General features: G+C 38.5%; 43 protein-coding genes (2 of these 43 running past the window's edge). 32 read left to right on the forward strand and 11 right to left on the reverse strand.

What is annotated here, in order from left to right; genetic code table 11:
* The 3 genes in view from yqeK to PQ456_RS09855 are tightly spaced (at most 48 nt apart) and all read left to right on the forward strand, a layout consistent with a single transcriptional unit that may run on beyond the window.
* Positions 1 to 459: the final stretch of a bis(5'-nucleosyl)-tetraphosphatase (symmetrical) YqeK gene (gene yqeK / locus PQ456_RS09845; protein WP_273615953.1), read on the forward strand. It extends 702 nt beyond the left edge of the window; 459 of the gene's 1,161 nt are visible here — the last part of the coding sequence; its start codon lies off the left edge, out of view; its stop codon occupies positions 457 to 459.
* A gap of 48 nt (positions 460 to 507) precedes the next feature.
* Positions 508 to 1,020 (forward strand): NUDIX domain-containing protein, encoded by a 513-nt coding sequence (locus PQ456_RS09850; protein ID WP_273615954.1) that lies wholly within the window; start codon positions 508 to 510, stop codon positions 1,018 to 1,020.
* Positions 1,021 to 1,062: 42 nt separating this feature from the next.
* Positions 1,063 to 1,485, forward strand: a complete 423-nt coding sequence (locus PQ456_RS09855) for a VanZ family protein (RefSeq protein WP_273615955.1) — start codon at positions 1,063 to 1,065, stop codon at positions 1,483 to 1,485.
* A gap of 62 nt (positions 1,486 to 1,547) precedes the next feature.
* Here PQ456_RS09855 and PQ456_RS09860 read toward each other — a convergent pair whose 3' ends face one another.
* The gene (locus PQ456_RS09860; protein WP_273615956.1) at positions 1,548 to 2,867 is read right to left on the reverse strand and encodes an MFS transporter; all 1,320 of its coding nucleotides are present in this window, start codon (positions 2,865 to 2,867) and stop codon (positions 1,548 to 1,550) included.
* A gap of 120 nt (positions 2,868 to 2,987) precedes the next feature.
* Positions 2,988 to 3,971 carry a FecCD family ABC transporter permease gene (locus PQ456_RS09865; RefSeq protein WP_273615957.1) on the reverse strand — a complete coding sequence of 328 codons (984 nt, stop codon included), beginning with the start codon at positions 3,969 to 3,971 and terminating at the stop codon, positions 2,988 to 2,990.
* A gap of 284 nt (positions 3,972 to 4,255) precedes the next feature.
* Between PQ456_RS09865 and PQ456_RS09870 the strand changes: the two genes are divergently transcribed.
* Positions 4,256 to 5,131 carry an aminoglycoside 6-adenylyltransferase gene (locus tag PQ456_RS09870; protein ID WP_273615958.1) on the forward strand — a complete coding sequence of 292 codons (876 nt, stop codon included), beginning with the start codon at positions 4,256 to 4,258 and terminating at the stop codon, positions 5,129 to 5,131.
* Between the two features lie 82 nt (positions 5,132 to 5,213).
* Here PQ456_RS09870 and PQ456_RS09875 read toward each other — a convergent pair whose 3' ends face one another.
* From PQ456_RS09875 to PQ456_RS09885, 3 genes are all read right to left on the reverse strand, one after another.
* The gene (locus tag PQ456_RS09875; protein ID WP_273615959.1) at positions 5,214 to 6,272 is read right to left on the reverse strand and encodes a S66 family peptidase; all 1,059 of its coding nucleotides are present in this window, start codon (positions 6,270 to 6,272) and stop codon (positions 5,214 to 5,216) included.
* Between the two features lie 66 nt (positions 6,273 to 6,338).
* Entirely contained in the window at positions 6,339 to 7,313 is a 975-nt protein-coding gene (locus PQ456_RS09880; protein WP_273615960.1) for an aldo/keto reductase, read from the reverse strand.
* A gap of 95 nt (positions 7,314 to 7,408) precedes the next feature.
* Entirely contained in the window at positions 7,409 to 8,185 is a 777-nt protein-coding gene (locus PQ456_RS09885; protein ID WP_273615961.1) for an ABC transporter ATP-binding protein, read from the reverse strand.
* A 94-nt stretch (positions 8,186 to 8,279) separates the two neighbouring features.
* Between PQ456_RS09885 and PQ456_RS09890 the strand changes: the two genes are divergently transcribed.
* The 10 genes from PQ456_RS09890 (at position 8,280) to PQ456_RS09935 (ending at position 22,421) form a co-directional block, all read left to right on the forward strand.
* Positions 8,280 to 9,230, forward strand: coding sequence for an ADP-ribosylglycohydrolase family protein (locus PQ456_RS09890; RefSeq protein ID WP_273615962.1), 951 nt, complete (start codon positions 8,280 to 8,282; stop codon positions 9,228 to 9,230).
* 2 nt (positions 9,231 to 9,232) lie between these two features.
* Entirely contained in the window at positions 9,233 to 9,961 is a 729-nt protein-coding gene (locus PQ456_RS09895; protein WP_273615963.1) for a DUF1361 domain-containing protein, read from the forward strand.
* 9 nt (positions 9,962 to 9,970) lie between these two features.
* Positions 9,971 to 11,719, forward strand: a complete 1,749-nt coding sequence (locus tag PQ456_RS09900; RefSeq protein ID WP_273615964.1) for a sensor histidine kinase — start codon at positions 9,971 to 9,973, stop codon at positions 11,717 to 11,719.
* A 9-nt stretch (positions 11,720 to 11,728) separates the two neighbouring features.
* Positions 11,729 to 13,333, forward strand: a complete 1,605-nt coding sequence (locus PQ456_RS09905) for a response regulator (protein ID WP_273615965.1) — start codon at positions 11,729 to 11,731, stop codon at positions 13,331 to 13,333.
* Between the two features lie 148 nt (positions 13,334 to 13,481).
* Complete coding sequence (locus tag PQ456_RS09910; protein ID WP_273615966.1) at positions 13,482 to 15,149, forward strand: type 2 periplasmic-binding domain-containing protein; 1,668 nt, start codon at positions 13,482 to 13,484, stop codon at positions 15,147 to 15,149.
* Between the two features lie 162 nt (positions 15,150 to 15,311).
* On the forward strand, positions 15,312 to 16,202 hold the full coding sequence (locus PQ456_RS09915) for an ABC transporter permease (RefSeq protein WP_273615967.1): 891 nt from the start codon (positions 15,312 to 15,314) through the stop codon (positions 16,200 to 16,202).
* A 73-nt stretch (positions 16,203 to 16,275) separates the two neighbouring features.
* Positions 16,276 to 17,154 carry a carbohydrate ABC transporter permease gene (locus PQ456_RS09920; RefSeq protein ID WP_204824358.1) on the forward strand — a complete coding sequence of 293 codons (879 nt, stop codon included), beginning with the start codon at positions 16,276 to 16,278 and terminating at the stop codon, positions 17,152 to 17,154.
* Between the two features lie 254 nt (positions 17,155 to 17,408).
* On the forward strand, positions 17,409 to 19,472 hold the full coding sequence (locus PQ456_RS09925) for a beta-galactosidase (protein ID WP_273615968.1): 2,064 nt from the start codon (positions 17,409 to 17,411) through the stop codon (positions 19,470 to 19,472).
* Between the two features lie 261 nt (positions 19,473 to 19,733).
* Complete coding sequence (locus PQ456_RS09930) at positions 19,734 to 20,711, forward strand: LacI family DNA-binding transcriptional regulator (protein ID WP_273615969.1); 978 nt, start codon at positions 19,734 to 19,736, stop codon at positions 20,709 to 20,711.
* Between the two features lie 237 nt (positions 20,712 to 20,948).
* On the forward strand, positions 20,949 to 22,421 hold the full coding sequence (locus tag PQ456_RS09935) for a glycoside hydrolase family 32 protein (RefSeq protein ID WP_273615970.1): 1,473 nt from the start codon (positions 20,949 to 20,951) through the stop codon (positions 22,419 to 22,421).
* Between the two features lie 562 nt (positions 22,422 to 22,983).
* Here the strand turns inward: PQ456_RS09935 and PQ456_RS09940 are convergent.
* Positions 22,984 to 24,027, reverse strand: coding sequence for a glycoside hydrolase family 53 protein (locus PQ456_RS09940; RefSeq protein WP_273615971.1), 1,044 nt, complete (start codon positions 24,025 to 24,027; stop codon positions 22,984 to 22,986).
* Positions 24,028 to 24,643: 616 nt separating this feature from the next.
* Between PQ456_RS09940 and PQ456_RS09945 the strand changes: the two genes are divergently transcribed.
* The 4 genes from PQ456_RS09945 to PQ456_RS09960 all read left to right on the forward strand — a co-directional run bounded on the left by PQ456_RS09945 (position 24,644) and on the right by PQ456_RS09960 (position 31,374).
* On the forward strand, positions 24,644 to 26,212 hold the full coding sequence (locus tag PQ456_RS09945; protein WP_273615972.1) for an N-acetylmuramoyl-L-alanine amidase family protein: 1,569 nt from the start codon (positions 24,644 to 24,646) through the stop codon (positions 26,210 to 26,212).
* Between the two features lie 157 nt (positions 26,213 to 26,369).
* Positions 26,370 to 27,530, forward strand: a complete 1,161-nt coding sequence (locus PQ456_RS09950) for a C40 family peptidase (RefSeq protein WP_273615973.1) — start codon at positions 26,370 to 26,372, stop codon at positions 27,528 to 27,530.
* Positions 27,531 to 27,857: 327 nt separating this feature from the next.
* Positions 27,858 to 29,585, forward strand: coding sequence for a carboxylesterase family protein (locus tag PQ456_RS09955; protein WP_273615974.1), 1,728 nt, complete (start codon positions 27,858 to 27,860; stop codon positions 29,583 to 29,585).
* A 181-nt stretch (positions 29,586 to 29,766) separates the two neighbouring features.
* A complete protein-coding gene (locus PQ456_RS09960; RefSeq protein ID WP_273615975.1) occupies positions 29,767 to 31,374 on the forward strand; it encodes an ATP-binding protein in 1,608 nt (535 codons plus the stop codon).
* Between the two features lie 104 nt (positions 31,375 to 31,478).
* On the opposite strand, the gene acsA is transcribed toward PQ456_RS09960, so the two are convergent.
* On the reverse strand, positions 31,479 to 33,203 hold the full coding sequence (gene acsA, locus PQ456_RS09965; RefSeq protein WP_273615976.1) for an acetate--CoA ligase: 1,725 nt from the start codon (positions 33,201 to 33,203) through the stop codon (positions 31,479 to 31,481).
* Positions 33,204 to 33,636: 433 nt separating this feature from the next.
* Here acsA and PQ456_RS09970 point away from each other — a divergent pair, with 433 nt between their 5' ends.
* From PQ456_RS09970 to PQ456_RS10000, 7 genes are all read left to right on the forward strand, one after another.
* Entirely contained in the window at positions 33,637 to 34,734 is a 1,098-nt protein-coding gene (locus PQ456_RS09970) for an acyltransferase family protein (protein ID WP_273615977.1), read from the forward strand.
* Between the two features lie 204 nt (positions 34,735 to 34,938).
* Positions 34,939 to 35,571 carry a GNAT family N-acetyltransferase gene (locus tag PQ456_RS09975; protein WP_273615978.1) on the forward strand — a complete coding sequence of 211 codons (633 nt, stop codon included), beginning with the start codon at positions 34,939 to 34,941 and terminating at the stop codon, positions 35,569 to 35,571.
* A 29-nt stretch (positions 35,572 to 35,600) separates the two neighbouring features.
* Entirely contained in the window at positions 35,601 to 36,779 is a 1,179-nt protein-coding gene (locus PQ456_RS09980; protein WP_273615979.1) for an acetoin utilization protein AcuC, read from the forward strand.
* Positions 36,780 to 37,091: 312 nt separating this feature from the next.
* Positions 37,092 to 37,649 carry an imm11 family protein gene (locus PQ456_RS09985; protein ID WP_273615980.1) on the forward strand — a complete coding sequence of 186 codons (558 nt, stop codon included), beginning with the start codon at positions 37,092 to 37,094 and terminating at the stop codon, positions 37,647 to 37,649.
* Positions 37,650 to 37,796: 147 nt separating this feature from the next.
* The gene (locus PQ456_RS09990; protein ID WP_273615981.1) at positions 37,797 to 38,930 is read left to right on the forward strand and encodes a glucose-1-phosphate adenylyltransferase; all 1,134 of its coding nucleotides are present in this window, start codon (positions 37,797 to 37,799) and stop codon (positions 38,928 to 38,930) included.
* 20 nt (positions 38,931 to 38,950) lie between these two features.
* Positions 38,951 to 40,054, forward strand: a complete 1,104-nt coding sequence (gene glgD, locus PQ456_RS09995; RefSeq protein WP_273616292.1) for a glucose-1-phosphate adenylyltransferase subunit GlgD — start codon at positions 38,951 to 38,953, stop codon at positions 40,052 to 40,054.
* A 37-nt stretch (positions 40,055 to 40,091) separates the two neighbouring features.
* On the forward strand, positions 40,092 to 42,536 hold the full coding sequence (locus tag PQ456_RS10000) for a glycogen/starch/alpha-glucan phosphorylase (RefSeq protein WP_273615982.1): 2,445 nt from the start codon (positions 40,092 to 40,094) through the stop codon (positions 42,534 to 42,536).
* 375 nt (positions 42,537 to 42,911) lie between these two features.
* Here PQ456_RS10000 and PQ456_RS10005 read toward each other — a convergent pair whose 3' ends face one another.
* Positions 42,912 to 43,103 carry a hypothetical protein gene (locus PQ456_RS10005; RefSeq protein ID WP_273615983.1) on the reverse strand — a complete coding sequence of 64 codons (192 nt, stop codon included), beginning with the start codon at positions 43,101 to 43,103 and terminating at the stop codon, positions 42,912 to 42,914.
* Between the two features lie 221 nt (positions 43,104 to 43,324).
* On the opposite strand from PQ456_RS10005, the gene PQ456_RS10010 reads away from it, so the two are divergent.
* Together PQ456_RS10010 and PQ456_RS10015 are read left to right on the forward strand one after the other, a co-directional pair.
* Entirely contained in the window at positions 43,325 to 43,531 is a 207-nt protein-coding gene (locus PQ456_RS10010; RefSeq protein ID WP_273615984.1) for a helix-turn-helix domain-containing protein, read from the forward strand.
* Between the two features lie 2 nt (positions 43,532 to 43,533).
* Positions 43,534 to 45,252 (forward strand): ATP-dependent nuclease, encoded by a 1,719-nt coding sequence (locus tag PQ456_RS10015; protein WP_273615985.1) that lies wholly within the window; start codon positions 43,534 to 43,536, stop codon positions 45,250 to 45,252.
* Positions 45,253 to 45,484: 232 nt separating this feature from the next.
* Here the strand turns inward: PQ456_RS10015 and PQ456_RS10020 are convergent, their stop codons facing one another.
* On the reverse strand, positions 45,485 to 46,858 hold the full coding sequence (locus PQ456_RS10020; protein ID WP_273615986.1) for a helix-turn-helix domain-containing protein: 1,374 nt from the start codon (positions 46,856 to 46,858) through the stop codon (positions 45,485 to 45,487).
* Positions 46,859 to 47,073: 215 nt separating this feature from the next.
* Between PQ456_RS10020 and PQ456_RS10025 the strand changes: the two genes are divergently transcribed.
* The 3 genes from PQ456_RS10025 to PQ456_RS10035 all read left to right on the forward strand — a co-directional run bounded on the left by PQ456_RS10025 (position 47,074) and on the right by PQ456_RS10035 (position 52,840).
* Positions 47,074 to 49,644, forward strand: a complete 2,571-nt coding sequence (locus tag PQ456_RS10025; RefSeq protein WP_273615987.1) for a glycoside hydrolase family 3 N-terminal domain-containing protein — start codon at positions 47,074 to 47,076, stop codon at positions 49,642 to 49,644.
* Positions 49,645 to 49,848: 204 nt separating this feature from the next.
* Positions 49,849 to 50,703, forward strand: coding sequence for a BglG family transcription antiterminator LicT (gene licT, locus PQ456_RS10030; RefSeq protein WP_273615988.1), 855 nt, complete (start codon positions 49,849 to 49,851; stop codon positions 50,701 to 50,703).
* 208 nt (positions 50,704 to 50,911) lie between these two features.
* Positions 50,912 to 52,840, forward strand: a complete 1,929-nt coding sequence (locus PQ456_RS10035) for a beta-glucoside-specific PTS transporter subunit IIABC (RefSeq protein WP_273615989.1) — start codon at positions 50,912 to 50,914, stop codon at positions 52,838 to 52,840.
* Between the two features lie 586 nt (positions 52,841 to 53,426).
* Here the strand turns inward: PQ456_RS10035 and PQ456_RS10040 are convergent.
* Entirely contained in the window at positions 53,427 to 54,728 is a 1,302-nt protein-coding gene (locus PQ456_RS10040; RefSeq protein ID WP_273615990.1) for an MFS transporter, read from the reverse strand.
* A 99-nt stretch (positions 54,729 to 54,827) separates the two neighbouring features.
* Positions 54,828 to 55,802 carry a glycoside hydrolase family 43 protein gene (locus PQ456_RS10045; protein ID WP_273615991.1) on the reverse strand — a complete coding sequence of 325 codons (975 nt, stop codon included), beginning with the start codon at positions 55,800 to 55,802 and terminating at the stop codon, positions 54,828 to 54,830.
* Between the two features lie 342 nt (positions 55,803 to 56,144).
* Between PQ456_RS10045 and PQ456_RS10050 the strand changes: the two genes are divergently transcribed.
* Together PQ456_RS10050 and PQ456_RS10055 are read left to right on the forward strand one after the other, a co-directional pair.
* Complete coding sequence (locus PQ456_RS10050) at positions 56,145 to 56,567, forward strand: chemotaxis protein CheW (RefSeq protein ID WP_204824337.1); 423 nt, start codon at positions 56,145 to 56,147, stop codon at positions 56,565 to 56,567.
* Between the two features lie 521 nt (positions 56,568 to 57,088).
* On the forward strand, positions 57,089 to 57,671 hold the 5' portion of the coding sequence (locus tag PQ456_RS10055) for a hypothetical protein (RefSeq protein WP_337957879.1). The gene runs 242 nt beyond the window's last position; only the first 583 of its 825 coding nucleotides appear in the window; it begins with the start codon at positions 57,089 to 57,091; its stop codon lies beyond the right edge, outside the window.

The following is a 57,671-nucleotide window of genomic DNA, read 5'->3' on the forward strand; positions in this document are numbered from 1 at the left end:
ACTTCATTACACGAAATAGATACGTCATTGATCAGTAATGTATCTATTGTACCGATGGTAGGGGATCAAGTAGTGATCATGCAATTGGAAGATGGACGCTGGGAATTGCCAGGAGGCACGCTGGAAGAAGGAGAACATTATATCGCCGCATTAGAACGCGAAGTGATGGAAGAAATGGGAGCCACATTGATCGACTACCATGTCTTTGGTTATTTTCAATGTACTTCAGAAGCAGAGACTCCGTATCGACCTTATATTCCACATCCTTCATTTATTCGACTGACGGTGTATGGACAGGTGCAATTGGATCATCAACCGCTTAACCCTCCCGATGGAGAGCAAGTAGTGCTAGTGGATGTAGTAAGTATTGAGGAAGCTATCAAGCGCTTAACGCAAACAGGTCGACAAGATCTTGCTGACTTTTATCAGATCGGATATGATATCAGTCTGCGTTCGTGATGTCTACTCAGGTATATAACAGGAATTGATCTAGAAAGGTGTGAATATATGGCTATTCGTACAGTATGTCTTTGTTTGCTTCAGCAAGATCAACGCTTTCTTTTTCAACGGATTGAAAATGTACATGAAAGTAAAACAATGTATCGTCCTATAGGTGGAACGATGGAGTATGGAGAAAGTAGTCTGGTCACCGTCAAGCGAGAAGTGAAAGAAGAAATTCATGTAGATATTATCCATCCTGTATTGCAGTATGTGATAGAAAATCATTTTGAATATACAGAGCAAGATCAATCTACAGGAGTCTCAGTGCAAGGATTAGGGCACGAGATTACATTTGTTTATAGTGCGCATGTTGATGATCCTTTATTTTACAAGCAAGATATCGTATATGGAATCGAAAGTAATGAAGTGTCTTATGAAGCAGAATGGAAAACATTACATGAACTAAAAGAAGATCCTGATGCGTTGGTAGTACCTGAAGGATTGTTAGAATTATTACTTCAAACGAAAATCAAAGAAAGCAGTTCTTCTTTGTATCATCAGATTGCTTCGGCTACATAATAGAACTCAAAGTGATTATCACGAAAGTGCAGGATGTACGTTATGAAAAAAGTGTCTGTACTCTTATTAAGTATCTATACTCCGCTGTTATTGTACTGGATGTTTTTCGGATTCGGTAGAGAATATGATGCTCAAGCGGCATATCGGTATAATCTTGTTCCTTTTCATACGATCACCGATTTTGCTTTGATGCGAGTCGGGGGACGGATCGATCAGTGGATTAATTTATTTGGCAATGTCGCTGTATTTATCCCATTTGGATTAGGGATTCCGTTTATAAAACCATATACATTGTATTCTTTGTTACTGCGCTTTGGATTATGTATTCTTATCGTCGAAATAGTGCAAATGCTCAGCAAACGGGGGACATTTGATATTGACGATGTGATCCTTAATTCTATTGGTGTAACGATAGGTTGGTGTCTATGGCGTTATATTTTTAATATTAATAAAAGATCATTATAAGAAAAGCATCCTGCAATATCACAGGATGCTTTTTTATATATTGGTATGTGGATCAATGATAATTATGACGAAGGAATAGCTTGAACATGGTTATTTGTAGGCTTACGGAACATAAAGTAATATAACAACGAAGAGATCGTATAGAGTATACCCGTAATACTAAATGCAATCGCATATCCCCAATAAGTGCCATAGCTAGTAACCAGATACGATTGTACCGGCCCCATACTTGCCCAGCCTAACATAAATACCGTCTGCATCAATGAGTTAGCGATACTGCGCCTTTTGTCAGATACACGATCAACCATAATTGAAGATTGAAGAGGATTGGCAGCATTCATCAACGCTTGTCGGAACAAAAAGCTCACCGAAGCGATAATCAATACATTGGTGAATCCTGTAAGTAATAAGAATGGTAATGACAATAACTGAAATACCACTACTGCCCGTACAGCGCCGATTCGTGCTGCCAAAGAAGGCCCTAGTAACATCGAGACAATCGTCATTAATTGTCCCAACGAGATCAATATACTCATTGATGTTAACGAAACTGCAAAGCGATTAGTAAAGTAAAGATTTAAGTAAGGAACAACCAATCCAGAACCTAGCCCAGTTAATAACTGCGCCAATAGAAAGCGGCTAATAAATACAGTATCTGAATGAGTAGTAGAAGGAGCAGATGGAGCAGATGTTATTACGGTAGCAGGTGTTGATTGTTCTACCTGCTTATTTTCTATTATGTTGACGGCAGGTGCTGAAGAAACCGCTGAAACAGGATGTTCACGAATCATCGCCATCGGGATAAATGAAGCCAGAGTGGCTATACTACCAAGTAATAATACTAACTGTAAGCTTAATACATATGTAAGTCCTGTAAATTGCAGAATATCTGCAAGTACACCACCGCCAGTGTTACCGAGTACTTGCGCAGCCAGTGTCAGACAGGCAAGGTAACTAAACATTCGTAGGCGTTTTGATTTTTCTACATTTTCAGCTAGAAAAGGAATAGCCATCACTTGAAAAATAGAAGCAAATATACCGGAACAGATCGCTAATAATAGTAGACTTTGTTCACCTATCGCAAATGACCTACCCACAAAAAACAAACCACTAGCTAAAGCACCGAGTACCAGTAACTTTTTACGGCTAAATCGGTCGCCCATCAATCCGACAGGGATAAATAAAATAGCTGTAGCTAACGATTGAATACTAATAATACGTCCATTCATTACATCGGGGTAACCAAGCCCTTGAATATACAAATTGTAAAGCACACTGAACATTCCTGTACCTATTTGGTAAAATAAATTCGCCCAGAAAAATAACCGCACATTGTGCGGCCAACTGCGTATTTCATTCCAGATCGATAGTAGTACACGCATGTGATATGCCTCCCTTGGTGTATGTATCCGCAATCAACCTTCGTAGTATAACAGTTTGTGGTTTATTTATAAAGCCAGCGTGAAGGAGAAGCAGATGCATACAGCAAAAGAGTCTGTGCATTAAGAATAACGAAGTATCGTTTTCTCTATTTCTTTACCGATTTGATAAATAAGAAAAGGAGCTCCAATAATAACAGTGATCGGCATGACCGAGATATCAAAAATCGGATCAATCGTACGTGATATAATATCCAACCCTAGAATCAGAACACTACCATAAATAGCTGAACCTAGAATAAGCCAGCGAATCGGCGGATTTTTGAGAAAAAATCGTAATATACTTGGAATAATAATACCTACTAATCCAAGTGGCCCTGCTAACATAGTAGAGATACTCGTCATCAAGATCACCATGAACATACAAATAAGAGTTGCCCAGCTTAAAGAAACAGAACGAACAGCATCGGAGCGATGTTGTACTCGTAATGAGAGTGACCAGCAGATTAAGATAGCTACTACAGTAACAGGCAACAATACCCAGATCGTAAAACGTGGATTTCCTAGCATAATCGGATTGACTAGATGATCGATATAATCAATCGTAGAATAAGAAGAATACATCATAATCGAAATACAGGTAATAATGCATACCGCCACAATACCGCCGCTAATTTGCCGTAACGATTTTACTTTCCAGGGTAATAACTTCGCAATACTGTAAGCGAATAATCCCCCTAGAGCTGCTCCTGCAATAGCCCATACCATAATCATCCACTGATTCAATGAAGGTGAAAAAATAATAATAATACATAACGCTAGTGCAGTTCCTTGAGTTAGTCCCATCGTAGAAGGAGAAGTCATCGTATTGCGTGAAATATACTGCATCACTGTACCCGATACCGCCAGACAAGCACCAACTAGAATACAACCTAATGTGCGAAAAATAGATGAATAGCGTGAATAAAAATTTTCGTTATTAATAGTTACTGAAAAATAACATTCGACGATTGCTAAAACAACACCAATAATCAGTACCATCACAATATAATGAGGTACACGTTGAGGAGTTGCAGAAGCATCTGGAATCGCTGTAGAGCGAGACATAAAACAATTCACTCCTTTATGATATTGAGTATTTATCCAAATCTACATATGTAAGTGCTACATGACTATCTTATAAGAGGTCAGCCTATAGATATTGCTTTGTAGAGTACTTTATTATTATCGGAAAGAACCTTGTTATTTTTCACTGTTGGAGCAAAAATTTACATAATTAATAAAAATACAACAAAAATTCAAAGCTAGCCGACTTTTAATATGGTAAACTTTGTTAAAATAAACAAAAGATTTCATCAACGAATCAATTTACAGACAGGTGGGGTAAAGCAGTGAATACAATCAAATCACAAGAGCAGATTATCCATATGATTATGACATGGGCAGCACAGACAGCCAATATTCGTGCTGTCGTATTAGCAGGAGTTCATGCAAATAATCCAAGCAATACTGATCCTTTAGAAACGTATCATTTTCAACTTATTGTCAACGAATTGAATACGATGATCTGGCAAGAAGATTGGTTACACATATGTGGAGAGCCATTAACTACATTACAACATATTCGTCATCATTCTGTGACAGGCGCTGTTGCTTGCACCCAAAATGTGTTATATACCGATGGGGTAGAGGTTGAATTTCAAATATATCCGATCAGTGAATGGGAAAATCAGATCGATAACGAATTGTCTGCTTCTACTACACCTGTATATCAGATATTATTGGATAAAGATCATCGGATTCAAGAATCGATTGTTGTACTGGATCAGCAATCAGTACGCTTAAATAAACCAGTTCGGCACGAATATGAGCAGGTTCAGCACGAATTTTGGTGGTATTGTATGCAAACAGCAAAAAGCCTGTTACAACAACAAGTGTTGCTTGCTAAATATCAACTAGATCATATTCTTCGTATTCGTTATTTAGAAAAGATGCTTGATTGGTATGCAGGTAGTCAACATCAATGGGATATTCTGTACCATCATGATCGTGCAGGATACCGACAACAGTTAGAACCGGAATTAGCTCGATCATTAACACAGACGTATGCTGGCGATAATATAGAAGAGAATTGGAACAGCTTACTTCATATGATCCATTTGTTCCGACATTTATCTATCCATGTAGCAGAAGCGACAGATTATGTGTATGATCATGAACAAGATCAACGGATGATTCAATATGTACAACAACTCAAACCTGAATAAATATAGATCATGCTCTTTGCACTATGTATATTCAAAAAGACTGAATCCCGGGTTCTCCCAAGATTCAGTCTTTTGTTTGAATTTAACGTAATACTTGTTGAACAGTACCTGATCCGTTAGCCGTCTGAACACGAGCCATAGCTCCATTGATTAGTGTCAGTTGTGGAGGAATATGTCCAATATCTACATTATAAATAACAGGAATCTGTTGTTCTCCAAATACAGATTGTAACGCATCTTGAATTTCAAAATTTTTGACAGGTGTATATCCAGCAGGTCTACCGATAAGAACTCCGCGTGTGTGCTGGAACCAACCTGCTTGATTCATTTGCCAGAGGTGACGGTAGATATCACCAGCATTCATTTCACAGCTTTCCAGATACCATATAAATCCTTCGTCTTGATGATAATGCTCAATAAAATCAGGCACAGGAGACCACGGTGTCCCGATTAGTGCAGCAATCACATCCATACATCCACCAATCAAGCGACCTGTGAATTCAAGTGAAGCTTCTGGTTGATCTTCATGCCCGAGAATCTTCCATTCTGTAGGTGTATCCAAATTAAAGTTAGGCTTAGAATAATCGCTATGAGTCTGATGATAAGCTGAAGAATGTTGTTCTATTTGATCTCCAGAGACAGCAGACAATAGATCTTGCCAGCGAATAGTGAGATCATCATCCGCTCCAGAAATATCAACAACTCCCGGCCCATGAGCAGAAGCGTAACCTGTCATCAAAGTATAGGTGAATGTTAATGTGCTAATATCTGAAAATCCTAAAATCCATGTAGGTGTAGCTTGACGAATTTTCTCCCAATTCAATAATGGTAAAATATCCATTAGAAATTCTCCACCCCATGGAGGAATAATCGCTTTGACTTTGTCATCAAGCAAGAATTGCTCCAGTTCTGCTGCACGTTGTTCTTTAGGTAGACTCACACATTTATCATTCGTCCATACACTACTACCTACACGTGTCTGATATCCTAATTGATGTAGATAAGCAGTAGAACGATGAATCAAATGATGAATCTCTGCTTCTAGTCCGCTCGATGGAGCGATAATACCGATAAGGTCACCTGCTTGCAAAGGAGCAGGGTATATAATGTGTGAATGATAATTAGATGAATGATTTGCCATAATACATAAGCCTCCTACGAATCGGATACAATATTAATTTGAAATACTTATAGATAGCTACTTTGATTATATGCGATAACTAGCAAAAGGTTCACCATTCTTATTCGAGCGACTCATTTCATCTAATCGTGCTTCTACTTCTTCATTAATGATATAGTCCAGGCTGTCCAGATTATTTTCCAATTGTTCAGTACGGGTAGCACCTACAATGACTGTAGCAACCGCAGGACGTTTTAATAACCATGCTAGCGCAAGGGTAGCAGGTTCAGTAGAACGATTTTGAGCATATAGTTTTAAAACTTCCCCTAGATTGATCCGTTGCGTATTAAAAAAGCGTTGGAATGAAGGGTCTGTCTCCGCACGCGAACCAGCAGGAGAAGAGTGGTTGTCCGAGTATTTACCTGTCAGAATTCCACCTGCCAGCGGAAAGTATGGAATAATACCAAGTCCTTGATCTAGACAAAGAGGAACCATCTCCTGCTCTGGCGTACGATCAGCTAAAGAATACGATGTTTGAAGCGATACATACCGATTGAGATTCAACTGATCACTGATACTTAAAGCTTTCATTAATTCCCATGCAGCATAGTTAGAAGCTCCGATATAGCGTACTTTGCCTGAGCGCACCATATCGTCTAATGTGCGTAATGTTTCTTCCAGTGGAGTATAAGGATCGAATGTATGAATTTGATACAAGTCTACATAATCAGTCTGCAACCGTTTGAGACTTTGATCCAGTTCACGTTCTAGATGATAACGAGAAGAACCGCGATCATTAGGGCCTTCTCCTGTCGGAAGCCCTGCTTTGGTTGTTAATACCACTTGCTGACGTTTACCCCCTTGCAAGCCTTCCCCGATAATTTGTTCTGAAGCTGTTCCTGCATAGATATTAGCGGTATCGATAAAATTAATTCCACGATCGATAGCCGTATGTAAAATACGAATAGACGTTGCCCGATCTGCACGTTTGCCAAAAGAGTTGGTTCCCAGACCTAATTCAGATACTTTTAATCCACTTTTTCCAAGATAACGATAGTTCATAGTTATACCCCTTTTATGATATTTATTCTGTGTTGTATCTCTTTTGTGAGTTATTTACAATGACATATAGAACTTGGTACCGATTGAATAGATGATTATACTAAGCGAATAGAGTAACGCTGTCCGGGTTCGGATCGTACTTCTACAGCAGTATCGAAAAAAGAGCTGAGTTGCTTGGATTCTACCATAGCCTCTGTATCTCCTGCACCGAATACTGCACCATCACGAATCAATAACGTTTTGTTAAAGCAAGGCATAATCTCTTCGATATGATGAGTCACATAGAGCAGTGTAGGCGCATGTTCTTGTGTTGCTATCGACTGTACACGATGCAGTAATTGATCACGTGAAAAAATATCAAGCCCTGTACAAGGTTCATCTAAAATAAGCAATTCCGGCGAAGCCATCAAAGCTCTAGCAATCAGAATACGTTGCCGCTCGCCTTGAGATAAGGTATCATAGGTGCGTCCTACTAGCCTTTCAGCATCCAATTGCTTCATAATAGATAAAGCTTGTGCGTGGTCTTGTTCTTCAATCTGATCGTAAATACCAATCGAAGCAAATTTACCACTGAGAACAATTTTTTCTGCTTTTTCATGACCATGTAATCGTTGTTGCATCGATGTACTGACCCAACCGATCTTTTTGCGATGTTCTCGTAGATCCACTGAACCAAATTGTTCGCCCAGAACATTGATACTACCTGTTGTAGGCCAAATATAGCCGTTGATCATATTTAATAATGTGGTTTTGCCTGAGCCGTTGAGACCGAGTAAGCACCAATGTTCTCCTGATTGCACTTGCCAGGAAATATCATTGATAATCATAGTCTGATCTCTGCGCCAGCTAGCGTGTTGTACATCAATAATCATATAGGCTCACTCCTCGTAAGTTTGGAAATTATTATAGCATTAAATGATTTGCACTTTGAAATGTAAAATGAATTGAAGAAGGAGACTACATAATATGACATTTATAAACCATTCTAGTAAAGATGGAATCATCGGATTGTTAGTTGGAGATGCTGTAGGTGTACCTTATGAATTTTTGGATCGGGAAACGATTGCTCGTCATCCTGCTGTAGATATGATTGGTTATGGCACTCATCAACAGCCAGCAGGCACATGGTCTGACGATGGAGCATTGACTGTAGCTCTATTAGTAAGTCTTATTCATCACCCTGAATTGGACACCATTGATCTGGGTAGACGGTTTATTCAATGGTATCGTCAGGGCATTTGGGCAGCTCGTGGTGAGGTATTTGATATTGGAATTGCTACTCGTAAAGCGATTGCTCATATCGAACAAGACCCGACTCGTCCAGAACAAGCAGGGGGCAATGATGAGTATAGTAATGGAAATGGATCTTTAATGCGAATCCTGCCTTTAATTTATAAACTGGTGAATAAAGATGCGGCTACACGTCTGGACTGGATTACACGTGTCTCTTCTTTAACACATCGTCATCCTGTATCTATACTTGGCGGTCTTATTTATGTTGAAATCGGGATACAGTTATTACAATCGCCTTCATCGACGACGTTGAAACAATGCTATCAACAAGCTTGTCAGCATATCAATGTTCAATATGCAGATTATCCTGAAATAGAACGGTATCAACGGTTATTAAGTGGCGAGATAGATCAATTTCCAATCGAAGAAATCTCTTCAAGCGGTTATGTAGTGCATACTTTAGAAGCAAGTATCTGGGTATTGCTTCATACTTCTAATTATCGGGAAGCGATTTTACAAGCGGTGAATCTAGGAGAAGATACCGATACGACTGCGGCTGTAGCAGGAGGACTTGCGGGTATTTATTACGGATATGAGCAAATACCTAAAGAATGGCTTCATCCATTAGCCCGACTGGAAGAAATGGTAGAATATTGCGAGCAATTTGATCAGCAAGGGGAATAATAATGAATAATAAATACGATATCTGGGGAACTAAAGTCTGGACAGGTAAAATCATAGTATTAATCATATTGTTACTCGCTACAGGCTTTTGTGTAGCACTGGGCATTCATTTGCGAAATGCTACAGGGCGAGATATTTACCGTTATCTCAACTGGGACATTTTTCTAGGATGGGTTCCTATCGGACTGGCTTTGTTGATTGATGGAGTGATGAAGTTACGCCGATCATGGATAAGAAATGTATTAGTACTCGGAGCCGGTATTGTCTGGTTATTATTTTATCCTAACTCTGTCTATCTGGTAACAGATACATTGCATCCATTTGTGCATTATGAAGCACCTGCCGGGCAACGATTTTTATTTCAGTTAGAGTTTTGGTATCATCTCTTTTTGTTTTTTGTAGCGGCGATCTTAGGTCTGGGATTGGGTACGTATTCGCTATCTTCTATCCAACAATTGGTTCGTGAACATTATGGTGTAGTGCGTTCATGGATATTTGCTCATATCGTGCTCATTCTTAGCAGTATCGGTATTTATATTGGACGCTTTATTCGTTGGAACAGTTGGAATGCGATTACTCATCCCCAATTGATCTGGAAAGATGTTATTGATATCGTTACCGATCCTGTACAATTGCATTTTATGTTCGTTTTTACAGGAATGATCTGGTTTATCAGTCTTGTAGGTTATTTTATGATGCGTGGCGGAATGTTTATGACAAGACGAGGATGATCAACGACTATGTATCGATATAATTTATTTACCAAAATCGTACTGTTAATTGTGATTATGTTAATTCCTATTATGATGCTGTATATCTACTCTAATCGCACCACAACAGAAGTGCTACGTCGTGAGCTGAATCAATCGAATATCAATCAATTGAACTTTTTTCAGACACAGGTGAATACCAATATAGAATTGTTATCTTCATGGCCTAATTTATTGATTCATGATCCTGATATTGTGAGCTTTAATGATATTTATTTGCAAAATGGATATCTGAATCTAGATGCGATCACACTGGTCAAACGTATCCAAAGTAAACTCGCGATTCAAGAAAGTTCATCCAACTGGCGCAGTCATTTGTCGATCTACTCGCCAAGCCTTATGCGCTTAGTAACAGACAATGATATGAGTGAATATCGTATCAGTCAGGCGCAACGCTGGGCGAAGCCGGGCTGGCAAGTGACTTCTTTACACGATAACAATCGAACAACATTTAATTTCTCATGGACAACTATTTCTCCTTATACTGCCAGTACGCCCGATTTGCGTGATGCAAGTACAGTGATTCGGGTCGAATTTGATAGTAGTAATATTCAAGATATGCTGGATAAATTCAAAAGCGATGGACGACGTGATCCTTTTTATTACAATCCAGAATTAGGTGTCGTCTATAATCGTTCTGCTGACCATATGTTAACAGACGAATTGATCAGTCATCTTCGAGAAAAGCCATTACAAGAATTAGAAAGTCGTACGATTGAAATATCGGATCAGCAATATATGGTCAATGCGGTTCGTTCAGAAGTAACAGGATGGTATATGGTCGATTATATTCCTCTGGATGATGTGTTACAGCCGATCCATAACTCGAATCGATTATTTTATTTATCCATGATTGCTTTGTTATTGATGAGTTGTCTTGCTTCGTATCTGCTGTACGCGCAGGTACAGGTTCCGATTCGTCAGTTGATTGCTGGATTCGATCGGTTAAAACAAGAGGATTATTCAGTACGGATACGTCCAAAAGGTAGAAGTGAATTTGCTTATCTATCGATTCGCTTTAATTCTATGGTGGCGCAGATTCAATCGCTATTTGAAAATGTGTATATGGAGAAAATTCATGTGCGTGAAGCAAGACTGAAGCAGTTACAGTCGCAGATTAATCCGCACTTTTTTTACAATTGTTTTTCCTTTATTACCAGTATGGCGAAGCTAAATAACCAGCAGGCAGTTATCGCGATGTCCAAAAATTTGTCTCAATATTATCGTTATACTACCCGTCAAGAACGTGATCTTGTGCCGATGATCGAAGAGATTGATTTTGTGCAGAACTATTTGGAGATTCAGCAGATGCGGATGTCTAGATTGAATTATAATATTCATTTACCAGAAACTATCAAATCGATACTGATTCCGCCCCTTATTGTGCAGCCATTGGTTGAAAATGCAGTTATTCATGGGATTGAGCGTTATTCTTCCGCAGGCTTGATCACGATTACAGGCTGGTATGAGAACGATCAGTGGTTTTTGAGTGTAGAAGATGATGGTAAAGGCATGGAACCAGAAGCATTAGCACGTCTGCAACAAAGTCTTTCTGAACCGCTGGGGGAAGAAATGGGTTGTGGATTATGGAATGTGCATCAACGTTTGACATTACGCTTTGGCGAACAATCCGGTGTACATCTGACTGCATCTGAGTTAGGTGGACTCAAAGTCACATTAAGTTGGACGCCAAATCAAGGAACTAACATTCAGGAGTGAACCGTTACTATGAATATTTTACTTGTCGATGATGAATCTTATGTTACAGAGAGTTTGGAACTCACGATTCCATGGACAGAATTAGGCATTGAAGAAGTCTACCGCGCGGATTCTGTAGATCAGGCGCTACTGGCTTTGAACACATATGATATTGATATTGTAGTCACTGATATTCGTATGCCTGACCGTGATGGATTAGAGCTGCTGGCAGAGATAGGGAATACATGGCCGCATATTCGCACACTTGTATTGACCGGTTATTCGGATTTTGAATATGCACAGAAAGCGATTCGTCTCAAAGCAGGCGATTATATTTTAAAACCTGTCGATGATGATCCTTTTATGGAAAGTATTCGTCGTGTAGTCACAGAGATTGAAGCTGAATGGGGACAGACAGATAAATACAATCAGCTTGCTTATCAGCGTCAATCTGAACTTGAGTTGTTGCGTGATGGTTTATTAAATGATCTATTATTAGGTCGCGAAGCATCTGATCGTAGTATGTTGTCGCGTCTGGACACGTACGGTATTCATATTAAGCCTGATCATACTGCTCAAATGTTATTTGTTCCTCCAGGTTCGTATACGCAGGATCAGACCGAAGAAGCGATTCGTTTGCTAGAATATGCTATTGGTAATATAACGAATGAGATTTTGGGAGAGCATGGTGCTGTCTGGTTAGGACGTGCTCCTCAAGGCGGACTGGTGATTTTATGGCAGTATGATGCTCAGATGTATGCAGGTTATAAGCTACACATTCGTGAATTACGGGATAGTGTACATCGTTATTTAAAAACGAACTTGTCATTCTGGGTGAGCGATCCTTTTGTATTTCCGACTGAGATTTCCTCGACGTATCGTCAGATGATGCGTTTTGCTCATTTGGCGTATGCCGCAGCTGAACAAGGAATTCATTTTATTCAAGAACAGCACCAACCATTAGAACGCCCATCGGCAATGAAATTTATGGAGTCGCTCTACAAACCACCGGCATTGATTCATTTACTAGAGTCAGCTCAATGGAATGCAGCCAAGCAAAAAGTAGATCAAGTATTAGATACGATGGAATCGTTACCTCTTACACATGAACATTTATATGAAGTCTATCTAGCTGTCAGTAATGCACTGGTGTATATGGCTCATCATCATGGATACAAGTTAGCAGCATCGGATTCCGGCGGTCTTGACCCTTTTTCTGCGCAACAGATCACCGGTTCACTAAGCAAACTTCGTCTGTGGTGTAATAGTGTGCTGACTCGTATCGAACTGCAAGGTACACCTTCTGCTTTAGAGCCAAGTCGTAGCCGTATTGTGAAGCAAGTACAAGAAATGGTCGCTGAAAGTCTAGGTCAAGATGTATCGGTCAAAACGATTGCTGATCGTGTATTTTTGCATCCTGTATATCTATCTAAAATCTACAAAACCGAAACAGGTGAAGGACTGGGCGATTATATTATTCGGATTCGTATGGAAAAAGCATTGTATATGCTCAAACATACCAATAGCAAAATTTATGAGATTACCGCAGCGTTAGGTTATCAAAACCCCCAATATTTTAGTAAATTATTTAAAAAACATTACGGAATGACACCAAATGAGTTCAGAGAAACATAAATGATTGCAAAAGGTGCAGGAATGTTATATTCGTGACATAGGCGATTGATGTTCTTGCACCTATACTTAAGAAGTAAGCAAGAAGCAACATACAAGGTTAACGAACGTGAGTAGAAATAAGCTTGAATGTAAAATAAGGGGGAGCAACATGGGAATCAAGAAAACAGCGACGATCGTCATGAGTACACTACTTGTAGCGGCAAGCCTAGCAGGATGTGGAGGCGGTAAAGAAAGCGCACCTGCGGCGGTCAATACTGAAAACGTATACAAAGAGAAATACGATCCACCGGTAACGATCAGCACAGTATGGGGAGTAGATCCAACATTACAATTTAAAAATGGAGAATCTGCTGAAAATAACGTAGCCACTAAATGGGCAAAAGATAAATTTGGGATAGATATCAAATCTCTCTGGTCTGTAACAGATACGAATGGTGCATTTGCTACCAAAGTGAGATTGGCAATGTCTTCCGGGCAAGAAATGCCAGATGTTGTGACAATCGGAGATACCGATTCCCAACTAGCGCAAGACTTGATCGATTCAGGTATGTATAGCGAAGTTGGCCCATTGTTCGACAAGTACGCTTCAGATACATGGAAAAAAGCAATGTCTGAAGATGCTAATGTCTGGAATCCTTATATCCGCGATGGTAAAAAAATGGGTATTCCTGTTCTAGATTATGCATATAACCATGATTATGTATTATGGATTCGTCAAGATTGGTTAACCAAGCTGAATATGAAAGCGCCTACCACTATGGATGAATTAGAAAAAGTGATGGAAGCTTTCAAAAACAACAATCCAGATGGATTGGCACCAGATAAAGTCATTCCACTAAGTATCGGATTCAAATCTTCTATGAATACATGGATGGGCGATCCTTCTTGGATCTTTGGAGCTTATGGAACGATTCCTCAACAATGGAACTTAGCTTCTGATGGTACATTGCAATACGGTTCGATTCAACCAGGAATGAAAGAAGGTTTGGTGAAGATCAAAGAATGGTTCGACAAAGGATATATTCCGAAAGAAGCAGCACTATGGGATGAAAACAAAACATCTGAACCAGCAGTGGCAGGTACAGCAGGTATTTTACCAGGACCTTACTGGATGAGCGGATGGCCTTTACAAGATACAGTGAAAAACGTACCAAGTGCAGTCTGGAAACCGATCACCATTCCAGTTGGACCAAATGGCAAAGCGATGCGTCATGGTACAACAACAACGAACGGCGTAACATTGATCAATAAAAACATGAAACACCCTGAAGCATTCTTTACGTACCAAAACTACATGTTCGATCAATTAGCGAATCCGTCTGCCAATAGCGAATTTGATAAAGGTCTATTTAAAGGATATGACTATGATGTAGATTCTTCTGGTAAATTGCTAACAGGAGAAAATATTCCAGGCGGCTATGTAAACAGTGTACGTTATCTATTGGTTCGTGATGGTGCACGTATTCCTAATGCTCAAATGGATGCTTTGATTAAATTAGCAGATGGCGGCAAAGCAGAGACTCGTCTAGAACGTGATATTCAAAATAACTACGGTCCTTTGACACCGGAAGCGGCTAAAGTATTGATGTCTCAGAAAGACAGTTCATATCCAAACATGTTTACGGGTCCAACGACACAAAGTATGAAAACGAAAATGGATTACTTGAACAAAATCGAAAGTCAAACCTTTAACGAAATCATTTATGGTAAATCTCCTATCGATTCATTCGATACTTTTGTACAAACATGGAAAACATCAGGTGGCGATGAAGTTACCAAAGAAGTGAACGATTGGTATAAGAGCGTTCATAAATAAGTAACAGATATCAAGTCCTATTGATCGAACAGTAACAAAAGGATATGAGAAAATAACGACTCTATCCAGAGTCGTTATTTTCTTCCTATCTACTGAACAGCAATATATAGAGATATAGAAATATAGAGGAAATACGATATACAAGGCATTAGGAGGAGAGAAATGAAAACACTACGCAAAAATTGGCCGTTTCATGTCATGCTACTACCATCTATGATTTTCTTACTTATTTTCAGTTATGTACCGATGGCTGGAATCGTGATGGCTTTTCAAGATTACAAACCATGGTTAGGATTTACAGGTTCAGAATGGGTAGGGCTTGCTAATTTCCGTTATTTATTTGAACGACAAGATAGTATACAGGTAATCTGGAATACATTAGTTATTGCAGTGTTGAAATTAATTTTCAATTTATTTGTACCCTTTATTTTTGCTATTTTGCTAAATGAAATTCGTCGTGTGAAATTGCAACGTACGATCCAGACATTAGTATACTTACCGCATTTTCTTTCATGGGTTATTTTGGGTGGTATTCTAATCGATTTGCTGGCAACCGATGGATTTGCTAACCGTATTTTAAGCACATTCGGCGTACAACCGATCTTCTTTCTCGGGGATAATGACTGGTTCCGGTTCACAGTCATTGCATCTGATGTATGGAAGGAATTTGGATACAATACGATCATCTTCTTAGCAACTTTAGCAGGTATCAATCCTTCTCTTTATGAAGCGGCAGAGATGGATGGAGCGACTCGTTGGAAACAAACATTGTACGTAACGATCCCTTCAATGATTCCAATGGTAGCCGTAGTAGGTACGCTAGCACTTGGTAATGTATTGAACGCTGGATTCGATCAGATATTTAACTTATACAACCCGCTTGTATATGCGAAAGGCGATATTATCGACACCTTCGTCTATCGTACAGCGATTTTGAATGGTGAAATGGGCTTTGGTACAGCGATCGGATTATTCAAATCAGTCATTAGTATGATTCTTATTCTCCTGTCTTACCGTTTAGCGTACAAATGGGCGAACTACCGTATATTCTAAAGGTGATTTGGTAACCTTCGTACAACATCAACGGATCATTTAAAAAGCGAAACGTAAAGGAAAGAGGGAGAATATGTATTTCAAAACTAAAGGATATCGCGTGTTTAATGTATTTAATACTATTTTGCTTATCCTATTATCAATTATGTGTATCATACCTTTAGTGCATGTATTGGCGATTTCACTCAGTTCCAAAGCAGCAGCCGATGCTAATCTAGTTGCACTGTGGCCGATTCAATTTTCATTAGAAGCATACAAAAAAACCATGTTTAACCCGGTATTTTTACATTCGATCTGGATATCAGTATTGCGTACTGTGATTGGTACAGCGATCACATTATGCCTAACTTTTCTAGCGGCATATCCATTGTCCAAAGACAATTCGGTCTTTAAAGGACGCAATATTTACTCTTGGATTTTCGTATTCAGCATGGTATTTACAGGTGGATTAGTACCATTTTATATCGTTATTCAGAAATTAGGCTTAATCGATTCATTCTGGGTACTAGTATTGCCTGGTGCTGTAAATACATTCCTGGTTATTCTAATGCTTAACTTTTTCCGCGGAATTCCTAAAGAACTGGAAGAAGCCGCATTTATCGATGGAGCAGGGCCATTCCGTACTTTGTTTACGATCTACTTGCCAATCTCATTACCATCAATCGCAACGATCACTTTATTCAGCATGGTATTCCACTGGAACTCATGGTTTGATGGATTGCTTTACTTAAACAATGCTAGCCAATTCCCATTAGCAACATTCTTACAAACCGTTATTATTCAACAAGATATGAGTTCAATGAGCTCCAGCCCGAAAGAAATGGAATTGATCTCTCAAACAACTGTCAAAGCCGCCCAAATCTTTATCGGCGCAGCACCAATCCTAATCGTCTATCCTTTCCTACAAAAATTCTTTGTTAAAGGTATGACTCTAGGTTCCGTCAAAGAATAGTAAAACCAACTCAAATCTTTTAAAAATCTTCACCCCTGCCCCCTCATTCAAAAGGCGCACTTTATCTTGTAAAAAGTTGCACCCCTAGCAGAGCGTAGGGAACAAAATCAATTCTAAAGGAAGCCTTTAAGGTTGGATATCGATTGCTTAGCAGTCTAATCAAGATATCCAATCTTACCAGCGACCGACAGAATGATTTTGTTCCCGGAGCGGTCTAACAACAAGCAAATATGTAACCATTAAAGGAGCCAATCATGACCACTATTGAACCAACCTGGAACCATATGCTTCATGGAGCCGATTATAATCCTGAGCAATGGCAACACCGTCCTGATATTTTAGAAGAAGATATTCGCTTAATGAAATTAGCCAAATGTAACGTGATGTCTGTAGGTATTTTCTCTTGGGTGGCATTAGAGCCTGAAGAAGGTGTCTATAACTTTGAATGGCTAGATCGTATATTAGATAACTTTGCAGCGAACGGTATCTCAGCATTATTAGCTACCCCAAGTGGAGCACGCCCGGCGTGGATGTCTGCGAAATACCCTGAAGTGTTACGTGTAGAAGCAAATCGTGTGCGTAATCTGCATGGTTTCCGTCATAATCATTGTTTTACTTCTCCGGTCTATCGCGAAAAGGTAGAAACGATGAACAGCAAATTAGCAGAACGTTATGGGGAGCATCCAGCAGTAATCGGCTGGCATATTTCCAATGAATACGGCGGGGAATGTCATTGTAATTACTGTCAGGATGCGTTCCGCACTTGGGTACAGAACAAATACAATACACTGGATAATCTCAATGAAGCATGGTGGACGAACTTCTGGAGTCATACCTACACCGATTGGTCTCAAGTGGAATCACCTGCACCGCACGGGGAGACACAAGTACATGGTATGAATCTGGATTGGCGTCGTTTTGTGACTGATCAGACGGTAGACTTTTGCCGTCATGAAATAGAGCCTTTGCGTAAAATCAATCGTTTGTTGCCTGTAACGACTAACTTTATGTTTACCGGTAATTTCGATGGATTGAACTACTGGAAATTTGCTGATCTATTAGATGTATTGTCATGGGATAGCTATCCAACATGGCATGATCAAGCAGGAGACGCTGTACAAGGAGCAAGTATTGCCTTTATGCATGATATTGTTCGCTCTATTAAGCAAAAGCCTTTCCTATTGATGGAAAGTACTCCAAGCTTAACGAACTGGCAAGATGTCAGTAAAAATAAACGTCCGAATATGCATATGCTATCTTCATTACAAGCAGTTGCACATGGATCAGATTCTGTACAGTATTTCCAATGGCGCAAAAGTCGCGGTTCAAGCGAAAAGTTCCACGGGGCTGTTGTTGACCATGTAGGGCATGAGCATACACGCGTATTTCAAGATGTACAGGATGTAGGGCAAGCGTTATCCAGTATGCAAGATATCGTAGGCAGTCATGTGAATGCAGAAGTTGCTGTTATCTATGATTGGGAAAATCGCTGGGCGATCAAAGACAGTCAAGGGCCTCGTAATATCGGCATGAAATACGATCAGACTGTACTTGACTGTTACCGTCCTTTCTGGGAGCGAGGGATTCCTGTCGATGTGATTGATATGGATCAAGATTTATCTAAATACAAAATCGTAGTGGCTCCTATGTTGTATCTTGTACGTGATGGCGTAGGCGAGCGCATGGAGAAATTTGTAGAAGCAGGCGGAACACTCGTAAGTACGTATTGGTCTGGTATCGTAAATGAGACAGATTTATGCTTCTTAGGTGGATTCCCGGGGCCTTTACGCAAAGTACTGGGCATCTGGTCAGAAGAAATTGACGGATTACATGACCATGAGCGCAATCAATTGAAGATGTCAGACAATAATACATTACAATGGCAAGGGACGTATGAAGTGAAAGAACTTTGCGATTTGATCCATTTGGAAAATGCAAAAGCATTAGCTGTGTACGGAGACGACTTTTATGCAGATCGTCCGGCACTGACAGTGAATGAATTTGGTGAAGGCGAAGCTTATTATATTGCAGCTCGCACAGAGTATTCTTTCTTAAATGAGTTGATCGGAAAATTAACCGAACGTCAAGAAATCAAGCGTACATTAGCAGCCGATTTACCTGAAGGAGTGACTGCTCACTCACGTACAAACGACAAAGATGAATTTCTGTTTATTCAGAATTACACATCAACTTCGCAACAGATTTCTTTGGATCAACAAACCTATTATGACATGTTAGCAGAGGCAGACAATACTGGAATATCCAGTAAATTAGAGGTTCCAGCTTATGGAATTCGTGTTCTCAAAAGAAGCATTTAAATCCCAAAAGCAAGGAAGGAATGGAGTACTCGTTCCTTCCTTATTTTTATATACACTTCAATTTTAATCTTTATTTTGATATATATTTGCTGTAAAAATCACCTTCAGATAAATTATATGTCGAAACAATTAAAATAACATTGAATATTGTTGTACTTTCATATATATTGAAATCTGAAAGAAACGTATATAGCGATAGAGAGAAAGTTAAACCGTTTACATTTATTACTTATTATTCAAATTATCAAGAGGGGGAGAGACATGCCGACCATACATGATGTCGCCAAACATGCTGGCGTCACTCCAACAACAGTATCCCGGGTATTAAATAACAGGGGCTATATCAGTGATAAGACTCGTAAAAAAGTGTACTCTTCGATGGAAGAGTTGAACTACCAACCGAACGAAATTGCACGTTCACTCAAAAATAAGCAATCGAATATTATTGGGTTGATTGTGCCGGATGTATCACATCCTTTTTTTGCTTCATTTGCTAGTCATATTGAGTATTTTGCGTATGAAAAAGGAATGAAGGTATTGTTATGTAACTCGCATCTTGATCCGATTAAAGAAAAAGAATATATCGATATGATGCGTGGTAATCGAGTCGATGGCATTATTATGAGTAGCCATACACTGGAAATAGAACAGTATCAAAATGTGCAAAGCCCTATTGTTACATTTGATCGTCAAATAGGCGATATTCCCTTTATTTCTTCGGACAATTATATGGGAGGCAAGCTGGCAACCGAATTGCTGATTAGTAAAGGCTGCCGTAAGATTGCTCATATTTGTGGGAATTTACAGTTGAATCTACTTGCGAATGAGCGAAGTAAAGCTTTTTTGGATGTAGTCAATGTACATAATGTTGATCATGTTGTCATTGAAACAGATATGAATGTTTTCCATACACGAGAATATCAGCAATTAATCCGCGAACTGTTATTGGATCATCCAGATCTGGATGGCGTGTTTGCAACAAGTGATATTATCGCAGCGTATGTGATCAAAGAATGTATGGAAATGGGCATCCATGTACCTGACCAAATTAAAGTCGTTGGTTATGATGATGTCAGTGTTGCTCCCTGGATTACGCCTTCACTTACAACAATTCGTCAGCCGATTGAAGAGATAGGAAAGTTGTCGATCGCATTATTGAGCCAACAAATTAATAATGAAGACTATATCATCAAAAATCAGCTAGATGTTACTTTGATTGAAAGAGCTTCCACGATGTAGTGTGGAGGTTTTTTATAAAAGGTATGTTAACCGATTGATAGGCTTTATTGGGTAATTGCTACCTGCATATGACACCTTGTCACTTTGCCAGTATTTTATATAGAATACACAGGCAGTAATGTGTATGATTGACTTCAACAAATATAATGATTTAGCGTTTCAATATGTGGTACATTTTGAAAGTATGATCTATCATAAAAAACTTTCTTATTCGAGCGAAGAAGGGGAAGATTACAGATGAGCTACAGTATTGAGCGGGCTAATGTATTTATTGCTGAATCCAAGCATTTATTAGTAGATCAATATCGTTTACATTATCATTTTATGGGCGAGTTTGGTTGGATTAATGATCCCAACGGCTTTATTCAATACAAAGGTGAATATCATTTATTTTATCAATATCATCCGTATCAACCAGTATGGGGACCGATGCATTGGGGACATGCTGTAAGTAAAGATTTAGTAGAGTGGAGACATCTACCGGTTGCTTTGGCACCGGATCAAGAATACGACCGTGACGGATGTTTTTCAGGAAGTGCGATAGAACATAAGGAAGATCTGTATCTATTATATACAGGGCATATCATGACAGGGCCTGATATCACCAAAGACTATTATCAAGTTCAGAATATAGCTGTCTCCAAAGATGGTGTTCTTTTTGAAAAAGATGCTCATAATCCGGCGATCAATACCGATCAGATTCCCTCACATACCAGTCAAAAAGATTTCCGCGATCCTAAAGTATTTGTGCGGGATGGACAATTTTATATGGTACTTGGCTCTAATGACGATCAAGGCAAAGGATTGATTTTGCTATATCGTTCTGCTGATCTGCACACATGGGAATATGTAAATGTCATGGCACAGAGTGATGGTACATTGGGCGATAACTGGGAATGCCCTGACGTATTCGACTTGGATGGGGTAGATGTATTGATGATGTCTCCGCAACGGATGGCTCCTCACGGCAATGATTATCATAATTTACATTCCACAGTCTATATGATAGGTAGGCTAAATACAGATACAGGTGTTTTTGATTATAATCAGTATGTTCCGATCGATTATGGTTTTGACTTTTATGCTTGTCAGACTACATTAGACGAACAGGGTAGACGTATTATGATCGGTTGGATGGATAGCTGGGAAGCTGTTATGCCTACACAGAACGGGCATCATTGGGCAGGGGCTATGACATTACCACGTGAAGTGATTCGTGATGGCGAACGATTGTTATTCCGTCCTGTAGCAGAATTAGAGCAATATCGCTTAGATGGATTACATGCAGAATCATTTGAAGTGCAAGGACAACAAGTACTAGATTACAGAGGCGAAAGTTACGAGCTTGAACTGACCGTCGATGTTACCAAAACCGAACAATTTGCGATCCATTTGCGTACAGGCGAAGCAGAAACAACAGTGCTTAGCTATTCACCACTAGAGCAATTGTTCCGCTTCAACCGCGATCAATCCGGTATTGGCCCGGGCGGGGAACGCATCACTTCACTACCCACACCAGAAGGCAAACTACATGTACGCATTTTTGTAGATACATCTTCTATAGAAATCTTTTTACAAGATGGTGAAAAAGTCATGACCGGACGCATTTATCCACAACAAGAATCACAAGGCATTGCTTTATATTCCAATGGCATCACTCAAGTAGAATCTCTACACATCTGGAATCTAGCCCGCCCTGAACGGGTATAGATAAATAATGTAAAAAAAGAGCTATTCCTAACTGTGTAACAACAGTAGAATAGCTCTTTTACCTTATATTTACACAAATTTCACACACATTTTGTCTACCCATTAAATGATTTTACTCTTTAAATCGTTCTATTCATATTAGACTCAATCTCATCTTAAAAACCATTTACAAACATCCTAATAAAATAATAAAACAAATAATGAAAACTATATTTCATGCCATTTCCAAAATAACAATCTTAACGCTTGAAAACTTATCCATAAAAATGAAATCCATAACCCTATAAACAAACTAACTACTACGCAACCCAAAAATCACAACTAAAAGCCACTCCCACCAAATTCATCTTTTCTTTTTGGTGTGCTCTAATCCAAATGTACCTCATCGCACAAGCGAAAGGGAAAGTATAGTCCTGAAAGAGCGAAGCGCTCGCCTTTGAAGAAAAATGCCGACTGCCTAGCAGTCATTCCAGGCATTCTTCTTCAACAGCGACGACAAGGACAATACTGCCCCTGAAGCGATTTCCCTTTTCAGCACCAAACTCAACTATTACTCAAGCTTTTAGTTCAAAAACGCATCCAAAGCAATAGTCACTTTCCCTTTAGAATCAAAAGCACCTTTGGTATAAGCGTACCATGTACCATAAGACTGTGGTTCCCAATAGAATACGCCTAATCCTTTACCACCGGATACCGAACGTGTTTTGTTCAAAATATCAGTCAAAAATGCTTTGGAGGTTGTAGGATCGCTGGCATCCATGCCAACTTCACAGACCATCACTTCTTTGCCATAACGAGCAACCATATCATTCATATTGGTTAGCGTTTGTTGTGTTAACGTCTGCCAGTTGTTTTTATCAGGATATAGTGACATACCGATTACATCATATTTAGCACCATTTGCTTTGAGTCCGTCAAACATCCAACGGTATAACGAGTTGTCATATCCATTAGATAAATGAACGATAACTTTAGTGCTACTATTTACCGCTTTGGTTGCATCATAACCCGAATTAATCAACCATGCGAAGTTTTTCATATTTGCTGAAGCGCGTCCTTCTTCCCATAACATACCATTGTTCGTTTCATTACCTACTTGCACCCATTCAGGAGTAACACCTTGAGCTTTGAGAGCGGTCAAGACATCATACGTATGGTCATAGACAGCTTTCATCAATCCATTAAAATCTTTAGTTGCCCAGTCTTTCGGTTTGGTCTGATTCGCAGGATCTGCCCATACATCGCTATAATGGAAATCGATCATAATACGGAATCCCATTTTTTTAGCACGAACAGCTTGTTTGATTACATCTGCTTTATTAGAAAAGTTTTTAGCAGGATTTACCCATACACGTAGACGAATCGAATTCATCCCATGATCTTTTAAAATTTGTAGCGCATCTTGTTTGACACCTGCGTCATTATAAAAAGCCCAATTGTACGATTCCATCTCTGATAACCAGCCTACATCTGCACCTTTGGCAAAAGTCGCTGCATGTACTGTAGGTGTAAGCGGAGCGACACTATAACTTAACCCTGTAAGAATAGAGAGACTAAGTACAACCCCGGATATACGTTTCATGATTTTACCAGACCACTTGAACATAAATAACCTCCTAGAATTTTATTGTATGCGTTTACATTAAATCTTAAAAAAACAATTCCTTTTAGCAAGGAACATCACTTATTGTAGCTTGACTATCCTGCTAACGTAACCTATAAAAACTCAATATTTTAGCACTTTTGACAATAAAGATTCGTAAATTCTATTTTTCGTACTTAGGTATACAAAATAATCATTGTTGCTATATCAAGATAGCTCTTACACAATATGTTAAAAACTACAGACTGGTGATTTACAATGTAGAAAATACCCTTTATGATATAACTGTTATTACATAGTAAAGATTACGTATAACAAACTTAATTTTGCTTACAAAGTTGCTGTTTATATAAACGATTTTTCTTTTTAAAAGGAGTTGCATACGTAATTGGCGAAATAAATAACAAGAATGTTATAAAAATGTTTCAATCGCTTAAAGGTTATGTCTGAACTTACCGATAAATAAGGTATTCAGTATTTCCTTTTGACCACACAATCGGGCTTCTTGACATGCAGTTGTATCACAATAATGACTGGGACATCGCATCATACATAATGTGAACCAGGGAATGGTAGGGATAATATGAAAAAAACAGGTTTGTGGATGCTAACGTTAATAATGATCTTCATGATAGTATTGCCTGCTACAGGACATGCTGCAATTACAGAAAGCACGCATATTAATTTGGATGGACAAGAGCTAGCTTTACCAGCAAGCGGACAAGTAGAGACTGTTAATGGCACAGTGATGGTACCGTTACGTGTGATCGTTGAACAATTGGGCTACAAAGTAGGCTGGTCGAACCGTACACAAACAGCAACAATCAAGCAAGGCAAAACAACATTACAATTAGCAGCAGGAAGTCATACCGCTACCGTTGATGACAAGGCGATTGATTTGCCAGAAGCGCCTTTATTGCAAAATGGAACCACCCTTGTACCGCTTCGATTTATTAGTGAAAATACAGGCACAACTGTGAAATGGGACAATACAGCCAAAACGGTGTACTTGACTACTCCTAAAAAAGTAGTCACTCCTGCAAAAGGTAACCCTACAGACACAACTACGACAGCAGATACGGCTGATCAATCTGCTTTGCAAGCTATTAGCTTTAGTGATAGTCGCTTAACAGTTACATTAAATGGAACAGCATCGCCTAAATATAGTGCTTTGACTAATCCTAATCGGATCGTTCTTGATTTGCCGAAAACAGCTTTTTCTGAATCATTTTTAAATGGTAAAGTGATGAACCTGGGCAATGTAGGCAAAGTAGATGTCACAGGTGATCCAGATGTAGCAGGTATTCGGTATTCTCTATTTAGCAACGAACCTTCTACAGTGCGTGTAGTAATGGATCTTAACAATGCACAGAAATATAAAGTCATTAACAATAACAAAGGTGTAGTTATTGTAGAGTTAGATGGAGCAGTTAAGCCATCGTCTACGATTACGAATGGAAATGGTACAGCCAATAATGGAAATACACAAGTCTCCAGTAATCCAAATACATCAACAGACCCAGTAGTAGTAACCAATCCAGATGGTTCAACATCTACTGATCCAAATAGTGATCCTACGGCTACACCAACCGATACACCTTCCAAAGCTGTACCGGTGACACCAAGTTCTGGCCCTGGTAAAGATGGCAAAAAATTAGTTGTTATTGATGCCGGTCATGGTGGCAAAGATTCAGGAGCAATTAGCATTACAGGCAAATATGAAAAAAACTTTACTTTACCTGTAGTGCTCAAAATTCAAGCGTTATTGGAACAAGAGCCTGATATTGATTTTGTATTAACACGTAGTGATGATAGCTATCCTACATTGCCAGATCGAGTAAAAGTGGCTAATGATCTGAATGCAGATGTATTTGTATCTATTCATGGAAATAGTACAACTTCTGCTGTTTCTCCAAGCGGTACAGAAATGTATTATAGCCGTTCAAGTAGCTTAACCCTTGCACAGATTGTGCATAAGCATGTAGTAGCTGCGCTTGGATTATCAGATCGTGGTATTCATCAGAAGAGCCTTCATGTGACAAGAGAAACAACAATGCCTGCTATATTGATCGAGGCTGGATATTTAAGCAATCCGACAGATGAAGCTTTGATGTATACCGATGCTTTTCAAGAACAATTGGCAGAAGCAGTGGTGGCTGGAATTAAAGAATATTTAGGTGTCTCGTAAGCAGGTTATACGATTTCATTGAAACTTTAATGTTTCATTTTAAAGAGTGTGTGGTAATGAACCACGGTAAACTAATGACGAACTTGTCATTTTTAGTGGTTCATACATAACTCTACATATCAGACAGAAGGCAACAGCATTTTCAAGGAGGGCATCTATGAAACGAAATCTCATCACTCTGGTAACAGCAGCTGTGTTACTGACTTCTACGCCTCAAATGATGGAAGCAGCAACAACGCCTGTACCTGTGGGTAAAGTAAATCTACCTGTCAACTTCCGTTCAGGTCCTACACCGGATAGTACAGTATATGGCACACTTCAACCGGGCACTAATATTAAGATTCTGCGCGAAGTTAACAGTTATTGGCTACGGGTAAAAGTAGGAGTCAAAACAGGCTATGTATCGGCAAGCTATATCAATTACACGCCGAAGCCAAAAGAATCTAATCCGGTGAGTACATCACCAGCATCGAATACAGTATCCAGTCAAGAACAGTCTTCCAAATTGCAGACTGCTAAAGATACACCGTCAACGCCAACGATTACTCAAGCAAGTGCGCCTGCTCCTGCACCTACAAGTACACCGGTAACACCTATACCACGTAAAAATGATCCTGGTACAGGTATTGTAGAACGTGGAGTGAACTTTCGAGCGGAGCCTACAACAGGAAGTGATGTGTTACGAGTATTACCTGTTGGTGAGACATTCAAAGCGTTAGAGCAACCTAGTGTATCTTGGATTAAAATTAAAGACAGTACTGGAACAGTAGGATATGTATCTACAGATTATGTTTCCTATACATTACCTGCATCGGCTACACCTGTTTTGACAAGTCTACCTGTAGATGCTATTCCAGAAGTGGATGATACTCCGTTTCAACCACCTGTGACGGTTACACCGCCACCTACACTTGCAACAGGTTCACCATTAGATGAAGCTACAGCGGATCTTATTTTAGGTAGTGCATTAGCATTACAAGGTATTACACATTATGGATATGGTAAAAATGAAGCACCTACGTTATTCGATTGTTCTTCATTTACACGATATGTATTTGGACAAGCAGGAATTGATCTTGCCTGGGGCACACAATACCAGAAAAATGTAGGTATTGAAGTTGAACGTGGACAATGGCAAAAAGGGGACTTGCTCTTTTTCTCAGGTGGCGACCCGAATGTGATTTCTCATGTAGGCATATACGCTGGCGATAATAAGCTAGTTCATAATAGTGTGAGTTTGGACGGAATTGCTATTTCTAATCTTGATCTAGATTATTGGGTGAAGCATTATGTAACAGCTCGTCGTGTTTTACAATAAATAACAGTGATGTTAAAGCTCTGGTAACTATAAAAGCAAGCCGTTATTTTCTTTACAAAGTGTAGAGAAAGGAACGGTTTGCTTTTTTTTATAAAACTATTGTAAGCGTTATCAGAAGTGTGTATACTACACATCATATAAAGGATTGTTACTGCGTGTAGCAGGCAAAACCTAATTTAGCTATAGAAGGACACATTACTGTGTATTTCTAGCGCCGAATTAGGTTTTTTTATGTCTATTTTTAATAGACAGCGCTTATTCATACACTTTTCTTTATATATTCACTTGATGCAATGGTTTGCGGTACATAATGAAGGAGGTATTCAAATGAAGATGAACAAAAAAGGAACATGGTTGTGGTTGCTCGTATTAATGTGTATATTATCTAGCAACGGTACTGCTGAAGCAGCCGTTCAATCTAACCAAACAAAGAGTGATACGATGAACTATAAATATCAAAATGATGTAACACAACCAACAAGCGCCGGTATATTCACAGGATTACAGACAGGTAACAACAATACATTAGTATGGTCAGGTATACCTTATGCACAAGCTCCTGTAGGAGATTTGCGTTGGAAAGCACCTCAACCCCTACCATCATCTGCGAGTGAACAGCATAACGCACGTCAAGCAGGCAATATCTGTACTCAATTAGCAGACGGCAAAGTCGTAGGCGAGGAAGACTGTCTATATCTTAATGTCTATCGTCCACATACGACAGCTACTGATCTGCCTGTACTTGTATTTTTGCATGGAGGAGGCAATGTGACAGGTAGCTCTGCGGCTTTGGAAGCAGAATCATTGGCTACCAGTACACAATCGGTTGTTGTTACTGTTAATTATCGCTTAGGATTATTAGGATGGCTTAACAATACTGCAATCAAAAGTGGTAATCCGCTAGAGGATTCAGGCAATTTTGCGCTGTTAGATCAGATTGCAGCACTCAAATGGGTACAGCAACAGATAGGTAGTTTTGGTGGTGATCCAGACAATGTTACACTGGGCGGTCAATCTGCGGGCGCGCGTGATGTGTTGGCATTGGTCATTTCACCGCTTGCCAAAGGGCTATTCGCTAAAGTGATGCCTTTAAGTGGGGGTATGACTACAGCTACGCCGGCGGAAGGACAAGCGTATTCGGATAGCAAATTAGCCGCAGTACTGGTTCAAGCAGGCAAAGCCAGTACAACAGCAGAAGCTATGACCTACCTTCAAAAAACGGATGCGCAAACATTACAGCAAACATTACGTTCATTAGATAGCAAACAGTTGGTGCAAGCAGTCGGTAGCGTGATGATTCGAATGTCTGAATTTCCGCATTTATTTGCAGATGGTCATGTATTACCGAAAAATGGATTTGATGTCGTACAGACCGGACAATATAATCGTGTTCCGATGTTAATTGGTAGTATGAAAAATGAATTCAATGTATTTGCTGCCTATGATCCAGAATTTAGTAAGCAATTCACTTCAAATTCATGGACAACAGCAAAAGAAAAGCAGTTCTGGCAAGCTACCCAGTATGGAAGTCAATTATATTCTGCTTTTAATGCAGATCAAGTAGCAGATAGATTTACAAAAGATACTCAAGCGTTACCGATCTATGTGTATCGTTTTGCATGGGGTACAGAAGTGAAAGGTCTGCAAGCACCAGCTAAATATTTAGCCGCTACACATGGAGTAGATATGGACTTTTTGAGTGGTCATTTTGCTGATAGTAATTACGGGTTACTATTCAAAAATCAATTTTATAAAGACGATAATGAAGCTGGAAGAATACAATTGATGCATCGTTATCGCCAATATATTCGTCAGTTTTTACATGATCAATCGATGCAAGTAAGCGATACACCGGCTTGGACATCTTGGCAAAAATCACGTACATTATTGCAATTTGATGCTACCAATACCAAAGCAATATTAAAGACTATTCAGCCAGCACCGACTTCAGTTAAAATGATGGCGACTATTCAATCATCGTTATCGAATACTGCGAAGTCTGTGGTATGGGATAACGTATTAAAAGGTAGATTCTTTATGGATGCTCAATATTAAAAAAATACATTTTTTTGTAAAAGTACTGGATAAGTGAGTGATTTTCACGTATTCAGTACTTTTTATTCTATATTTATAATAGAAATTCGTTTGAATAATCATATACTTGTTTAAATTTAGCTATAATTATATGATAGATACAACTGATGGTTGAACTTGATAACAACATTTGGGAGGCACCATGAATATAGATCCTAAAATAGCAGCAGTCGATTGGGAATATGTGGTACAAAATTTAAAATCTTCGGTAACGATTGCTGATGCAAGAAGAAGTGATTTCCCGCTTGTTTTTGTAAATAGTCATTTTACCGAGTTAACAGGTTATACCAAAAATGAAGCGATCGGATACAATTGTCGTTTTCTACAGGGTGTAGATACTGATCCAGCAGCAGTTAAAAAGATTCGTGAAGCTCTAGCTAAGCAAGAATCTGCTGTGATCGAGATTTTGAATTATACCAAAGAGGGAACTCCTTTTTGGAATGAAATTAATTTAGATCCTATTTTTGACCGGAATGGTGAATGTCATTATTTTGTAGGGATTCAATTTGACATCACAGATCGCAAAACAGCGGAACAACAAGCCAAGCGTGCAGCAGAATTAGCAGAAGCAGCTAATCGCGCGAAAAGCCGTTTTATTGCAAATATGAGTCATGAGTTTCGGACACCATTGAACGGAATTATTGGAATGACTGAATTGATCTTATTAAGTGAGATCGATCAAGAACAACGTGATAATATGAAGATTGTCCAAAATAGTGCGGAAACGTTGTTGACGTTAATTAATGATGTACTTGATTTCTCCAAAATCGAAGCGGAAAAGATGAATCTTGAAAATATAGAATACAATATTCATGAATTGATGGATATTACGATCAAAGCGCATCGTCCGTTAGCATTGGAGAAAAAGATTGATCTATTATTGCACATTGGCAAACGTGTACCTAAAATCGTAGTCGGTGATCCACATCGATTAAAACAAGTGCTGAATAACTTGATTGGTAATGCGATTAAATTTACGAGTCAGGGTTCAGTGAAGATTTCTGTCGAAGGGCAGGAATTAATCGAAGACAAATTAATGCTTCATTTTAAAGTAAAAGATACAGGGATCGGTATTGCAGAAAAAGATATGCCCAAGCTATTTAAAAGTTTTAGTCAGGTCGATGATTCACAGACACGCGAATTTGGCGGCACTGGTCTAGGGCTAGTCATCAGTCAGCAGATCGTTGAGTTAATGGGTGGACATATTACAGTAGATAGCGATGAAGGAATCGGGACTATTTTCCAATTCACAATTCCTCTGGCTTATGCTCATACATCAACAAGTGAAGGTGTAGATACAGAATATGCTCCTTCTCATAAGTCTATAGAGCCACCTGTAGAGACAGAAGAGGAATCTAATGCTAGTGGACTGAAAGTACTCTTGGCAGATGATGACCGAATCAGTCGTCTAATTACGATGCGTATGTTAGAAAAGTTAGGTCACCGAGCAGAATCTGTCGAAAATGGTCTGGAAGCTGTGCGCACGTTAGAAAAAGATTCTGGTTATGATCTTGTACTAATGGATATTCAAATGCCTGTTATGGATGGACTTCAAGCCACAGATGAAATACGCAACTCCGGCAAAGTCAATCGCAATGACATTCCGATTATTGCTTTGACAGCTCATGCGTTCAAAGACGACCAAAAGCAAATTATGGCTTCCGGTATGAATGGTGCATTATCTAAGCCATTGCCTATCCAAAAGCTTGCAGAAATTATTGATTCTGTGAAGCAAGAACAACAGAAATAAAAGAATACCGTCTATAGATATAGCAAAATATAGCATGATAAAAAGCCGCCTTTGATATACAAGGGCGGCTTTTGGTCTATCACAAATGAAATAGATATAGAACGTTAATCTTCGATCGTAGAGAGATCACCTGTAGGAAGCTCCAATTCCCATGCTTTCAGCACACGACGCATAATTTTACCACTACGTGTTTTGGGAAGCTTGTCTTTAAATTCAATCTCGCGCGGAGCAGCATGAGCAGACAATCCTTCTTTGACAAAGCGAGTGATCTCTTGCTTCAATTCTTCTGTAGCTGTATATCCTTCCCGAAGGGAGATAAATGCTTTGATCACTTCACCACGTACAGGATCAGGCTTACCGATAACACCTGCTTCAGCTACCGCAGGATGTTCTACCAATTTACTTTCTACTTCAAAGGGACCGACACGCTCACCAGACGTATTGATGACATCATCAATTCGACCCTGGAACCAGAAGTATCCATCTTCATCCATATAAGCAGAATCTCCTGAAATATACCATCCCGGAATACGTGTATATTCTTCAAATTTGGCAGGATTGTTCCAAATTTTGTACATCATTGATGGCCATGGTGTTTTGATCGCTAGATTACCCATCCGTAGTGGAGGGAGCACATTACCCGCATCATCGATAATAGCAGCTTCTACACCCGGAATCGGACGTCCCATAGAGCCAGGGCGAATATCCATGCGCGGATAGTTACAGATAAGCTGTGCGCCTGTCTCGGTCATCCACCATGTATCATGAATCCGTTGTCCGTAGACACGATATCCCCAGCGAATAACTTCAGGATTTAGCGGTTCGCCTACACTGAGCACATGACGAAGCGAAGAAAGGTCATATTGCTGAACCACTTCATCGCCAGCTCCCATTAACATCCGAAAAGCTGTTGGAGCACTATACCATACCGTTACTTGATAGCGTCCAATCGTCTTATACCAATCTTGCGGGCTGAATCGCCCTCCACGCACAACATTGGTCACTCCATTTAACCAGGGAGCAAAAATACCATAAGACGTCCCTGTCACCCAACCAGGGTCAGCAGTACACCAATAAATATCATTCTCTTGAAGATCAAGTACAATTCTGCCGGTATATTCTTGCTGAATCATAGCTCTATGAACATGATATACACCTTTAGGCTTGCCTGTAGACCCAGAAGTATAGTGAAGGATTAGACCATCATCCAGATCTACCCATTCTATCTCTGCTTCTGTTGAAGCTTGTTGCATTTCTTTGGCAAAATCAATATAAGGAGCTGTAATGTCTTGCTCATCTCCAACAAGAATGACATGTTGAAGTTCAGGTAATTCGTGACTAGGCACCCGTTCAACCAATTTGGGTGTAGTGATTATAGCTACAGCACCACTATCTGCCAGACGATCTTTCACAGCCGTTTCCATAAAGGCTTCAAATAATGGCCCAGCAATAGCACCAATTTTAATAATACCAAGCAATGTGAAATACAGTTCAGGAGTACGAGGCATAAAGATAAACACGCGATCTCCTTTACCAATGCCTAGTTTGCGTAACATATTAGCAGCTCGATTCGATTGTTGACGCAATTGTTCAAAGGTATACGATTCGCTTCGTACAGGATCACTATAATGCAAAGCAATATGATCACGACGTTCTGAAGCAGCATGACGATCGATTGCCTCGTAAGCAAGATTGATATTGCCCGTTTCATGCCAGGAGAATCTTTTTTCTACATCTGCCCAGTCAAAAGAACGACTAGCTTCCTCATAATCCATCATATTGGCTTGTGTAGCTTCTACAGCAATGATTTCCACGTTATCTTTTCCCATAATGACCTCCATGATTATTGAGATACGATCTTGTGTTTCGATTACCATATATAGCGCTTACAAAAAACAATACTACGATTTCACAAATTGTTCAATTTTATATTTTCCTGTAGTATAGCATAGCGAAATATTATTTTTTTTACAATTGATTTTGCATCATAATCATGAAAAAAATCATGAATTTACATTTTAACTATAAATTATGACAACTTTGTAGTAATATATAACGAATGAAAATGATTCAAAGTGAATAATTAAACTGTTTTATAAAAACATAGTAATTCAAAACGAATAATCACACACTATAATCATCTTCTTTTTGATTTCTATTTCTATGTCTAATATTACAGTTGAAGCAAAAGTAAGGAGAGATGTCACACGCTATCATTGAGCATTTTAGGAATTGTTAATTGAAAAGGAGGTTATTAACGGAATGAATTCAAACGCGATCTCTACTAAAAAAACGATCAGCGAAGTAGGCTTGATTCGCGCGATCGCTTGTATGAGCGTTGTATTACTGCATTCGATTAAATTTACAACAGGGGAAAGTACAGAGGGTGCTATTCAGTTTGGACTATGGACGCTAGCTGGACTTCTTTCTTTTGGAACATCGACTTTTGTGTTTATTTCAGCATTGGTTCTTGCTTATTCTTATCCTAACCAGTTACCGAAGCAATTTTATAGCAAACGTATCAAGTTTCTTTTGATTCCTTTTGCTTGTATGGCTGTATTTTATGCTGTGATGTCTGGTGTATTGAATGGATGGTCGATTCCTAAGCTAGTGGTCTACAATATGCTCGGAGCTTATCATGGCTGGTTTGTACTGGTTATTTTCCAATTTTACATTCTTCATCAATTGTTTAATAAGTATATTGCCCGTTTTGATCCGGGGTGGGTTCTAGCTATAGCTCTTATTATTAATGTAGCGTATCTTGCTTTCTTTAATCTGGTAGCACCGCCTAGTAGCAATCAGTATATTGCTTATATTTGGGACCGAGGATACTGGATGCCATTTACAGGTTGGGTATTTTATTTTGCTCTCGCTTATTATTGTGGTAAACATTATCAAACATTTATGCAATATATCGAAAAATACAAAGTATGGATTTACGCAGCATTGCCTGTATCGTTAGCCATCATTATTTATAACAATATGTATGCTAGCTTCGGATTTGGATCGAAGCGTATGGATATGATTTTGTTTACAGTTTTGTTAATTTTCGTATTGTTTTTAGCTTTTCGTAATGTAACCAAAATGCCGGCTGTATTATCAATCGTCAGTCAGTATTCATTTGGGATCTATTTATTGCATTGGTTCTATCTACAAATGATGGATATAGCGATCGAGACGTTTGCTGTATCGCTTGGCTATTTTGAGATTCCATTGTTGTTTGTAGGAGGATTGCTCTGCTCTTATGTGACTATTAATCTATTAAACCGGATTAAGATTGGTAAATATATTGTAGGTCGAGTCAATGTACCCAAATCTTCTGCTCCAGCTTCCAGTCGTAGCTTGGCTACTGAAAATTAAATTATAGCTTGATCTCTTGATCTGTAGAAATCAAAACCTTCTCGCATAATGAGAAGGTTTTTTTCTGATTTTTGCTGATCTACATAGCTACACATACATTTACCTCAAAAATCAGTATAATAAGAACATAAGGAAAGCGTTATCATAAAAGTAGCCGATCTCGTTTACAATATTGAATACTTCCATAAAGAAAGGAATTCCAGTATGGAGCATTTGAAAAATCCACAATCGGAAACACTTGTGTCTCCTCGGTGCACGTTACAACTAGAAGGGCCTGTATCACCAGCACATATTCGCACTAAAAAAATGCATCCTCAATTAGACGCCTTTCGTCGTCCAGCCGAACAATGGGAAGCATTGATCGAAATTGCTGAATTGGATGAAGGGCGCATTATTATGGCTTGCGATGGCGAGGTCATTGTCGGATATGTAACATTTCATTATGCAGATGAATATGAGCGCTGGTCGGAAGGCAATATGGAGGATCTGATCGAACTTGGAGCAGTTGAAGTAGCGAATGATTACCGGGGACTCGGTCTAGCCAAAAAGTTGATACAACTTTCTTTTCGCGAAGAACAACTTGATCGAATGATTGTATTTACGACAGAGTATTACTGGCATTGGGATCTTGAGAATACAGGGCTAAACGTCTGGGATTATCGCAAAATGATGGAGCAGTTAATGAAAAATGTTGATATGGTCTGGTTCGCAACCGATGATCCTGAAATCTGTTCTCATCCTGCGAATTGCTTGATGGTACGTGTAGGAAAATATGTACCGCAATCTTCAGTAGAAGCATTTGATCGCCTACGATTTCGGCAACGATTTATGTATTGAATTTCAATCATAGAAAGGAGAATTGATGTATGGATAAAGCAATATATGTATATCATCCTGATAGCTTGAAGTATGTATTTCATCAGAATCATCCATTTGACCAGCGTAGATTAACGCTTACTCGTGATCTACTACAACAAGTAAATGCTTTATCTGTAGATCAAATCTTTGTGCCTGGCGAATTGCCAGATTCTCATTTGTTACAACAAGTGCATATTCCTGAATATGTAGAAGCTGTCAAACAATTAAGTCTGGAGCATCCTTCACAGCAGGCTATTGATCGTGCATTCCAATACGGTCTTCATCAAGGGGATACGCCGTATTTTGCAGGGATGCACCAGAGTGCATTATCGATTGCTGCTGGCTCGGTGACTGCTGCCCAGATGGTAATGGAAGGTCAGACGACCCATGCTCTTCATCTAGGGGGTGGACTGCATCACGCTATGCCACAGAAAGGCGCTGGATTCTGTATCTATAATGATGCCGCACTTGCAATCGCTCATGTACGGGAAACATATGGAGCTAAAGTGCTCTATATTGACACAGATGTGCATCATGGAGATGGTGTAGAAATGTGCTTTTACACTGATCCAAATGTTTTTACGTATTCGATTCATGAGACAGGTAAATATTTATTTCCAGGTACAGGACGGGTAGAAGAGCGCGGTGCAGGTGAAGGATTTGGTTACACTGTAAATCTACCTTTAGAACCGTATACTGAAGACGATTCATGGCTAGAGTGTTTTGAGACGACGTTGAATCAAGTGTTAGAACGCGCTAAGCCCGATCTTATTATTAGTCAACATGGATGTGATGCTCATGCGCTTGATCCATTGTCTCATGTGCATTGTTCTATGCGTATCTATCAGGAGATGCCTCGTATGATTCATCAAGCTGCTCATCAGTGGTGTGAAGGACGGTGGGTAGCACTGGGAGGCGGCGGATACGATATATGGAGAGTAGTACCTAGAGCATGGTCATTATTGTGGCTTGAAATGAGCAATCATCCACTACTGCAACAGCTTCATACTGATCCGTTGTTACCGTTACCTCAAGACTGGTTAGATCATTGGCAAGCAGAAAGTCCTGTCTCTTTGCCGCAAACATGGTTAGATGATGTGAAGCGCTGGGAACCGATCCCAAGGCGAGAAGAGATCACGCAGTCTAATCGAGCGATCAGTGAAATAGCAGCAACTTATTTGAAATAAAGCAAAGGTTTATTTGCCAGTATCCAAGTGGATCAGAATTGGTATAAAATAAACATTATACCAGTCTGTAACAAAATCGTAATGACTCAAAAGGGGCGAAATGAACATTTTCGGGTATATATATTTTGCCGGGAGATTGGCAGATGAAAGATTTTCACATACAGAGCATAAAAGGGTAAGTTAATATAAGCGGTAAGCAGGGACAATAGCTACGTATGTAGAAATAGATACTATATTCAAGGAATGAGTTATATTCATCATTCATTACTATAGTATGGAATGATCTGCCAATCCCGAAAGGAAGAGATATGTATGTGCTATATCCTGTCACCAGCAAATGTGTATCCGGATCGTTACTGGTTTAAGTACAATTTCAATGATTCACCGGATCATTTGAGCTTCAAAAAAGGCACACCTCAACGAGATTGGGCGAAGACGCCAAAGTTCCATTTGCAAGGAGATATCGATCTTAATCATTTAATGCATTTTGATTGGTTTATGAGCGATGGACCCGATCTAGTGGGACCTAGACTTGCTAGCGTTATCCGACAATATGCTGACAAAGATGTACAATTGGTCGATGCAGAAGTCACTGTTAACGGTGAACCGCTTAACGGGTTTCAAGTACTTAATATCTTGACTGTTATCAATTGCTTGGATGTAGAAGAATCGGTTCATGTTCCTTTACTTCCAGGAATTCATGGAAGCCCTGTTCATTATATCTCGGTTGCTTTTCAACCGGATGGACTCAAAGGTCATGGACTGGTGCGTTCGAATGAAGATATCAGTCTGATTGTAGCATCTTCTGAATTTGTAGAAGCTTGTCGGGTACAAAACATAGCAGGTATTGTTTTTAAGGAAAATCTCTAAGTGGTATTTTGAGCAACATATCCTGATGGACGGTCTCCTTCCTTTTATCGATAGCAATTATTGATAAAGTATTCATTGTATGGCATCGTCTCTCGGCGCTACATGTCTCTACAAATTATATGACAATCACATGAAGGGGGCTTTTCCATGAGTAAGAAAGAAGTAGTAGCTATGTTGCTTGCCGGAGGTCAAGGCAAAAGACTCAAAGGTTTAACAAGATTTCTGGCAAAGCCAGCCGTTTATTTTGGCGGTACTTATCGCATTATCGATTTTCCTCTTAGTAATTGCGCCAATTCACGTATTGATACAGTAGGTGTATTAACGCAATATGAACCCATGGTCCTTCATGCATACATAGGTGTTGGTAACGATTGGGATATGGATCGCAAAAATGGTGGAGTATTTGTATTGCCACCACATGAACGCGAAGAAGGCAGTAGCTGGTATCAAGGAACAGCGGATGCGATTTATCGCAATCTAAACTTCGTGGAAAGATTCGATCCTGAACATGTTCTTATTTTATCCGGTGACCATATTTACAAAATGGATTATGGCAAAATGCTGGATTACCATAAAGAAAAAGACGCAGATTGCACCATTTCTGTTGTCAATGTCACGCTGGAAGAAGCTAGCCGTTTCGGTATGCTGAATACAGATGATGATCTTAAAATTTACGAGTTCGATGAAAAGCCAGAACATCCAAAAAGTACACTTGCTTCTATGGGTATTTATTTGTTCAAATGGGATGTTCTAAAATCTTATCTGATTCAAGATGAGACGAACCCTACCTCTTCTTATGACTTTGGTAAAGATATTATTCCGTTATTGTTAGATGATGCCAAAACATTATACGCTTATCCATTTGAAGGATACTGGAGAGACGTTGGTACAATCCAAAGTCTATGGGAATCCAATATGGATATGTTATCTGAACATCCAGAATTGGATTTGAATGATCCGAACTGGCGTATCTTCACACGTAGCCCGAATCAGCCTGCTCAGTATATTGCGCCTGAAGCTAAAGTGAGTGATAGCATCATTAACGAAGGTTGTATTGTACATGGTGAAATTAATCATTCGGTTCTATTCTTCGGTGTAGAAGTAGGCGAAGGTAGTGTGATTACTGATTCCGTTATTATGCCTAATGTGAAAATCGGCAAAAATGTTCGTATCCACCGCGCGATTATTGACGATGGTATGATATTGCCAGATGGTAAGCAAATTGGTGTAGATCGTGAAGATGAGAGCGAAATCTTACTAATAACGAATGAGTCATTATAATAAAGAGGACGGTGATGGGAATGAAGGGCTTCGTAGGAGTTATCAACCTGGATCATGAATTAGACCAACTAAATGAATTAACATATTTCCGTTGCGGTGCAGCCGTTCCATTTGGTGGACGCTATCGTCTAATCGATTTTGCTTTGTCAAATATGATGTATGCAGGTATGGAAGATATTGCTCTATTTGTTCGTCGTAAATATCGTTCTTTAATGGATCATTTGGGTGAAGGCAGACCGTGGGACTTGGATCGTAAACGGGGCGGACTCTTCATCTTGCCACCAGATTGGCATGATCCAACCGATACTTCACTTGGAGATCTGCAACATATTCATAATAATATGGATTATTTCCATCGCAGTTCTGGTGATATTGTTGTGAATAGCGGCACCCAACATGTGAACAAAGTAGATTTTAATGAAGTCTACAAATATCACAAAGAAAAAGGTGCAGATGTTACGGTTGTCTACAAAAAAGTAGCAGAGTTGGAGCCAGAACATGGCCCTTGTCGTCGTGTAGAAGTAGATGAGAATGGCTATGTATCAGGTATTCATCATGAGCGTGATCATAACAATATTTATCTAGAAATCTTTATTATGGATAAAGCTCTGTATTTGGATCAAGTTCGTTACTCGATTGCTCATGGTAAGAGCTATTTCTTCCGTGATGTGATTCAACATAACCCGAATGGTCTTAAAATCGCCGCTTATGAATATACAGGCTACAATGCAGTGATTAATTCAGTGGAAAGCTACTACAAAAATAGTCTAGCTTTACTTAACCCTGATAACTACATGAAGTTATTTCATGAGAAACCTGTGCAAACGAAGATTAAATACGAAGCACCGACCAAGTATCTGGAAAGTGCTAAAGTGACTAATTCTTTATTAGCAAACGGATGTATTATTGGCGGAGAAGTGGAAAACAGTATTTTATTCCGCGGTGTTAAAGTCGAAAAAGGCGCACGTGTTGTCAATTCAGTTATTTTACAGAAATGTACGATTGAAGCAGGCGCTGTATTGGAAAATGTGATCTTGGATAAAGATGTTCATATTTCAGGAGATCGTACATTGATCGGTGATGTGAAAAAACCATATGTTACAGCGAAGAGCACTTCCGTCTAAATGTAGATCAGAATTAGAATAGAGGAGGAACGCCCTGTTGTTTACGAGCAAAGAGTCATTCAAAAGCATATTTCAGAATAATGTAGTTTCCAAGTTGGGAAAACCGTTGGAAGAAGTATCAAGTGAAGATGTATATACGATTTTGAGTCGGATGATCCGAGAATTTGCCGGTAAGGAATGGGCAGCAACCAACCGCGAATTTCGAGATAATGAGGAAAAACAAGTCTATTATCTATCTCTTGAATTTCTAATAGGTCGTCTACTAGGTAACAATCTACTCAATATGGGTGTTCTTGAAATTGTGCAAGAAGGTCTGGAAGACTTAGGGGTATCTCTTTCTGAAATAGAAGAACAAGAAGCAGACGCAGGACTAGGTAATGGTGGTCTTGGTCGTCTGGCTGCTTGTTTTATGGATTCATTAGCTTCTCTTGGATATGCAGGACATGGTTGCGGGATTCGTTATAAATACGGTCTATTTGAACAAAAAATAGTTGATGGTAATCAGGTAGAATTACCGGATAACTGGCTGCAAAAAGGAAACGAATGGGAAGTTCGTCGTGATGACCGCAAAGTGGAAGTTCGCTTTGGCGGTAATGTAGAAGTTCATGAAGAAGCAGGAGAGCTTACTTTTTCACTTCATGATTATGAAGGGGTATGGGCTATTCCTTACGATGTTCCTGTTATTGGGTACAAAGGGAACAGAGAGAATTCGCATATGAATACACTTCGTCTATGGAGCGCAGAACCAATGCGTGAAATGGCAAGTCGTGGTTCTTCTTCAGGCGGTAACTATTACAGCTATCTGGATTACAATCGTTCGGTTGAATCGATCTCCGAATTTTTGTATCCGGATGATTCTCAATATGCTGGACGACTATTGCGATTGAAGCAACAGTATTTCCTTTGTTCTGCTGGTCTGCAAAGCATTTTACGTACGTATGACAAATTAGGGCTTAGCTATGAAGAGCTACCGAAAAAGATAGCGATTCATATCAATGATACACATCCTACATTGGTCATTCCTGAATTGATGCGTATTTTGCTGGATGAAAAAGGATATGGATGGGATATAGCTTGGGAGATTGTAACTAAGACTGTATCGTACACCAACCATACGATTTTGAGCGAAGCCTTAGAAAAATGGCCAACTCATATGGTGCGTGAACTGTTACCGCGTGTGTATATGATTATCGAAGAGATCAATGCTCGTTTTTGCCGTCTGCTTATGGATAAATATCCAGACGATCCAGATCGTGTAGCGCATATGGCTATTATTTTCGACGATCAGGTTAAAATGGCACATCTAGCGATAGCCGGTACTCATAGTATTAACGGTGTAGCCGCATTGCATACCGATATTTTGAAGCATCGTGAGATGAAAAATTTCTACGAGCTGTATCCAGATCGGTTCAACAACAAAACAAATGGTATTACTCATCGTCGCTGGTTAATGCATGCGAATCCTGAGTTATCACAGTTAGTGAGTGAATCGATAGGTACGCGTTGGATTACTCATCCGCAAGAAATGGTCGGCATTTTGAAATACAGTGAAGATGCAAGCTTTCAAGAGCGCGCTGCTAAGATCAAGCTCAATAATAAGCAAAAATTGGCGACATATATTGAACAAAAATATGATGTCAAAGTGAATACGGATTCGATCTTTGATGTACAAGTCAAACGTCTGCATGCGTATAAACGACAATTTTTGAATATTCTTCATATTATCCATTTGTACCATCAGATTAAAGAAATGCCATCACTGGATATAGTGCCACGTACTTTTATTTTTGGAGCCAAAGCGGCACCGAGTTATTATTTAGCGAAAAGTACGATCAAACTGATTAACAGTGTAGCCAATGTAGTGAATAATGATCCTGATGTGAAAGACAAGCTGAATGTCTTTTTCTTAGAAAATTATTCCGTTTCTTTAGCTGAAAAGATTATTCCTGCTGCGGACGTGAGCGAGCAAATCTCTACCGCTAGTAAAGAAGCCTCCGGTACAGGAAATATGAAATTTATGATGAATGGTGCTCTAACTGTAGGTACAATGGATGGTGCTAACGTAGAAATGCATGAAATGTTAGGCGATAATAACATGTTTATTTTCGGACTGAATGCAGATCAAGTGATGGACTATTATCAACATGGTGGCTACAATGCACGCGATATTTACAACAGTGATTCACGGATTCAAGAAGTCATGAATCAACTGATTGAGCGTGGCCCATTTACTAATCATAATAATGAATTTGATATTTTGTACCGTTCGATTCTCGATATGAATGATGAGTATTTTGTACTCAAAGATTTCTCAGCCTATACGGAAGCGCATGTTCAGATTGATCTCGCTTACCGTAATCGTAAAGAGTGGCTCAAAAAATCGATTCATAACATCGGACATTCTGGTAAATTCTCTAGTGATCTGACAATAGGGCAATACGCGTCAGAGATTTGGAAAATCAAACCTGTGGATCGTGGGTAAGCTTGACTCAATTGAACATAAAGCATAAATGAAGGAAATCCTTCTTGGTATTGTGATTGTCTGCGGATGATTATGATAGTGGGGAGGATTTCTTTTTTATGTGGACGCAAATTTTAGTTAGTGCATTTTATTATTTTAGTTTTTATGAGGATGGATGGACATCGCTACGTCAAAGGATGATCCTCTCGATCGCTGTTAAGAATGGATATTTTGAACAACTGCTTGCGCAGTAAATATTCATTCTTAGTGTATGCTTACGAAGTAGTTTTCTTGCGGAAACTTTTAAGGCGAACGCTACGCTTCTTACGGATCATTCCTTTTCCTTCGCTAAATCGGTGTCTTGAATGTATGTAGAAATGGATATAAAAAAAATAGTTATTCAGAGTTCCATAATTCTTGATGTAATTTGAACCCGTCTTTTAAACCTTGATAGTACATGATACGTTCAGACATACCCTGAACTAATGTAGAAGCTTGTTCATATTCCTTTAATATAGAAAAACCATTTTCTTCAATAATAGAACTTAATTGTTCAAAAAGACGCAGACATTGTTTAATTCTTGACAAGCTATATTTTCCATACGTAAAGATATAAATTGATCAAAATCAGAAATTAAGTTATTCATACTTATGCCTCCAACATTTAATTTTACATATAAATATTTAACAAGTTGAACTTTATTTTAATATAATAAATTATTTAGATGTGAGAAATCAAACTTTATTTTGATAAACAAAATATATCTGCTTATAATTAAATAAAACTTTGCTTTATTGAAAGGAATATTATGATTAGTTATAAAAAATTACAAAAATTATTAATAGATCGAGAGATCAAAAAACAAGAACTGGTTAAAATGACAGGCATCTCATCTGCTACGATGGCAAAGTTAAATACGAATGAATATGTATCTTTAGAAGTGATTGATAAAGTCTGTGAAGCTTTAGATTGTCAGCCAGGGGATTTGTTAGAGTATATTGAAGGGAAGACATAAAGATGACTATAGAAAAATTTTACTTGAAAAATTGGAGATCTATAGGTAAGGAAGGAATAAGTCTAGATCTAGGTAGAATAAACGTATTGTCTGGAGTAAATGATGCAGGTAAAACATCAGTATTATTAGCCTTTTATTCAGTGCTTTATAATGCCAACAGTGAATATCCCAATTCTTATTTAGATAAACATCTTCATGCAAAAGGAAGTTTACATTTTGATGGAAATGATTCAAATAAACCTTATCTTGAAATAATATCTACTTTTTCTGAATTAACATTTAAAGAATTAATTGAAAATATAGTTACAGAAAAAATCCAAATAGAATTAGCTTTGGGAAGAAAATTATATAATGAAAATATGAATATCATAAAGTTTAAAGATGAGATTATGAAAAAAGTTAAAATAAAGTATTCAACCCAAGAAATGACACCAGAGTATGAAGAAAAATGGGAAGTTTTTTGCGAATTTGATAATACTCCATTCTTAAATAATTTGAAGATTAATATAGAAAAGGAGAGGACTTTAATAAAAGTTGATTGTTTTTTTATTTCTACTAATAGAATTTATAATATTAAAGAACCTATAAATGAAAATGATTCCCTAATAATTAATGAGAGTAAAATTGATAGGCAAATTTATAACATAACAAAGTTAGATAATGAACTTTCTGATATGGTAAATTTTATAAAAAAAATTAAAAATGAAAAAAATCGTAATAAAGGTGTTTATACTAAATTATTAAATTATATTAAAATTATTTTTCCAGAGGTGGTTCGCTTAGATGTGAATACACCTGATGGAAGTGTAGCAGAAGATATATTTGTCGAATGGAATATAAATGGGATTGAAAAATCTCAACCCCTTTCAAGAAGTGGTAATGGAGTTTTTAGTGTGATTTATTTGGCGGGTAGACTTTTAAATGATATCAAATCTGATTTGACTACAATAGCTTTTATAGATGAACCAGAGACCGGTTTACATCCTAAATTACAAGTAAGGTTTTTAAAGTTGCTTAGACAACTATCAGAAGATTTTAATGTACAATGGATGCTATCAACACATTCACCATTTATTATGAAAAATCTTAAAGAAGAAGATCGTTTATTTTTACTAGAACATAATGGAATAGAAAGTACTGTGAAAAATATTAATCCAGCAGATAAATCTATTGTTTTTCAAGCTATTGGAGCATATTTACCTGATACTTTAACAGCTAATGGTATTATATTTGTTGAAGGAGCAACAGAAAGTACTATACTTCCTATCATGTTAGAAAGATTAGATATAGATATTGATCAAAAAGGAATCGTAATTATGCCACTTGGTGGAGATAATCTATATTCAATTAAGCCACAAGAACTAGTAAAGATTAATTCTAACGTGATGGTTATACTAGATAGCGATTTAGTTAAGCCATTGAGTGAAGGCGGAAATATTATAAGTAAGAAATTAGAATATGAGAATGAGTGTATAAGTTCAGATATTAAGATTGTAATGCCACGAAATTATCGAACTATAGAGAATATGTATCCTCAATCTGTTTTGGCTCAAATATTAGATGTTCCGTTAGAAGAGTTAAACTATGGTGATTTCGATAAAGTAGATTGTATCCCAGATACAAGCAAAGTGAAAATAGGCATAAAAGTAGCAGAACAAATAACAGAAAATGAAATCAAAAATTTTCCTCTAATCAAAGAAATATTAGATTGGTTAGATTAATTTTCTAGTGTGGTAGAATCTGTATAAATTAAACTTCGATAAATATACCAAAGTCACACAACTTCCACTGAGCGCAGGGAGCGATATTGTTCTGAAAGAGCGAAGCGCTCGCCTTTGTAAATGGATACCTACCGCAAAGCGGTTAATCAAGGTATCTATTTACAACAAGCGACGACAAGAACAATATCGTACCCGGAGCGCTGTAACTCACACCATCCCACACTAATACATTTTAAAACACCCCTACACCTATCCGCTCCCCACCCGTACGATTTTTCTGATACTGCTTCGGTGTAACCCCAGTGTACCTTTTGAAAATCTTCGTAAAATAACTCTGATCATGAAACTGCAACAACGTCGAAATTTCGGCTAACGAATAATGCGAGAGACTGATTAATTTTTTCGCTTCATCAATACGTTGTTGTTGAATATAGACAACAGGCGAACACCCTATTTCTTTTTTAAATAACTGTGATAGGTAATCAGCATTCAGCTTGGTTTCTTTCGCTAAATCTTGTAGATGAATCGGTTCGTACAGATGGCTGAAAATGTAATGACGTGTCAGATTGACTTCATGGGAATATCGTTGCTTCTGACCTTCCAGTACTCGATCGACAAAGTCAGCATTGCATCGCTGGGTAGTCATATGCACTTGCGCCGGATTTTCACATTCTTCGACCGCTTGAATATAAAAATCACTTAATGTATAAGCGATTTCGGCGTTTACTCCGCCATCCATCGCCGCACGTGTGACCAGCGTCACCGAGCAAATGCCTAGATTCTTTTCGTTGCGTAATAAGCTTTTTTTCGAAAGTACTCCCAATTTCTCTGTCGGAAATCCCAATTCCCATTGAATTAAATCTTCTTTGCGACCTTCTCTTATATATTGCAGAAAAATACGTTCCATCTCAGGATTATGGTGATAACGATCAGGTGGTGTATATTCGGCTTCCTCGTGATAAGACAGTAAGGTAGACGAAGACAGATGTGGAATCGAATCCAGATGAACACGATGGATAGAAGCAGCAGGAATATGCAAATTATGTTGAATCAATTCGGCGATATCCAATTCTTTTTGATATAACATAAAATAAATCATAACGGCTGCATTATATATGCGTTCTTTAGAGATCAGCGGCACATTTTTGTAAAATGCCCATACTTCATCTTGCTGACGAAAAGACAATTGGTGATCTACAATAATTCCTTTAATTAACTCTTCCGGTACAATCGCATTGAAAAAAGGCCCCGCTATTAGAGCACCTTCGATATCGACAGAAGTACTCTCTGGCGTAGGCAACGGATGAGATGAAGCAGGATCTATAGGTTCATTACTATTAGCTTGAACCGTAGGCTGAGCAGGTAAAGGCACGATCAGATACTGCTCTACAAAATTCGTTGCATGAATCAGTGGGTAATGTCCTTGAATATGTTGAGTCAATAGCTCAAGCCCTTCGCTTTTACTAGCATATAAAGGATTAAAGTTCTGTGCAGGATATTCTTCAATTAGCGCACCTTGTTGATCCACAATATAGAGTGGAACCTGATATTCAATATGTAAGCATTTCATTATAAATTTAAGCGTATTCAGCCAGGTTGTATTCATATGATTGTACAACTCCTATCATTTCAAAATACGCTATCTATAAGATGCTGATGATAACGTATTTATTATTTTACTAAAAAAATAGGAATAATACCATAAATATAATGTCATAACGCTTACATTAAAGCAGTAGACAAAAGCGATCCCTATAAAGTAAAGATAAGATCGCGATACAACACAAATAGAGAATAGCATTGGGAAACGAGGGCATACGAATGATAGGAATATGGAACAGTACATCACAATTACAATCATCCAAATGGAAATTTTTATTTGAGGTTCAGCAAGAGTCTCCTAAGCCAACACCACAGGATTATTCTTTAACGGTACAGATGGAGCCATTACCACTTGCTTTGGATATCAAGCATATACATGTAGAAGGCAATACGCTAAAAGCAACAGGAAGTGTAGTCGTTTTACCACATGGTGAAGGCGAAGCTACGATTGAAATGGTTTTTGAAGAAGATTGCTTTACAGGCTTTATCTCTTTGCCTTTTACAGGTGTGATGAAGTTAGATGGTACAAGAGGTAGAGGACAGTCGTTGAGTGAAGAATTGATCAACGTCGTTGCTCCTTACCATAAAAATAATGTTGTCGAACGCACAGCAGAAGATATTCAAGCTCAAGTAGAACAATTGCTTGGACAGATGACCGTTGCTGAGAAAATCGGGCAAATGAGTCAGTGTATGGCTTCTGATTTTGCTTTTGGTGGCGATATTGAAGCCGAATCGGCAGATGTGCTTGTAGAGCAAGGCCGTACAGGCTCCATTCTAGGTGCTTTTAATAGTAGCCGTGTGTTTGAATTGCAAAAAACAGCAGTAGAGAAATCGCGTTTGGGTATTCCGTTGATGTTTAACGCCGATGTGATTCATGGTTTTCAGACAATTTTCCCTGTACCGCTTGCATGGTCTTGCAGTTGGGATATTGAAGCGATTCGTGAAGCATGTGCAATTGCAGCCAAAGAAGCTACAGCTACAGGAATTACGTACAATCATGCACCAATGGTTGATATTGCACGTGATGCGCGTTGGGGACGTGTAGTCGAAGGCTCAGGCGAAGATCCTTATCTAGGTTCATTAATTGCTAGAGCACAAGTAGAAGGGTTTCAAGGCGCAAGCTTATTTGATAAAGAAACATTGATTGCTTGTCTCAAACACTTTATTGCTTATGGTGCTTCCGAATCCGGTCGTGATTACAATACCGTTGATATTTCAGAATGGATGTTGCGTAATCTGTATTTGCCTCCGTTTCAGGCTGGACTTGAAGCTGGAGCAGCATCTGTGATGAATGCTTTTAACTTCTATCAAGGGATTCCTATAGCAGCTAGTGAATTTATTTTGAAAGATTTGCTACGTGATGAATTAGGGTTCGATGGTATTCTAATCTCTGATTATGGTGCAGTCGAAGAAATTTATACACATGGTGTTGCCAAAGATCGCAGTGAAGCTGCACGTCTATCCTTAAATGCAACGATGGATATCGAAATGGTATCTCAGACGTATGAACAATTTTTACCCCAACTTGTAGCAGACGGTAAAATTCAAGAACAACAATTGGATGATGCGGTACGACGAATTTTGACATATAAATATCAGATCGGTATTATGGACGATCCTTTCCGCTATGTGCGTCCTGATAAAGAAGTAGAATATCACTTCAACGAGAATCATCTTCAAGCGAGTCGTGAGTTGGCACAGAAATCGATTGTACTACTCAAAAATGAAGCTCAAACGTTACCGTTACATGTTGCTGAATCTAGCGCACGTATTGCTGTAATTGGACCTTTTGGTGATAGCAAAGATTTGTTAGGGCCATGGCAGTTTTCTAAATATGGAGCAGATACCGTTACTTTATTAGAAGGATTACAAGCCAAAGGCATCCAAGAAGATCGTCTATTATACAGTGAAGGTTCCAAAGTGAACGAACCGATTGCAGGTGGAGTAGAGCAAGCACTTGAAGTAGCCGGACATGCAGACGTTATTTTATTAGCATTGGGTGAAAATAGCGATATGTCTGGTGAAGCCGCGTCTCGTATGAATATTACGATTCCTGAACCACAGCAAAAACTAGCTGAAGCTATCGTGGAATTAGCGAAGCAATCCGGTAAAGCTGTTGTGCTTGTTCTCACCAACGGACGACCGCTAGTACTGGATTGGTATGAAGAGCATATGGATAGTATTGTAGAAACATGGTTCTTGGGTTCACAAGCTGGACATGCAATCGCTGATGTATTAGTCGGTGATTATAATCCGTCTGCGAAGTTAACGATGAGCTTTCCGAAGCAATTGGGTCAAGTACCGATCTATTATAACCACTTTAATACCGGTAGACCTGTAACAGCTGAAAATGAACATGAGAAATACATTTCTAAATATTTGGATGGTCCAAATGATCCATTATATCCTTTCGGATACGGGCTTAGTTATAGCCAATTTGAATATTCAGCAATAGAATTAGATCGTCAAGCGATGCAACGTTCTGAATCGATCACAGCGACTATTCAAGTGACTAATACAAGTTCAGTATCAGGAACAGAAATTGTACAGATGTATATTCAGGATCTATACGGAAGTACTGTTCGACCTGTTAAAGAACTAAAAGGGTTCCAAAAAGTGACTTTAGCTGGAGGAGAGACTGCTCAAGTACAGTTTGAAATCACCGAAGAAATGCTTAAATATTGTAATTCACGCTTGCAATGGGTAGCGGATGCTGGTGAATTTAAAGTGTATATCGGATCAAGTGCCAAAGCAGTACAAATGGCAGAGTTTGAATTGATCGAAAAGTAAGCTTGAAAATTCCTTTTTACATCACCACAAAGTAAGTGCTTACAAAAAACTATTGCTAACGTTTTAAGGCTATGTTACTATGGATTCACAGAAAACCAAAAACACACGGATTGTTACTGTTTACTCAGGCAAAACCGAAATTGACGTTCCAAGTCATTTTTGGTTTTGCCTTTTTGACTATTTTGATAGTAAAAGGTGATGGGAATGAAAATAGCACAAGTTCTGAATAATAATGTTGTGACTGTCATCAATCCTGCTGAACAGGAAATGGTTGTTATGGGGCGAGGTATCGGTTTTAAAAAGCACCCCGGCGATCTGGTGGATGAGACAAAAGTAGAAAAAGTATTCAAGCTCGAAAATAGGGAAGTCTCACAAAAGTTGATGACATTATTATCAGACATTCCCATCGAATACGTAGATTGTTCAGATGAAATTATTCGATATGCGCAGACGATACTAGGTAGCAAATTGCATGATAGTATTTATATTTCATTAACCGATCATATTCATTTTGCGATTGAACGTTATCGGCAAGGGATAGAGATTCGAAACGCAATTCTTTGGGAGATCAAAAAGTTATATCGCAAAGAATATATAATCGGAATGAAAGCTCTGCAAATGATTGAAGATAAATTAGGTGTGGAACTGACTGAAGATGAAGGTGGATTTATTGCACTGCATTTCGTTAATTCGCAATTAAACGGCGAGATGAGCGAGACGATTAGTATGACTAATATTGTCAAAGACGTGCTACGCATAGTGACCAGACATTATGTATTTGAAATGGATGAAGAATCACTAAGTTATTTCCGCTTTTTGACGCATCTGAAGTTTTTTGCACAGCGTGTACTTCATGATACGGTCAGCGATTCTGGCGACAATCCTCTACATGATATGGTCAAAGTCCAATATCCTAATGCTTACGCTTGTGCACAAAAGATTCAATCGTATACAAGCAAAATTCATCAGCGTACTCTTTCTAAAGATGAATTATTATATCTGACAATTCATATCGAACGTATTACCAAAGCAGAACATGCAGAAAGATCAGAAGGGTAGATCATTGAACCGACCGATACAAATAAATACACCAACGAATGGGATTGTGACTTTAATTAGGCAAAACCTGAATGTGGATAGATGACCATGCAATATGCGGTACACGTATTGTATGTACTGTCAGTATAGACTGACTCATTTATAGACATTTAGGTTTTTTTGTATCTTAATCGTTCTAGTCGCCCTATATAAAAAGGAGAAAGACAACATGGATAAAGAGAAACTATCGCAAGACATACTGGATTTGGTAGGCGGTACAAGCAATATTGATCAAGTGACACATTGTATGACAAGACTTCGTTTTAACTTAAATGACGATAATCTGGCTAACAAAGCTCAATTGGAAAAAACGCCAGGCGTTATGGGTGTTATGAAAAATGGAGGACAATTTCAAGTTATTATCGGAAATGAAGTAGCAAACGTATACAAAGAATTAGTGAAAAAGATTCCAGGAGCAGGTCAGCTAGAAGAGACAGCTTCAACCAAGCCGAAAAAGAAACAAAATCCGATCAGTACACTTTTTGATTTTATTTCAGGAATGTTTACCCCGATCTTACCAGCAATTACAGGCGCAGGAATGATTAAAGGGATTGTCGCGATCCTTGTTGCATTAGGTTGGATGTCAAATACCAGTTCGACATATATTATTTTATCGGCGATTGGAGACGGAGCATTTTACTTCTTACCGATTATTTTAGCGATTAGTGCTTCTCGTAAGCTAGGCAGTAATATGTATATCGGTGCAGCCTTAGGAGCAGCTATTATGCACCCGACGATCACAGCGTTATTGTCTTCAGGTCAAAGTGTAACGTTTGCCAGCATCCCTGTAGTTGCGGCAACGTATTCTTCTACCGTTATTCCGATCGTTATTGCGATCTGGATCGCTTCTTATGTTGAGAAAGCAGTAGATCGTTATACGCATGTTTCTCTCAAATTGCTAGTCGTACCTACAGTTACATTGCTGGTTATGGTTCCACTCACATTGATTGCTATTGGGCCGTTAGGTTCTATTATTGGTAGTGGGTTGTCTGGAGGTATTGCATGGTTATTTGAAAATATGTCGATTGTCGCAAGTATTCTGATCGGCGGCACGATGTCATTGCTTATTATTACAGGCATGCATTACGCATTAACTCCAATCGTTATCGGTTCAATTACAGCATTAGGATATGACTTTATTATTCCATTGATGTTCGCAGCGAACTGGGCACAAGCAGGTGGAGCACTAGGTGTAGGACTTCGTTCCAAAAATGCTCAAACCAAATCGCTCGGTTTCTCTACAGGTTTAACTGCGATTATGGGTATTACTGAACCTGCGATGTATGGTATCAATATGAAATTCAAAAAGCCATTTATAGCTGCTCTTATCGGTGGAGCTATCGGTGGAGCATTTATGGGTATCTTCCATGTAAAATCATATGTTATTACAGGCTTAGTAGGTCTACCAAGTGTAGCGGCATTTATTAGTCCATCCATCAGTACATTGATCTATGCATTATTAGGTGGTCTGATAGCATTAGTATCTGCGACAGCAATCACTTACTTTATCGGTGTAAAAGAAAGCACCGAAGAAGCTGAACCTGCTCAAGGTACAGCAAATGAAGTAAATAGTACTCCTGTAACATCAAATACTGTAGCAGCATCCAATGTGATCGATATTCATCAACCTGCTGTACAACAAGTTATCGCGGCTGATATTTTCAGTCCGGTTGCCGGCGAAGTGAAGCCACTAAGCGCTGTAAATGATCCTGCTTTCTCGCAAGAGATTATGGGTAAAGGCGTAGCGATCGAACCAACAGAAGGACGAATCGTATCGCCTGTAAATGGAACAGTGTTCTCTGTATCCAAAAGCGGGCATGCTATCGGGCTTGTTAGTGATACAGGCACCGAAATGTTGATTCATATCGGAATTGATACCGTCAAATTAAAAGGCAAACATTTTACACCACATGCCAAAGCAGGAGAGGCTGTGAAGATCGGCGATCTATTGATGGAGTTCGATCTCAAAGCAGTGCGAGAAGAAGGCTATGAGACGATTACACCTGTTATCGTAACCAATATTAATGATTACAACGATCTTCAATCGTCTGCACAGTCCAATACACGTTCTGGTGAATTATTGTATAAATTAAGCTAATCTTATATCAGGTAATAGATAACAGATATAAGTAGTGAAGAGTGTTAGAACAATTCTGCACTTATAGTGAATTTGGAGCCATCATTAGCAAGTAAACCGAATACACTATATAGAAGTTAGCATAGAAGCAAAAAGAGCTTGAACAATGTCGTGGGTGATTGCTCACCGGCATCGTTTAAGCTCTTTTTGTTGCTTTACCATCTTGTTGGCATTATGCCGTTATTGTTAAGTTCAAATTATAGATCTCCGCTGAATGCTTTAATTACAAAAATACCACCAAATACAATAGCAATACCTAGTACAGCATACCAACGTTCTTTCACTACATTGTTCACGAGTAGACTCCTTTAAATCGTTATCGAAATCATTTAGCATTGTTCACATAACCAATCCATATTGTACCAAAATCTATTTTAAATTCAACCCTTTTTGTAGGAATAGGCAAATAAATATATGTACAAAGCAAAAGCCTTTCAGCGTAAAAGACTGAAAGGCTTTTTTGTATTATGATATCTACAATCAACAACTTATATCGTTCTGATGACGCTTACTAATAACGCTTACATATACTGCCTATCAAGCTACATTATACTTTAGGTACAGCTACCATTCGTTCTTTGTTTTGCTTCGGTGTAACGCTTCCTACAGGCTCACGTTTATTTTTATCATTCGATAGTCCAAAGATCGAAATAACCGTAATTAATAATACAATAGCACTTAAGAAGTAATACGTATTTTGAAAACCAATACTGGTGTACATATTACCTGCAATACTGGAAAAGACAACGATTGCCGCTTGTTTGGCAAAGTTAAACGCTAACAAATAGATCGTAGCAGACAAACGAATATCGAACACACTTGTAATGTATTTGAAGATAGATACTAACAACAAAGGCATTTCAACAGCAGCGATCAGACGTAGCAATGATAAGCTGACAGTATCTGTCGCGATAGCGGTTCCAAAAATACGTACAAAGGTAAGTAATCCGAATAACAGAAGTCCATTTTTAGCACCAATTTTGTTAATAATAAATGGCATAAAGATCATCAATATCGCTTCTATTGCTGTCTGTAACGATACCAGTTCACTAAAACGCTGTGTACCTAGTGAAGGCGATGCAAAAAATTGATTGTAATAGTTCGGGAACTGCTGATCGAACACATCGTATACACTGGCTGTACCGACAATCAGTAGAGACAAGAACCAGAAGTTTTTGAGTTTGAAAATCGAAAATACACGTTCTTTTGTAATTTCACTGGAAGCTTCGTTGGAATCCGCAGGTACACCTGCTGCACTTGCAGAAGGATCAACTTTGGCTGTATGCAATAGAATCCCTAGTACAGCCGCAGAACAAGAAGCGAACCAGAAAATACTAATTGGATTATACAGATACATCATTCCACCGATTAATGTTGCCGTAGCACCAGCTATCGAACCGAACAGACGTACACGACCATATTCGATAGAGCTTGCACGACTTGCACGCTCAATATACGCTTCGACAACCCCAACGCCACCCTGGAACACAGCACTCAGGTAAATACCGCCAATAATCGCGCCTACCCAAATATTATATTGAAGAAGTGGAATAAATAAAAAGGTGAAGAAAGGTCCCATAAATAAAGCAACAATAACAACAAACCAGAATAGATTTTTGCGGAATCCTAGTTTATCCGAGATCACTCCGAAAAACGGTTGATAACATAAAGCAATTAACGAAATCGCTGAAAAGACAAGTCCAGTATGGCTAGCATCAAGTCCTGCTTCTTCTTTTAACCAGATCGGTAAGAACGCAAGTACAACCGCCCAGATTAAAAAGTAGAAAAAGAACAATCCGCCGAAATTCCAAAAATTCCATTTTGGTAATTTGATATTGTTTAACTTCATGATTCATTCATCTCCGTATCCATATCGTTGTCTCTCTTTATAAAAGAACAAAATCTGTATTTAAGAACATCTGTATTTAAAATCAAACAAAGCCTTTATTTATGAACGAACAAATCCTGCATCAGGAACAGGTTTACCAAAATTCGGTGTACCATCTTCATTCCATGTAATCACTTGTGCGCGTGTATGACGGTTAGGATCATATAGCGGATCGCCTGTAATTTCAGTGTAATTACGTCCATGATAGACAAGTACATCATGTTGATCATCTTCTGTACGGGTAAAGCTATTATGACCAGGGCCATATTGTCCATTTTCAGCAGCACTTGTAAATACAGGTTGTGGTGATTTGTGCCATGAGCTCGCATCTAACAAATCGCTATTCTCGTCAGCAGTCAGTAGACCCATGCAATAGTTCTCATCGGTAGCGCTTGCAGAATACGTAATAAAGATTTTACCGTTACGTTTGAGTACAGCTGGCCCTTCATTTACAAGGAAACCAATCACTTCCCAATCCAGTTCTGGCTTGGTCAACATCGTATATGTTCCTTTAAGTGTCCAAGGATTTTCCATTTCCGAAATGTATAGATTGGAATTGCCCGGAATATCATAATCGCGTTGTGCCCATACATAATACAATTTGCCTTGATGTTGGAAAGTGGTTGCATCCAGTGCAAAAGATTCCCACGCTGTAACAACTTGTCCTTTTTCAACCCATTGACCTTCCAAAGGATTAGCCGCATCTGTCTCAATCACATACATACGGTGATTAAACGTACCATTCACCGGTTCAGGTACATCAGCAGCAGCAAAGTAGATATACCATTTCTCATTAATATAATGAAGTTCTGGAGCCCAGATTAAGTTGCTAAGAGGTCCCTGATCTGGTTTGCGCCATACGGTTACCGCAGGAGCATCTGCCAATCCTTGAATCGTCTGAGCACGTCTAACGTCTAGTCGATCATATTCAGGTACAGAAGCAGTGAAATAGTAATATCCATCTGTATGTTTGTAGATCCATGGATCAGCACGTTGCTCCACAATCGGATTTTTGAATTCAGGTAAGTTGGTCATGATATCGTCTCCTTGAAGTGAGGTATAGCATTATCCTGATTTCTTTTCAGGTAACGCTTACAAATTTAATATTAAAAATATGTACGTACATTTATAGTTTATATAAACATTAATAATAAACTGATACATACACTAATTTTCTAAATAGTAGCACTTATTTAAATATATTTCAAGAATATTGATCAAATTAGATCATATACTTGTCTGCAATCGTTATTTTTCAGTGCTAAATGTACGTACATGTAGATAGATCAAGAAAGTAGTAAAGAATATGAACCATTTGGTCGATAAAGTATATATATAGGCAAATGTCAGATTATATTGTTCGAGGAGCTAATCATAATGAAAATCGAATTGATCGTATTTTATGTAGCAGGTCAAGCTTACGCTATTAACTTTAATGAAATTGATGAAATTCAAACTGCTAAAAAAGGAACACCATTGCCATTTTCAGAAGATTGGCATGAAGGATTAATTACAATTCGTGGAGCATTATATCCGTTGGTTAATCTGCGTAAAGTACTAGCTGTTTCTTATGAAGAACCTAAAGAAACAGACAAAATGATTTTGCTTCGTCGTACTCGTGTTGCTTTATTGGTAGATGAGTTAGACAACACAGCAACTGTAGAAGAATCCGAATTAAAAGAAAATCCAGAAGCAAATAGTCGCGATATTTTACCAAATGCTTTTGAAGTGAATGGCAAAATTATTCCGATCGTTAATGTAGAATCTTTGTTGTCTTATACACGTAACGCGTACGTCTAAACAGATGCTTAGGTAAAAGAACATCATATTTTGCATCTACAGCAAATAAAAAAAGCGCCACATGCTTATTGCAGGGCGCTTTTTTGTACTTAAAATAGTACATAAGGATATGCTTGATATCTTTTTATATTAAGAAAGTAATGATTCTGCACCCTCTATATACATTTCTGTAGCACAATATGAGATGCTTGATCAGAAAGTAAGCAAAATACAAGATTAGCCACTTGCTCGGATGTTATTCATTGACAATATCAGCCTTGATTTCAAGAACTGTACCACCTGTTTGTTCTATTTCTTGAGCGGTCTGTTGAGCTGTACTATGAGTTGCGGTATGGTGAATGATAACCATGTAAATGAAGTCAATCAAGATGAAAAATAAAGATATTTTTATTTATAAACCATTATTTCGAGCGCAAAGTTCCTTAATTGACGAAACCGGTATTAACTACTAAAATGGCTGTATTCTAAATATGTGAGAAGTTCACTATACCCAAAAATATATCAAGGAAGGTGTGATGATCATACATACAATATTGTTTGTGACTGATTTATATTATCCCGCCAAAGGAAGAAACTATTATGAAGAAGATTTGTTTTTAACTTCAAAATTAAGAGAAACTTTTCATCTGGTTATTTGTCATCCCGAAGATATTGAAGCATTTGAAGATCATACAGATTTAATCGTTTTTCGAAATGCAGGTCCTGTTGCTAATTTTAAAGTCAAATACGAAGCATTTCGTAAAAGAGTTATTGCTAAACATTTAAATACGTATAATTCGTTGGATGGAAAAGCGGACATGAACGGGAAAGAATATTTGATTCAATTAACAGATGCTCAATTGCCTGTTATACCGACTATTGATACTATTGATCATTTGGACGAACTTCCTCACGGGCATATGTACATTATAAAACCTAAAGATGGAGCAGATTCGGTTGGATTGAAGTTTGTTGAAAAAGATAAACTGGTTGAAGAAGTGAAGGCTCATTCAAAAGATACATTAATACAGCCATTGATCCATTTTGAATATGAAGTTTCTTTTTATTTTATTGACAAACAATTTCAATATGCGCTTTATGCACCTGATAAAGACAAGCGATGGG

Source organism: Paenibacillus kyungheensis, from assembly GCF_028606985.1.
GTDB classification, from domain to species: Bacteria; Bacillota; Bacilli; order Paenibacillales; family Paenibacillaceae; genus Saccharibacillus; species Saccharibacillus kyungheensis.

What these genes read in the sequence shown, in the direction of transcription:
- PQ456_RS10025 (WP_273615987.1), top strand. Translation starts at nt 47,074, where the DNA reads ATGATAGGAATATGGAACAGTACATCACAATTACAATCATCCAAATGG.
- PQ456_RS09915 (WP_273615967.1), top strand. Translation starts at nt 15,312, where the DNA reads ATGAAAACACTACGCAAAAATTGGCCGTTTCATGTCATGCTACTACCA.
- PQ456_RS09875 (WP_273615959.1), bottom strand. Translation starts at nt 6,272, where the DNA reads ATGGCAAATCATTCATCTAATTATCATTCACACATTATATACCCTGCT.
- PQ456_RS09855 (WP_273615955.1), top strand. Translation starts at nt 1,063, where the DNA reads ATGAAAAAAGTGTCTGTACTCTTATTAAGTATCTATACTCCGCTGTTA.
- glgD (WP_273616292.1), top strand. Translation starts at nt 38,951, where the DNA reads ATGAAGGGCTTCGTAGGAGTTATCAACCTGGATCATGAATTAGACCAA.
- PQ456_RS10020 (WP_273615986.1), bottom strand. Translation starts at nt 46,858, where the DNA reads ATGAATACAACCTGGCTGAATACGCTTAAATTTATAATGAAATGCTTA.
- PQ456_RS09950 (WP_273615973.1), top strand. Translation starts at nt 26,370, where the DNA reads ATGAAACGAAATCTCATCACTCTGGTAACAGCAGCTGTGTTACTGACT.
- PQ456_RS09895 (WP_273615963.1), top strand. Translation starts at nt 9,233, where the DNA reads ATGAATAATAAATACGATATCTGGGGAACTAAAGTCTGGACAGGTAAA.
- PQ456_RS10045 (WP_273615991.1), bottom strand. Translation starts at nt 55,802, where the DNA reads ATGACCAACTTACCTGAATTCAAAAATCCGATTGTGGAGCAACGTGCT.
- PQ456_RS09900 (WP_273615964.1), top strand. Translation starts at nt 9,971, where the DNA reads ATGTATCGATATAATTTATTTACCAAAATCGTACTGTTAATTGTGATT.
- PQ456_RS10035 (WP_273615989.1), top strand. Translation starts at nt 50,912, where the DNA reads ATGGATAAAGAGAAACTATCGCAAGACATACTGGATTTGGTAGGCGGT.
- PQ456_RS09940 (WP_273615971.1), bottom strand. Translation starts at nt 24,027, where the DNA reads ATGTTCAAGTGGTCTGGTAAAATCATGAAACGTATATCCGGGGTTGTA.
- PQ456_RS09905 (WP_273615965.1), top strand. Translation starts at nt 11,729, where the DNA reads ATGAATATTTTACTTGTCGATGATGAATCTTATGTTACAGAGAGTTTG.
- PQ456_RS09925 (WP_273615968.1), top strand. Translation starts at nt 17,409, where the DNA reads ATGACCACTATTGAACCAACCTGGAACCATATGCTTCATGGAGCCGAT.
- PQ456_RS09980 (WP_273615979.1), top strand. Translation starts at nt 35,601, where the DNA reads ATGGATAAAGCAATATATGTATATCATCCTGATAGCTTGAAGTATGTA.
- PQ456_RS09865 (WP_273615957.1), bottom strand. Translation starts at nt 3,971, where the DNA reads ATGTCTCGCTCTACAGCGATTCCAGATGCTTCTGCAACTCCTCAACGT.
- PQ456_RS09990 (WP_273615981.1), top strand. Translation starts at nt 37,797, where the DNA reads ATGAGTAAGAAAGAAGTAGTAGCTATGTTGCTTGCCGGAGGTCAAGGC.
- PQ456_RS09970 (WP_273615977.1), top strand. Translation starts at nt 33,637, where the DNA reads ATGAATTCAAACGCGATCTCTACTAAAAAAACGATCAGCGAAGTAGGC.
- PQ456_RS09945 (WP_273615972.1), top strand. Translation starts at nt 24,644, where the DNA reads ATGATCTTCATGATAGTATTGCCTGCTACAGGACATGCTGCAATTACA.
- PQ456_RS09880 (WP_273615960.1), bottom strand. Translation starts at nt 7,313, where the DNA reads ATGAACTATCGTTATCTTGGAAAAAGTGGATTAAAAGTATCTGAATTA.
- PQ456_RS09960 (WP_273615975.1), top strand. Translation starts at nt 29,767, where the DNA reads ATGAATATAGATCCTAAAATAGCAGCAGTCGATTGGGAATATGTGGTA.
- PQ456_RS09890 (WP_273615962.1), top strand. Translation starts at nt 8,280, where the DNA reads ATGACATTTATAAACCATTCTAGTAAAGATGGAATCATCGGATTGTTA.
- PQ456_RS09885 (WP_273615961.1), bottom strand. Translation starts at nt 8,185, where the DNA reads ATGATTATTGATGTACAACACGCTAGCTGGCGCAGAGATCAGACTATG.
- acsA (WP_273615976.1), bottom strand. Translation starts at nt 33,203, where the DNA reads ATGGGAAAAGATAACGTGGAAATCATTGCTGTAGAAGCTACACAAGCC.
- PQ456_RS09930 (WP_273615969.1), top strand. Translation starts at nt 19,734, where the DNA reads ATGCCGACCATACATGATGTCGCCAAACATGCTGGCGTCACTCCAACA.
- PQ456_RS10040 (WP_273615990.1), bottom strand. Translation starts at nt 54,728, where the DNA reads ATGAAGTTAAACAATATCAAATTACCAAAATGGAATTTTTGGAATTTC.
- PQ456_RS10015 (WP_273615985.1), top strand. Translation starts at nt 43,534, where the DNA reads ATGACTATAGAAAAATTTTACTTGAAAAATTGGAGATCTATAGGTAAG.
- PQ456_RS09935 (WP_273615970.1), top strand. Translation starts at nt 20,949, where the DNA reads ATGAGCTACAGTATTGAGCGGGCTAATGTATTTATTGCTGAATCCAAG.
- PQ456_RS10010 (WP_273615984.1), top strand. Translation starts at nt 43,325, where the DNA reads ATGATTAGTTATAAAAAATTACAAAAATTATTAATAGATCGAGAGATC.
- PQ456_RS10050 (WP_204824337.1), top strand. Translation starts at nt 56,145, where the DNA reads ATGAAAATCGAATTGATCGTATTTTATGTAGCAGGTCAAGCTTACGCT.
- PQ456_RS09955 (WP_273615974.1), top strand. Translation starts at nt 27,858, where the DNA reads ATGAAGATGAACAAAAAAGGAACATGGTTGTGGTTGCTCGTATTAATG.
- PQ456_RS09975 (WP_273615978.1), top strand. Translation starts at nt 34,939, where the DNA reads ATGGAGCATTTGAAAAATCCACAATCGGAAACACTTGTGTCTCCTCGG.
- PQ456_RS09985 (WP_273615980.1), top strand. Translation starts at nt 37,092, where the DNA reads ATGTGCTATATCCTGTCACCAGCAAATGTGTATCCGGATCGTTACTGG.
- PQ456_RS09910 (WP_273615966.1), top strand. Translation starts at nt 13,482, where the DNA reads ATGGGAATCAAGAAAACAGCGACGATCGTCATGAGTACACTACTTGTA.
- PQ456_RS09920 (WP_204824358.1), top strand. Translation starts at nt 16,276, where the DNA reads ATGTATTTCAAAACTAAAGGATATCGCGTGTTTAATGTATTTAATACT.
- licT (WP_273615988.1), top strand. Translation starts at nt 49,849, where the DNA reads ATGAAAATAGCACAAGTTCTGAATAATAATGTTGTGACTGTCATCAAT.
- PQ456_RS09860 (WP_273615956.1), bottom strand. Translation starts at nt 2,867, where the DNA reads ATGCGTGTACTACTATCGATCTGGAATGAAATACGCAGTTGGCCGCAC.
- PQ456_RS09850 (WP_273615954.1), top strand. Translation starts at nt 508, where the DNA reads ATGGCTATTCGTACAGTATGTCTTTGTTTGCTTCAGCAAGATCAACGC.